Here is a 41,217-nt window from a genome sequence, read left to right as displayed (position 1 = left end):
TCCACAGCCAGGCCAAACTCAGCGCCATCGCTCGCCAGCTCAACGAGCGCCCCAGAAAGACCTTGATGTATCAGACACCGGCTGAAATGTTCGCCCAGCATGTTGCAGCCACCCGTTGAACCCACCGGCGTTAGCGGACGTTCAGTGGTAAGCAGCGACCCGAGTTTTTTGCGCACCATCGCCGATCCGCGAAGGCGCCACGCTAGTGCAATCGGCCGCCGACATCCTCGAACAGATCCGCCCGTTCGACCCGCGCTCGGTCCGCTCCCCGATCGACGCCTACGCCGCCTCGCCCCCCGAAGATGTAAGCGACACCGACCGCCGCCGGATCACCGACCTGCTCGGCCCCGTCCCCGTCGCGATCGACGAGCTCATCCGCCAGTCGCGCCTGAGCCCCGCGGTCATGCACACCGTATTGCTCGAACTCGAACTGGGCGGCCGCCTCGAACGCCATGCCGGCGGCCGGGCGAGCCTCAGCTGACCTAACCGACCAGTCTCGGTCCCGGGGCGGCGGCAGGAGCAGGGACTGCGGAAACGTCCTCGCCTGGGTCGGCTTGCGGATCGCCGGTCGCTGTATCCTCGCCGCAATCCCGCGCGATCGTGGCGATCAAGACGTCCAGCTCGTTCTGGTGCAGCTTTATCTCGTCGAGCACGGACGACTGCGCGACCTGCTCGCGCAACGCGACGATCCGCTTGGCAAGAAACGAGCATTTCCACCGAGCAACGGTCAAGGCGTCGTTGGTCACGATGCCTCTCCCGCCTCGGTGATGAGAGACCGTCGAACGATCGTCACCGCGCCGTGAAGTTCCCGCCGGACGTCGATCCCTGCGCGAAAGGACGCGATCCGCGTGGGGAACCAGTATGCCCGGCGAAATCCGTCCGAGCCGTTCCGCAACGTCGACAGGTTCACGGTCTCGACTACCACGCACCGTACGGCCGCATCGGTAGAACACAGACGTAAGGTTTGATGACTTCTTATCATATCATCGCGGTAACTGACGAACCTGGATCAATTAATCCGGGAAATACCCTGCATTGAGGCCGATGGCCCTGGTTCGCACGAACACGGTACCGGGCCGCTGGCGGGTCCGGGCATGCGTCGATCCTCGATGGAGACGATCGCAGAGACTACGCTAAACACGGAGTATCGCAGCCTCGCCGCGGTTGCTCCTCTGGAAAACCGGCCCCCGCGACCGCACCTCTTGCACGTCACTCTGAACCCACTGCGGGTTGACGCGGCTACCCCGACGCCGTCACCCTCGTACGCGTACACGTAAGGACCCTGGTTTCCCCATGCAGCTTGTCATCGTCGAATCGCCTGCCAAGGCCAAAACCATCGAGAAGTATCTGGGCAGCGATTACCGCGTCCTGGCCAGCTACGGCCATGTCCGCGATCTGCCGCCCAAGGACGGCTCGGTCGATCCCGACGATGCGTTCGCGATGACGTGGGAGAATTACGCGGACAAGTCGAAGCAGCTGAAGGCGATCACCGATCTCGCCAAGGTCGCCGACCGCCTGATCCTCGCGACCGATCCGGATCGCGAGGGCGAGGCGATTTCGTGGCACGTCCGCGAGGTGCTGCGCGCGCGGAAAGCACTGCCCAAGGAGGTCGAGCGCGTCACCTTCAACGCGATCACCAAGGCCACCGTCACCGAGGCGATGAAGAACCCGCGCGAGCTCGACGACGATCTGATCGACGCCTATCGCGCCCGCCGCGCGCTCGATTACCTGGTCGGCTTCACGCTGTCGCCGGTGCTGTGGCGCAAGCTGCCCGGCGCCAAGTCCGCCGGCCGCGTCCAGTCGGTATCGCTCCGCCTGATCGTCCAGCGCGAGCGCGAGATCGACGTCTTCAAGCCGCAGGAATATTGGTCGGTGACGGCCGAGATGGAGCATGACGGTACCGCCTTCACCTCGCGGCTGACGCAGTTCGAGGGCAACAAGCTCGATCGCCTCTCGATCGGCAACGAAGGCGATGCGCTGCGCGCCAAGCAGGCGGTGCTGGACGGCAATTTCTCGGTGCAGTCGGTCGAGACCAAGCCCGCCGGTCGCAACCCACCGCCGCCGTTCACGACGTCGACGTTGCAGCAGGAAGCCTCGCGCAAACTCGGCTTATCGGCGGATCACACGATGCGGATCGCGCAGGGCCTCTACGAGGACGGCACGATCACCTACATGCGTACCGACGGCGTGCAGATGGATTCGAGCGCGATCAGCGCCGCGCGCCTCGCCGTCGCGAACCGCTTCGACGCGAGCTATGTCCCCGACAAGCCGCGGCAATATCAGTCGAAGGCGAAGAACGCGCAGGAAGCGCATGAGGCGATTCGCCCGACCGATTTCGGCAAGGACAAGGCCGGCGGCGGCGATCATGCGCGCCTCTACGACCTCATCTTCAAGCGTGCCCTGGCGAGCCAAATGGCGTCGGCCCGCATGGAACGCACCACGGTCGAGATGGCCGACGGCACCGGCCGCAACATCCTGCGCGCCACCGGCCAGGTCGTGCTCTTCCCCGGCTACCTCGCGCTGTACGAGGAAGGGTCGGATGACTCGGCCGACGAGGACGCCCGTCGCCTGCCGCGGATGCGCGAAGGCGATGCGCCCGCCAAGAAGAAGGTCGACGCCGAGCAGCACTTCACCCAGCCGCCGCCGCGCTTCTCCGAAGCCTCGCTGGTCAAGCGGATGGAGGAACTCGGCATCGGCCGCCCGTCCACCTACGCGTCGATCATCAAGACGCTCAAGGACCGCGCGTACGTCCGAATCGAAAAGAACCGCTTCTTCGCCGAGGAGAGCGGGCGCTTGGTGACGGCATTCCTCGAACGCTTCTTCGAGAAGTACGTCGGCTACGACTACACCGCCGAACTCGAGGAGGAACTCGACGACGTCTCCGGCGGTCGCGCGCAGTGGCAGTCGGTGCTCGACGCGTTCTGGCGCGATTTCAAGCCGCGCACCAACGAGGTGATGGAGCAGCAGCCGTCGGCGATCACCGCCGAACTCGACACCTTCCTCGCGCCGTACCTGTTCCCCGCCAAGGCTGACGGCGGCGATCCGCGTCTCTGCCCGAACTGCGGCGAGGGCCAGCTCGCGCTGCGTGGCGGCAAGTTCGGCGCGTTCATCGCCTGCTCGAACTACCCCGAGTGCAAATACACGCGCCGCTTCGCGCAACCCGGCGGCGACGCCGAGGCGGACGCCGGTCCGTCGACGCTCGGCACGCATCCCGACACGGGTCAGCCGATCGAGCGCAAGTCGGGACGCTTCGGCCCGTATCTGCAGATCGGCGAAGGCGAAGACCGCAAGATGGCGTCGATCCCGAAGGACATCGGCGAGTTGAACCTGGAGTGGGCGGTCAAGCTACTGTCGCTCCCGCGGACGGTCGGCAACCACCCCGAGACCGGCGAGCCGATCATCTCGACGATCGGCAAGTTCGGCCCGTATCTGAAGCACGCGGGCAAATATGCGCGTCTCCAAACAACGGCGGACGTGTTCGAGACGGGCATGAACGCGGCGGTGGTGAAGCTCGCCGAAGCGGCCGCGGGTGGCGGACGCACCGCGCGGGGGGCTCAGGCACCGCTCAAGGTGCTCGGCAACCATCCGCGCACCGAGGCGGAGATCAAGCTGATGGAGGGGCGCTACGGTGCGTACGTCACCGACGGCACGACCAATGCGACGCTGCCCAAGTCGATCGAGAAGGATCAGCTGACGCTCGAGGAAGCGGCGTCGCTGATCGACGCACGCGCGGCCGCCGCACCAGCAACGAAGAAGAAGAAAGCGCCCGCCAAGAAGCCAGCGGCGAAAAAGGCTCCGGCCAAGACAGCAGTGGCCAAGGACGAGGCTGAAGCGAAGGCTCCGGCAAAGAAGGCGCCGGCTAAAAAGGCCCCCGCCAAGAAAGCCGCGCCAAAGAAGAAAGCCGAAGCCTAATCCTCCCCTGCAAGGGGAAGGGGACCATCCAAAGGATGGTGGAGGGGGGCTTCCCCAAAAGCACCGCTGCGTAAGGTAAGCCCCACGAACGCTACGCCCGCGGTGATCCCCCTCCACCCTTCGCCAAGCGGCGAACGGTCCCCCTCCCCGTTCCGGGGAGGATTAAGCAGCCCGGCGTTGCGTCAACTGCATCCAATCTCGCGCAGCACGCTGCGCCACCGAGATTTCCCGTGCCGTCATATCCTCGGCAATCTCCGCACGACATTCCTGCGCGGCGATGTTCCCCGACACCGCCGCCAGGTTGAACCACTTATGCGCCTCGATCAGGTCGAGGACGACACCCGAAGTCCCCGTCGAATACACCATCCCCAGTTCGTAACACGCCCGGTCGTCGCCGCGCGCGGCATCCGCCAGACGACGTTCGATCGTAATATTCGCGGTCTTGAAACTGCTGCCCATGGTCTTGCCCCCAATGTTCGTGAGGACAGAGTGCAGTGATTCGGGCTACGAAATGGTTAATGGGTTAACGCGCGTTCTTTACAACTCGATCGCGATGTTATCGATCAACCGCGTGGCGCCCATCCGCGCCGCCGCCAGCAACCGCCGCGGACGCTCCGCCGCGGGGTTCTCCGCCAGCGTCTCGGCATCCGCCAGCGCGACGTAATCGATCGTAAATCCCGCCCCGACCAACGTCGTCCGCGCATCGTCGAGCACCGAGTCGACGTCCTCGCCCTTCGCGATCGCCCGCGCGGCGACGCCCAGCGCGCGCGGCAGGGCCACCGCCTGCTTGCGCTGTTCGTCGTCGAGATAGATGTTGCGCGACGACATCGCCAACCCGTCGTCGTCGCGCTGCGTCGGCACCCCGACGATATCGATCGCGAAATCGAGATCCGCCACGAACCGCCGGACGACGGCGAGCTGCTGGTAATCCTTCTCGCCGAAATACGCCGCATCGGGCCCAACCTGGTTGAACAGCTTCGACACGACCGTCGCGACGCCGTCGAAATGGCCAGGCCGCGAGGCGCCGTCGAAGCCGTCGCTGACGCCCGACACGCGCACCGACGTCGCGAACCCATCGGGATACATCGTCTCGACCGACGGCAGCCAGAGCAGGTCGCACCCGGCCTCGTCGAGCATCCGGATATCCGCCATCTCGCGCCGCGGGTAGCGCGACAAATCCTCGTTCGGCCCGAACTGCGTCGGGTTGACGAAGATCGACGCAACAACCTTCGTCCCAGGCCGCTTCGCCGCTTCGATCAGCGCGACATGGCCGGCGTGGAGCGCGCCCATCGTCGGGACGAGCGCGACGCGCTGCCCCGCCGCACGGAAGGCGGCGACGCTGTCGCGCAACGCATTAAGGTCCCGGACGGTGTCCACGTGAAACTCCTACTCGATAAGTGCGGTCGCGGCTTCTATGAAGGGTGACTGTTACGATCAATAAGGAAACGCGCGTTGGCCACGGGCCCGGATACACCCCAAGCTTCGACGCACGTGATCGTGTTCGCCAACGAGAAGGGCGGCACCGGCAAGTCGACGACCGCGGTGCACGTCGCGATCGCGCTCGCCGCGAAGGGTGCGCGCGTCGCGTGTCTCGATCTGGATCACCGCCAGCGCACCGTCGGCCGCTATCTAGACAACCGCGCCGAGACGATAAGGCGCAACGGCTCGGTGCTGCCGATGCCGCGCCACGCGACGCTGTCCGACCAGAGCGAGGACCAGTTCGAGGACCTCTGGCACTCGCTCTGCGAAGGCTCGGACTTCCTGGTCGTCGACACGCCGGGCCGCGACGATCCGTTCGCGCGCACCGCCGCGGCGCTGTCGAACACGCTGGTCACGCCGATGAACGACAGCTTCGTCGACTTCGACCTGATCGGCCAGGTCGATCCCGAGACGTATCAGGTAACGCGCCCGAGCTTCTATTCCGAACTGATCTGGGATGCGCGGAAGCAGCGCGCACGCGCCGACGGCACGACGATCGACTGGGTCGTGCTGCGCAACCGCCTCCAGCACATCGAGGCGCGCAACATGCGCCGCGTGTCGGATGCACTCGCTCAACTGGCCAAGCGCGTCGGCTTCCGGATCATCCCGGGACTCGGCGAGCGCGTGATCTACCGCGAGATGTTCCCCGCCGGCCTGACGATGATCGACGCCAAGGAATTCGGCAGCATGGGCCTCGGCCATGTCGCCGCGCGCCAGGAACTGCGCGAGATGATGGCGGCGTTGCAGCTGCCCGAGGTCATGGCGGAACAGACGCCGGGCGTTGCTGCGTGAAGTGGATCGTCGCCGCCGTCTTCATCTGGCTGGCCTGGCATTACCTTCGCCCCAAGCCCAAGCAGCGCGTGGTGACGGATGAAGCGGAAGCGCGCTCCATCCTCGGCATCGACAGCAACGCCAACGCCGACGCGATCCGCAGCGCGCACCGCCGCCTAATCGCCTCGGTCCACCCCGACCGCGGCGGCTCGACCGACCTGACCCGGCGCGTGAATGCGGCGCGCGACCTCCTTCTGAAGCGCGCGCGCTAACCTCAAACCGCCGTTCGTCCCGAGCGAAGTCGAAGGACAAGCTCAGCACGGACGGAAAGACAGGCCCATGACCCACCAGTTCGACCCGACCTCGCTCCGCGAATACGACATCCGCGGGATCGTCGGCAAAGCGCTAGGCCCCTCTGACGCCGTGGCGATCGGCCGAGGCTTCGCCACCCGCATCCGCGCCGCTGGCGGAACGCGCGTCGCGGTCGGTTATGACGGCCGCAACTCCTCGCCCGAACTCGAAGCCGCGCTCGTCTCCGGCCTCGTCGCAGGCGGCGTCGACATCGTCCGCATCGGCCTCAGCTCCACGCCGATGCTCTATTACGCCGAAGCGACGCTAGAAGTGGACGGCGGCATCCAGGTAACCGGCAGCCACAATCCCCCCGAATATAACGGCTTCAAGATGGTGCACGCCCACGCGCCATTTTTCGGCGACGACATCCAGGACCTCGCCGCGCTCGCCGCATCGGGCGCGTGGAGCGAAGGCGCGGGAGAAGTGACGACCGCGGACGTTCTCGACGCCTATGTCGGGCGGCTGATGGCCGGCTATGCGGGCGGTGCGTACCGGATCGGCTGGGACACGGGGAACGGCGCCGCCGGCCCGGTGATCGAGAAGCTCGTGCAATTGCTGCCGGGTGAGCATCATGTGATCTTCGCCGATGTCGACGGCAATTTTCCCAACCATCATCCCGATCCTACCGAAGAGTCGAACCTCGCCGATCTGAAACGCCTGGTCGCGGAAAAGAACCTCGATTTCGGACTGGCCTTCGATGGCGACGGCGACCGGATCGGCGCGGTCGACGCGTTGGGGCGCGTGATCTGGGGCGACCAGATTCTCTCCATATTGGTCGAGCCTGCGCTGCGCGAGCACCCCGGCGCGCCGATCGTCGCCGACGTGAAGTCTTCCCAAGCGCTGTTCGACCGAATCGCGGAACTGGGCGGCAAGCCGGTGATGGCTCCGACCGGCCACAGCCTGATGAAGACCGCGATGACCCGCACCGGCGCGCCGATCGGCGGCGAGTTGAGCGGCCACCTGTTCTTCGCCGGCGACTATTACGGGTTCGACGACGCGCACTACGCGGCGGTGCGGCTGATCCGCGCGGTCCATCTGTCGGGGCGGTCGCTCACCGAACTGCGCGACGCGATGCCAACGCTGGTGGCGACGCCGGACCTGCGCTTTCCAGTTGAGGACACGCGGAAATTCGTGGTGGTCGACGAGGTGATCGCGCGGTTGAAATCCGAGGGTGTGGCGATGGACCTCACGGATGGTGCGAGGGTGACGACCGCCAACGGGTGGTGGCTCCTCCGCGCCTCGAACACGCAGGCGATGCTGACCGTGCGGGCTGAGGCAAAGGACCAGGCGGCGCTCGATGCGCTGCTAACCGAGGTAGATGCGCACCTGTTGGCAGGCGGTGTAACGCGACGCTAACCGCGAGAATTGCACCACCCCGGCGAAGGCCGGGGCCCAGCTGGAAAGGTGGATGTAACGAAGCGCTCCGCTCCGTTAGCAACGTCCCCCAACTGGACCCCGGCCTCCGCCGGGGAGGTGCTGATGGAAAGGGCGCTCCCAAAATTAGACGAGCACCTCGCGGCGAGCAGTGTGGTGCCGCCCCCTCCCCCGTTATTCCCGCGGAGGCGGGAACCCAGACTGGCTGGCCTCGCAAAAGAATCGCAACCGTTCGGAGGATATGGATCCCCGCCTTCGCGGGGATGACGACGTGGCGAGCGGCGGCGTTAAACGGACTGCAGCCACACATGATTGACTCGCCACCACCCCAGCCTACCGTCCCGCCACCACCCCAAGGAGTCCCCACGTGGAGCGCCCAGTCGACGAATTCCGCTCCAGCACGCGCCGCTGGCTGCTCGGCAGCTTTGCCGGTTGGGGCACCCTCCTCACCTGTCTCGTCGGCGTAGGCTTCGTCATCATCGGCGTCCGCTGGCTCAAGAACCGCAGCGCCAGCTACGAAATCACCGACCAGCGCCTGATCATCAAGCGCGGCATCCTGTTCAAGACGATCGACGAGATCGAACTCTACCGGATCAAGGACGTCCGCCTCGGCTACTCCCTCCTCAACCAGATGACCGACATTGGCACGATCATCCTCACCTCGAGCGATCGCACGACCAGCGGCGGCGAGTTCACGCTCCGCGATATCCCGATGGCGCGGGACCGTCGCGAAGGCCTGCGGAAACTGGTCGACCGCGCCCGCCAGCGCCGCGGCGTCCGCGAACTCGACGTGGATGACTCATACGCGCTGGATTAAGCGCGCTTTTGTCCCCACATGGCGGGCATGGCGCCCCCCTATCCCAAGCCCAAACCCCAGCCCCAGATGATCCGGGTCGTCGACCTCGAGACCACCGGCTCGGCCCCGCCCGCGCACGGCGTGTGCGAGATCGGCTGGCAGGACGTCGCGCTCGGCGAGGACGGACGCTGGGAGATCTACGGCGAAGGCGGCAGCCTGCTCGTCAATCCCGGTCGACTGATCCCGCCCGTGACTCAAGCGATCCACCACATCCTCGACGAGCATGTCGCCGACGCGCCGTATTGGCATGATTGTGCGCGCCAGGTGCTCGACCCGTGGCCGCGCCGGCTCGCACTCGCCGCGCACCGCGCCGATTTCGAGCAGAAATTCTGCACCCCCGCGCTCACCCGCGACGCAGAATGGATCTGCACCTGGAAATGCGCGCTACGACTCTGGCCCGACTCGCCCAGCTTCTCGAACCAGGTACTGCGCTACTGGCGCAAGCCGCACGGCATGGAGCACGAACGCGGCCTCCCCGCGCACCGCGCGTTCCCCGACGCCTACGTCACCGCGTTCCACCTGCGCGACATGCTCAACGAGGCGAGCTTCGCGCAGCTCGTCGAATGGTCGCGCGACCCCGGCCTGATCCCGCGCGTCCGCTACGGCCCCGACCGCGGCAAGGAATGGTCCGAACTCGATCACGAGACGCTGATGGCGTTCATGACCGACCGCGATCCCGATATCCGCTTCACAGCGAACCACGAAATGGACCGGCGCAGCGGCGGCGGTCGCGTCGGCAAGGCGAGCGCGCAGGATCTGCTGCTCTAGATCAATATGCTTAGGCTCGCGGACGCGTCAGTATCGCTGGCGTAACGACTTCCGCCCGCCTACACCGCAAGCCCTATGGTGCGCGTACGTCTGAAACTGCCCTCGTCTGAGGGGCGAGTCGCACGTTGGCTGGTCGCGTTTATGACGCTCGGCTTCATCGCGCTGGCCGCTGCCGCGATCGCGATCGGCTGGATCACCGTCCGCAACCGCACCTACACCGCCGAGATCCTGCACACGCAGGACGTTCGCCAGGCCGTCGCGACGCTCCAGATCCAGATGGAGCAATCCGAGACGGCGCGGCGCGGCTACATCCTCGCCGGCAAGCCGCTGTTCGCGACCGCCTATGCGCGGACCGCGGGCAATCTCGTCCCGTCGATCCGCAAGCTGCGCCACCTGACCCGCGACAACCCCAACCAGGTCGCGCGCCTCGCGCTGATCGAGCCGCGCTTCGTCCAGTTGCGTGCGCTCCGGACGCAGTCGATGACCCTGGTCGCGTCGGGTCGGATCGCCGAGGCGCAGCGCCGGTTCGCGGTCGATGCCAGCGTGCCGCTGATGCGCGGCATCCGCTACCGCCTCCAGGCGATGGCCGCCGACGAAGTCCGCCTGCTCGCGATCCGCACCGAACGCCAGCAACGCACCAGCGCTCTGTTCCTCTCGGTCGCCGGGCTCGCCGCGGCGCTGCTGCTGATCGTCGCGATCCTCGCGGTCCTGCTGATCCGCCGCTACACCGCCGACCTCGCCGCGTCGCGCGACAGCCTGCGCACCCTCAACGAGACGCTCGAGGAGCAGGTCGTGGAACGCACCGCCGACCTCAGCCGCGCGAACGAGGAGATCCAGCGCTTCGCCTATATCGTCAGCCATGACCTGCGCTCGCCGCTGGTGAACGTGATGGGCTTCACTGCCGAACTTGCCGCCGCCGCGGTGCCGCTCGCCGAGCTGGTCGATCGCGCCGAAGCCGGGGCGCCGCACATCCTGACGGAAGACGCACGACTGGCGGCGCGCGAGGACCTGCCCGAGGCGATCGGCTTCATCCGCACCTCGACGCAGAAGATGGATCGGCTGATCAACGCCATCCTCAAGCTCGCGCGCGAAGGCCGCCGAACGATCGCGCCCGAGCATATCGACCCCGCGCAACTGGTCGACACGATCGTCGGTGCGATGCAGCACATCGTCGACGATCGCGGTGCGGTGGTGCGCGTCGAGCGGCCGATGCCGGGAATCGTCACCGATCGCCTCGCGCTCGAACAGATCCTGTCGAACCTGATCGAGAACGCGACCAAGTATCTGAAACCAGGCCGCCCCGGCGAGATCGTCGTGAACGGCCATACCGAACGCGGCCGCGTCATCCTTTCGGTGGTCGACAATGGCCGCGGCATCGATCCACGCGATCACCAGCGCGTGTTCGACCTGTTCCGCCGCTCGGGCGCGCAGGACCAGCCGGGCGAAGGCATCGGACTCGCGCATGTCCGCGCACTCGCCTATCGTCTCGGCGGCACGATCGACGTGCAGTCGACGCTCGGCGACGGCGCGACCTTCCGGCTCAACCTGCCGACCCACATGACCATCCAGGACGCAGCATGAACGATCACAAGACCGTCGGCATCGTGATGATCGAGGATGACGAGGGTCATGCCCGCCTCATCGAGAAGAACATTCGCCGCGCGGGTATCCTGAACGATATCCGTCACTTCACCGACGGCACCACCGCGCTCGACTTCCTGTTCAACGCCGCCGATGGCCCCGCCAAAAGCGGCCCGGCGATGATCCTGCTCGACTTGAATCTGCCCGACATGAGCGGCACCGACATCCTCGCCCGGATCAAGGCGGAGGGCAGCCCGCTAAAGCGCACGCCGGTCGTCGTGCTCACCACCACCGACGACAAGGTCGAGATCGAGCGCTGCTACGATCTCGGCTGCAACGTCTACATTACCAAGCCGGTCAACTATGAGAGTTTCGCGCAGGCGATCCGCCAGCTCGGGCTGTTCCTGTCGGTGATCCAGGTTCCCGAGGCCGAGTGAGCGAAACGCGCGTCCTCTACATCGACGACGACGCCGGCATCCGGCGGCTGGCGGCGCGTGCCCTGGAACGCCGCGGCTACCGGATGACCGTCGCCGAAACCGGGTCCGAAGGCGTCGTCAAGGCGGCGGCAGAACGCTTCGACCTGATCGCGGTCGATCATTACATGCCCGGCATGGACGGTCTCGAAACATTGGAAGCGCTCCGCCGCCTGCCCGATCCGCCCCCCGTCGTGTACGTCACCGGCTCCGAGGAAGGCCGCATCGCGGTCGCCGCGCTGAAGGCGGGTGCTGCCGATTACGTCGTGAAGACGGTCGGCGACGATTTCTTCGACCTGCTCGCCGCCTCGTTCGAACAGGTGCGCGCACGCGCGTTGCTGAAGCACGAAAAGGCCGCCGCCGAAGCCGATCTCCGCGCCAGCAACGCGCGGCTCGAGGCGCTGCTCGGCGAGGTCAACCACCGCGTCGCCAACTCGCTGCAACTCGTTTCCGCAATGGTCCGCCTCCAGGCGACCGCGCTGACCGACCCTTCCGCACGCGAAGCGCTGGAGGATACGCAACGCCGCATCCAGGCGATCGCGCAGGTCCACCGCCGACTCTACACGAGCAACGACGTCGAGAGCGTCGACATGCAGGAATATCTCGGCGCGCTGGTCGACGAACTCGCCGAGACCTGGTCGACCGAGGCGCTCCCCCGCGCCTTGAGCCTCGCCGCCGAGCCGATCCGCCTGCCCACCGACCGCGCGGTGTCGTTGGGCGTGATCGTCACCGAACTCGTCACCAACGCCTGCAAATACGCCTACCCCAACAGCGGCGGCGAAGTCCGCGTCGCGCTCCGCCGGATCGACGACGACGTCTTCCTGCTCGCGGTCGAGGACGATGGCTGTGGCATCCCCGAAGATGCCGTCCCGCGCGGCACCGGTCTCGGCACGAAGCTCATCCGCGCGATGGCGCAGAGCCTGCAGTCGATCGTCGAGTACGACCCGACCCACATTGGCGTCCGCGCCACCCTCCGCGCGGCGGTACGGTAACCTTCTGATCCTCCCCCGCGAGGGGGAGGTGGCGCCGTAGGCGGCGGAGGGGGAGGCACACGCAACAAGGGTTTTCCCTTACCTCCCCCTCCGTCTGGCAAGTGCCAGCCACCTCCCACTAGCGGGGGAGGATCGTTCAGATCGCGCGCACCGCCGCCAGGATCATCCGCCCGGTCAATCGCGCCGTCTCATCCTCCGACAAACGCGGCCGCGACAACGTCCGGTGGCCCAGCCCGAACATGAAGGCGAGGATCAGCTCCTCCGCGCCCTCCAGTTCGTTCTCCTGCAAATCCGGATTGGCGACGCAGGCGAGTTCGCGGATCATCCGGCGGAAATCGCGGCACAGGTCGGCGATCGTATCGGCGACGTCGGCGTTGCGATGCGCCTCCGCCATGATCTCGAACGACAGCGCCTCGTCGCCCTTCGACAAGGCACGCCGCGCCAGTTCGACGAACCCTTCCTCGATCGAGAATCGTTCCGATTTGACCGAGTCGTTCATCGTCTGCAGCTCGGCCATCTTGGCGGCAGCATCTTCCATCACGATCGCCTGGATCACCGCGTTCTTGCCGGTGAAAAGGCGATAAATCTGGCCGACGGAAACGCCCGCCGCCACCGCCAGTTCGGACATCGGAGTCTGGTGAAACCCTTGGGTCGCAAACAGATGACGGGCCGCGGCGACGATACGTTCCCGGCTCCCCATCTCATGCTGCACTGCACTCAAAATCATATTCCCGATGCGTTTTTTGGTTGACCCGCCGCTCGCACGATCATAGCGGGCAAAGCAAGCGGAATGAACGTTCATTCCGGTAAAACTCATCTGCACGACGTCGGGATGCTTAACATGCAGCAATTGAACCTCAGGGGAACGGTGGCTCTGGCCGCGCTGGCGCTGATGACCGCGTGCAGCAAGGAGCAGGCTCCACCGCCGCCGCCCACGCCGACCGTCGGCGTCGTCACCGTCGCCGAGGAATCGGTCGTCCTCACCTCCGAGCTTCCCGGCCGTATCGCCGCGGTGGAGACCTCCGAGGTCCGTCCGCAGGTCAGCGGCGTCGTTCGCGATCGCCTGTTCACCGAGGGCGCGATGGTCAGCAAGGGCCAGGTACTCTACGCGATCGAGGACGCCCCCTACCGCGCGGCGCTCGCCAGCGCGCAGGGCCAGCTCGGCGCGGCCCAGTCGCAGATCAACGCGACCCGCCTCCAGGCGCAGCGTTACGGCCAACTCGTCCAGCTGAACGCGGTCAGCAAGCAGGAGGCGGACAACGCCACCGCCTCCGCGCAGCAGGCTCGCGCGAATGTTGCAGCGCAGCAGGCGGCTGTCCAGTCGGCGCGCGTCAACCTCGGTTTCACGCGGATCAAGGCACCGATCTCGGGTCGCATCGGCCGATCGCTCGTGACCGTCGGTGCGCTGGTCCAGATGGGCCAGACCGATCCGCTCGCGACGATCCAGCGCACCAACACGGTGTATGTCGACGTCGTCCAGTCGGCGGCGCAGCTGCTCGATCTCAAGCAGGCGATGGCGAGCGGCGGCGTGACCCGCAGCGACGGCAGCGCGCGCGTCCAGCTGATCCTCCCGAACGGCAGCACTTATCCGATCGAGGGTCGCCTGCAATTCTCCGAAGTCACGGTCGACCAGACCACCGGCGCGGTGACGCTGCGCGCGAGCTTCCCGAACCCCAACGGCCTGTTGCTGCCCGGCATGTACGTCCGCGCCAAGCTGGTCGAGGGCACGCGTGCGCAGGCGATCATGGCGCCCACTGCAGGCATCACGCGCGATCCGCGCGGCGGTGCGACCGCTCTGGTCGTCAACGCACAGAACAAGGTCGAGCAGCGCACCGTCACCACCGATCGCGTGATCGGCGACAAGTGGATCGTCACCAGCGGCCTGAAGCCCGGCGACAAGCTGATCGTCGAGGGGCTGCTCAACCTGCGCCCCGGCTCGACCGTCAAGCCCGCTGCCCCGCAGCAGGTCGCCAAGCCCGCCGGCGCTGCACCCGGAGGCGGCGACGCGTCCGGTGCGACCAGCAACAGTTCCGCGCAGGCCGGGAAGTAACCGCCCATGTCACGCTATTTCATCGATCGACCCATCTTCGCGTGGGTCATCGCCATCATCCTGATGCTGGCCGGTATCCTCGCGATCCGGTCGCTGCCGATCGCGCAGTTCCCTGAGATCGCCGCCCCCAAGGTGACGGTCGCGACGTCCTATCCGGGCGCCGACGCACAGACGCTCGAAAATACGACGACGCAGATCATCGAGCAGCAGATGAAGGGCATCGACAACCTTCGCTACTTCGCCTCGACCTCGGACGGCTCTGGCAACCTCGCGATCACGCTCACCTTCGAGCAGGGGACCGACCCCGACATCGCGCAGGTCCAGGTGCAGAACAAGCTGCAACAGGCGACGCCGCTCCTGCCGCAGGAAGTGCAGCAGGCCGGTCTGCGCGTGACCAAGGCGACCGCCAACTTCCTGCTTATCATCGCCGCCTATTCGGAAAACGGCGATCACGACCAGGTCGATCTCGGCGACATGATCGCCTCGAAGCTCCAGGATCCGCTCAGCCGCATCAAGGGCGTCGGCGACACGCAGGTGTTCGGCGCGCAATATTCGATGCGGATCTGGGTCGACCCGTTCAAGATGTCGAACCTCGGCGTCACCGTCACCGACATCACCTCCGCCCTGACCGCGCAGAACGCACAGGTCTCGGCCGGTCAGGTCGGCAGTCTGCCCGCGGTAAAGGGTCAGTCGCTCAACGCCACCGTGACCGCACAGTCGCGCCTCCAGACGCCGGAACAGTTCCGCGCGATCATCGTCCGCTCGGCAACCAGCGGCGCGACCGTGCGCCTGTCGGACGTCGCGCGCGTCGAGATGGGCTCGGAGAACTACAGCTTCCAGGCACGCTATAACGGCAAGCAGGCGGCAGGCTTCGGCGTGAAGCTGGCACCGGGTGCGAACGCGCTCGACACCGTCAAGCTGGTCAAGGCCGAGGTCAACCGGATTGCCAAGCAGTTCCCGCCCGACGTCAAGGTCGCGTTCCCGATCGACAACTCGACGTTCGTGCGGCTGTCGGTCGAGCAGGTCATCCACACGCTGATCGAGGCGATCGTCCTCGTCTTCCTCGTGATGTTCCTGTTCCTCCAGAATTTCCGCGCGACGCTGATCCCGACGATCGCGGTCCCGGTAGTGTTGCTCGGCTCGCTTGCCGTGCTCCAGGTCGCGGGGTTCACGATCAACACGCTGACCTTGTTCGGCATGGTGCTGGCGATCGGCCTGCTCGTCGATGACGCGATCGTCGTCGTCGAGAACGTCGAGCGCTTGATCCAGGAGGAAGGGCTAAGCCCCAAGGAAGCCGCCAAGAAGTCGATGGACGAGATCAGCGGCGCGCTGGTCGGCATCGGCCTCGTTCTGTCGGCTGTGTTCCTGCCGATGGCGTTCTTCAGCGGCTCGACCGGCGTGATCTTCCGCCAGTTCTCGATCACCATCGTGTCGTCGATGGCGCTTTCGGTGCTGGTCGCGTTGATCCTGACGCCCGCGCTCTGCGCGACGATCCTCAAGCCCGCGAAGGAAGGCCATAGCGAGAAGAAGGGCTTCTTCGGCTGGTTCAACCGCACTTTCGACAAGGGCGTCGGCAAGTATGGCAACGGCCTGCGCCGCGTCGAGAAGGGCTGGGTCCGCACGATGCTGGTCTATGCTGTGATCGTCGTCGCGATGGCCTTCATCTTCGTGCGCCTGCCATCGGGCTTCCTCCCCGAGGAAGACCAGGGCGTGATGTTCGCGCAGGTCTCGATGCCGTCGGGTACACCGATGGAGGAGACCGCCCGGACGATGGACAAGGTCCGCGATCACTTCATGATCGACGAGAAGGCCAACACCGCGGGCATCTTCACGATCAGCGGCTTCGGCTTCGTCGGCCAGGGCCAGAATGTCGGCATCGCCTTCATCCAGCTGAAGCCTTGGGAAGATCGTAGCGGCAAGGAGAACAGCGTCGCGGCGGTCGCGGCACGCGCCAACCAGGCGCTCGCCGGGATCCGGGCCGGCATGGTGATCGGCTTCGTGCCGCCCGCCGTGCAGGAACTGGGCAACGCCAACGGCTTCGACTTCATGCTGAAGGACAATGCCGGCGTCGGTCACGAGAAGCTGCTCGAAGCGCGCAACATGCTGCTCGGCATGGCCAGCCAGGACAAGCGCCTGATGCAGGTCCGCCCGAACGGGCTCGAGGATGCGCCTCAGCTGAAACTGAACGTCGACCAGGCGCAGGCGGGGGCACTCGGCCTCAGCCAGCAAGACATCAACACCACCGTCAGCACCGCGTTCGGTGGCGCGTACATCAACGACTTCATCGACCGCGGTCGCGTGAAGAAGGTGTTCGTGCAGGCCGACGCACCGTTCCGCACGACGCCCGCCGACCTCGGCAACTTCTACGTCCGCGGCACGACCAGCAACGCGATGGCGCCGTTCTCGTCCTTCTCGACGACGAGCTGGAACTACGGTCCATCGCGACTCGAACGGTACAACGGCGTAGCCTCGTTCGAGATCATGGGCTCGCCGGCGCCGGGCGTCAGCAGCGGCACCGCGATCAAGGCGATGGAGGAGATGGCGGCCAAGCTGCCCCCCGGCATCGGCTATGAGTGGACCGGGCTCAGCTACGAGGAAAACCTGTCGGGCGGCCAGTCGACCACGGTCTATGCGCTGTCGCTGCTGATCGTGTTCCTCTGCCTGGCCGCACTGTACGAGAGCTGGTCGATCCCGATCGCCGTCCTGCTGGTGGTGCCACTCGGCGTCCTCGGCGCGGTCGGCGCGGCGATGATCTTCGGGCTGAACAACGACATCTACCTCCAAGTCGGGCTGATCACGACGATCGGTGTGGCGGCGAAGAACGCGATCCTAATCGTCGAGTTCGCCGAGGAGAAGATGGGCGACGGGATGAACGCGGCCGATGCCGCGGTCGAGGCGGCCAAGCTTCGCCTTCGCCCGATCCTGATGACGTCGTTCGCGTTCATCTTCGGCGTGTTGCCGCTCGCACTGTCGAGCGGCGCCGGCGCCGGCGGCCAGAACGCGATCGGCTGGGCGGTGGTCGGCGGCATGCTGTCCGCGACCGTCCTCGCGATCTTCTTCGTGCCGCTGTTCTTCCTGCTCGTGAAGCGCGTCTTCAAGCAGGACAAGGCCGGCTCGGGGCAGGACCGCGACCAGGTGCCCGACCACGACGGCAACCGTGACGATAACCGTGACGGCGGCCATCCGCCCCACGACCAGCGGCCGCAGGAGGCCTGATCCAGATGTTCTCGACCAAGATCTCCAGCCGCACGGCGCTCACGTTCGCCGCCGGGCTCACGCTCGCCGGGTGCAACCTCGCCCCCAAATACGTCCGCCCGGAGCTTCCCGTCGCGCCGAGCGGACCGACCGGGCCAGCCTATTCAGCCGGCAACGCCGCGAACGCGATCGTGCCGGCGGACACCGCGTGGGAGGCGTTCTTTACCGACGACCGTCTGCGCGGCGTGATCCGCCTCGCGCTCGACAATAACCGCGACGTCCGCATCGCGGTCGCCAACGTCGCACAGGCGCGCGCGCAATACCGCGTCCAGCGCGCGGACCTGTTTCCGACGATCGGCGCGACCGGCAGCGCGACCTACCAGAAGTCGCCGTTCGGTGCGGTTGGCGGCGGCGTAGGCGGTGTCGGCGGCGGCACGGGTGGTGGCACGGGCGGCGTCGGTGGCGGTACCGGAACGGGTGGCGGCACCGGTGGTGGTACCGGCGGCGCGGGCACGGCCGTCACGGGCAGCGGGCGCGCCGACATCTATTCGGCCAATGTCGGTATCTCGGCTTGGGAAATCGATCTCTTCGGCCGCATCCGCAACCTGACCCAGGCACAGCAGGAAGCGTATTTCGCGGCGGAGGAAAACCGCAACGCAGCCCAGGTGTCGCTCATCTCGGAGACCGCGACCGCGTGGCTGACGATGGCGGCGGACCAGGACCGCCTCAAGATCGCGCAGGATACCGAGCGTGCGTTCGGCCAGACGCTGAAGCTCACGCAGGATCGCTTCCGGATCGGCATCGCGTCCGAACTCGAAGTGCGTCAGGCGCGCACCACCTATGATCAGGCGCGCTCGGACATTGCCGACGCCACCACGCTGATCGCGCAGGACCAGAACGCGCTGAACCTGCTCGCCGGGACGACCGTGACGCAGGACCTGCTCCCCGCGCGGATGCCGGACAAGACGCCGACGCTGGAGAATTTGCCCGCCAACCTGTCGTCGGAAGTGCTGTTGCGTCGTCCGGACGTCGCCGCGGCCGAGCACAATTTGATCGCCGCCAACGCGAATATCGGCGCGGCGCGCGCGGCGTTCTTCCCGAACATCTCGCTCACCGCGGCGTTCGGTACGCTCAGCCTCGGCCTGTCGAACCTGTTCGGCAGCGGCAGCCAGCAATGGTCGGTCGCGCCGTCGATCACGCAGCCGATCTTCGATTTCGGTCGCAACAAGGGTAACCTGCAATACGCCAAGGCAACGCGCGACGCGATGCTGGCCACGTACGAACGGAGCATCCAGACCGGCTTCCGCGAGGTCACCGACGCACTCGCACGTCGCGGCACGATCAACAGCCAGCTCGAGGCGCAGACGTCGCTGCGCGACAACGCGGCGGGCGCGTACAACCTATCGCAGCTCCGCTTCCGCGCCGGGATCGACCCGTTCCTCAACACGCTCGATTCGCAGCGTGCGCTCTACACCGCACAACAGAGCCTGCTGGCGACGCGCCTCGTCCGCGACAGCAACGCGGTCGAACTCTATCGCTCGCTCGGCGGTGGCCTGAAGTAAAATCCTCCCCCGTGAGGGGGAGGTGGCTGGCGCTTGCCAGACGGAGGGGGAGGAACGCGAAAACCGCTGTTCCGTGTCCTCCCCCTCCGTCATCTACGGCGACACCTCCCCCTGGCGGGGGAGGATAAAAGATCGCGCTAGTTCGCCGGCTCGGACAACGGCGCGAACCGTGCGACCTGTCGCCCGACCAGGCGCAACTGCTCGAGCACCGCAGGATCGCTTGCCCCGCCCTCGTCGTCGAACTTCGTCACCTGCGTATTGATCGCAGCGGCAAACGGCGTCGGCCACCCGCGCAACGCATGGACGATCGAACGCAACGCCGCGATCGTGCTCCCCGTCGCCTGCCAACCATACGCCGTCGCGATCAGCCCGACCGGCATGTCCGCCAGATACGGCCGCTCGGGATCGCGCGCGGTTTCCTCCAGCAGGTCGAGCGCGTTCTTCACGACGCCCGAGATGCTGCCGTGATAGCCCGGGCTGGCGATGATCACCGCGGACGCCTCGCGCACCGCCGCCACGAACGCCTGTTCGTCGGGCGTCCGCGTCGTCGCCTTGGGATCGTACAGCGGCAGCCGCGCCATGTCGGCGCCGCCGAACATCTGCGTGCGATACCCCTGCTTCTCGACCGCATCGAGCGCGATCCGCAGCGCGCGCTCGGTCGACGAGACGCCGCCGATTGTGCCGCCGATGCCGACGACCAGCGGCAGAACGGCGGGAAGAGTGTCGGAAGCGGCCACGGTTTTATCCTGTTCGAACGTCATGCGATGCTCTTTCCCGTTTCGTCGCGCGATGACAACAGCTTCGGTCGGTTCGCGTCACACAGACGTCGTGCCGCTGTCGCTAAGCCCCTGTACACGTTAAGCATGCGCAGGAACGGACGGCGTAAGCACAGACTTGCCCGAGCTGTCATAGAACGATAATACACCTGAAGTCCGCCGCTTGGCCGACCCGCTGGAACGACCGATGCGCCCCGATCCCTTCGACACCAACCGTTCCGGCTCCAGCGGCGACCGCGAGCCCTACGCCTATGAGCGCGAGCGGCTGATCACCGAGCGCGAACGCCTCCGCCAGAAATACGAGGCCGAGCGGGACGGCGAAGATCCGGCCCCGTACGATCGCGACTTCGGCCCAGCCTACGCCACTCCCAGCGCGCCACGACGCAAGCGTCCGATCGGTCGCTGGATCCTGCGCGGAGCGGGGATCGGCATCGTTCTGCTGGTGATCGCGATCATCTGGCTGGCGATCACCGCGCCGCTGTCGAAATCGCTGCAGCCGCCGACGCCGCCCTCGATCACGCTGACCGCGGACGACGGCACGCCGATCGCACGACGCGGCGCGATCATCGGCAAGTCGGTCGATGCCTCGAAGCTCCCGCCGCACGTCACGCAGGCGTTCCTCGCGATCGAGGACCGGCGCTTCTATTCGCACTGGGGCGTCGACCCGCGCGGCATCGCGCGTGCGGCATGGGCGAACATGGGCTCGGGTGGCGTCCGCCAGGGCGGCTCGACGATCACGCAACAGCTCGCGAAGAACGCCTTCCTCGATTCGGACCGCACCGCGACGCGGAAAATCCGCGAGGCGATGATCGCCTTCTGGCTCGAGGCATGGCTGTCGAAGAACGAGATCCTCTCGCGCTATCTCTCGAACGTCTATTTCGGCGACAACACCTACGGGATCAGCGCGGCCGCCAAGCATTATTTCGGCCGCACCCCCGACAAGCTCAACGTAGGCCAGGCGGCAATGCTGGCCGGCTTGGTCAAGGCCCCGTCCCGCCTCGCCCCCACGTCGAACCTCGAAGGCGCGCGCAAGCGGGAGGCCGTCGTGGTCGGCGCGATGGTCGACGCGGGCTTCCTCACCAAGGCGGAAGGCGAGGCGGTCCAGCCACAGCGTGTGCTCGGCAGCCGCCCGTCGCAGCTCCCCAACGGCACCTATTTCGCCGACTGGATCCTCCCCGAAGCGCGCGACCAAGCCGGCGAGATCAAGACCGAGGCGACCGTCCAGACCACGCTCGATCCGCGGTTACAACGCGCGGCGGAGCGCACTGTCGCGCGCGCAGGATTGCGTCAGGCACAGGTCGCGCTGGTAGCGATGCGCCCCGATGGCCGCGTCGTCGCGATGATCGGCGGCAAGAACTACGCGAAAAGCCCGTTCAACCGCGCGACGCAGGCCCGCCGCCAGCCCGGCTCGACCTTCAAGCTGTTCGTCTACCTCGCCGCGATGCGCCAGGGCCTCACCCCCGATTCGACGATCGAGGACCGCCCGGTGACGATCGGCGACTGGACCCCGAAGAACAGCGACGGCCGCTATCAGGGCACGATCACGCTCCGCCAGGCATTCGCGCGCTCGTCCAACGTCGCCGCGGCACGGCTGACGCAACAGGTCGGCGTGAAGGCGGTGATCAAGGCCGCGCGTGACCTAGGCATTTCCACGCCGATCCCCAGCGAGGCGACGATCGGCCTCGGCACGTCGACCGTGTCGCTGCTCGAACTGACCGCTGCCTATGCCGCGATCGCGCGCGAGCAATATCCGGTCCAGCCGCGCGGCCTTGCCGACGTCCGCGAGAAGGGCTGGTATCAGTCGCTGACCGGCGGCGCGACCGAGATGCCGAGCAAGATCCACGACGAAATGCTCGACCTGCTGGCGGCCTCGATCCGCACCGGCACCGGGCGCGGTGCGAACCTGACGGTCGACGCGTTCGGCAAGACCGGCACGACCTCGGACAACAAGGACGCGCTGTTCGTCGGCTTCGCGCGCGATCTGGTCGTCGGCGTGTGGGTCGGCAACGACGACAATTCGTCCAACCCCGGCCTGTCGGGCGGCGGCATCCCCGCACGGATCTGGCGCGACTTCATGCAGAGCGCGCTGGGCATCGCCCCGATCGCTGCACCGGCTCCGGCGGTGGAGGAAGTCGATCCTGACGCACTGCCGGCGGAAGACCAGGAGAATTCCATTCTGCCGTTGGGCGGGGAGATCGAAGGAATGGGCTTCAACCTGAAGATGGGCGAGGACGGCACCATCTCCGTCGGCCCCTCCCGCCGCGACCGCCAGGAAGGCCCGCCCCCCCGCGACGATCGTCGGCCGCCGGAGGAAGAACAAGGGCCTGACGAGGGGCAATAGCACCCCGATCGGCACCATCCGTCCACTCAGCACCACCCCGGCGGAGGCCGGGGCCCAATTGGAAAGGTTGCAGTAACGACGCGCCGTCTTTCGTTACCTCCCGCCCCCAATTGGGCCCCGGCCTTCGCCGGGGTGGAGGAGTAGGCGCTTGGCCTGACGAGAGGCAGTAACCTCACCCCCTCCGTCATCCTGACAAAAGTCAGGACCCAGAGCCACGAATGACACGTCTCGTGGCTCTGCGTCCTGAGTCGAGCCCAGGATGAAGAAGTAGAGCGCGAACCTGTCGACGCCCCGTTGACGCCACCACCGCATCGCAGCATGTCTCGCCCATGCGCTTCTTCTCCGACAACGCCGCTAGGATCCACCCGCAGGTCATGGCCGCGATCGCCGCCGCCGACACGCTCGACACCGCCTATGCCGGCGACGCGTGGAGCCAGCAGCTCGACGGCCGCCTCTCCGCGCTGTTCGAAACCGACGTCGCAGTGCTCTGGGTCCCCACCGGCACCGCCGCCAACTGCCTCGCGCTCGCCGCACTCTGCCCGCCGCACGGCGGCATCGTCTGCCACCGCGACGCGCACATCCAGAACGACGAAGGCGGCGCCCCCGAATTCTACACCCACGGTGCCAAGCTCTTCCTCGCCGACGGCTCGGGCGCAAAGCTCACCCCCGCCACGATCCGCACAGTCATCGATGCGATCCCCGACGACGTCCACCGCGTCCAGCCGCACGCGATCTCGATCACCAACGCCACCGAATATGGCCGCGTCTACCAGCCGCATGAAGTGGCGGAAATCGGCGCGCTCGCAAAGGAACGCGGGCTAGGCTTCCACATGGACGGCGCACGCTTCGCCAACGCGATGGCGCGCGTCGGCTGCTCGCCCGCCGAGATGACGTGGCGCGCCGGCGTCGACGCGCTGAGCTTCGGCTTCGTCAAGAACGGCGCAATGAGCGCGGAGGCGCTGGTCTTCTTCAAGCCCGACCTCGCCGCCGTCACGCAATACCGCCGCAAACGCGCCGGTCTGCTTCTGTCGAAGGGGCGCTACCTCGCCGCGCAGATCCTCGCCATGCTCGACGACGACCTCTGGCTCGCCAACGCCAAGGCCGCCAACGACGCAGCCGCCAAGCTTGCCGCGGCGGCCGGCAACCGCTTGGTTCACCCGGTCGAAGCGAACGAAGTCTTCCTCCGCGCCACCCCCGAAGAAGCCGCAGCCCTCAGAGCAAAAGGCTTCGACTTCTACGACTGGGCCGCGGGCGAGATCCGCCTCGTCACCGCATGGGACAGCCCCGCGGACGCAGTCGGCCTCCTCGCCGACGCCCTCCGCGAGCTGTGACCGGCCCCACCGACCCACCAGAGTCGACCCGCGCCGCGGTACTGATCCCGTTCGGCATCGTCACGCTGATCTGGGGCTCGACCTGGCTCGTCATCCGCGACCAGATATCGGTTGTGCCGCCGAGCTGGTCGATCAGCTACCGCTTCCTCGTCGCCGGAATCGCGATGGCGATCTACGCCAGCATCAAGCGCGAAAGCTTCAAATTCGACGCGCGCGGCTACGCGTTCGCGGCGGTGATTGGCATCGCGCTGTTCACGTTCAACTTCAACTTCGTCTATCGTGCAGAGCATTACGTCACCTCCGGGCTCGTCGCGGTGGTGTTCGCGCTCCTGCTCGTCCCCAACGCGATCTTCGGCCGCATCTTCCTCAAGCAGCGCCTCGGACGGCAGCTCATGGTCGGCTGTGCAGTCGCGATGGCGGGGGTCGCGTTGCTTTTCGTCAACGAGGCGCGGGTCGATCCGCACGGGCCGCGCTCGGCGACGATCGGCATCGTCCTGACGCTGTGCGGCGTGATGGCCGCCTCGGTCGCCAACGTCGTCCAGGGCAGCGCGTTCGCCAAGCGCTATCCGATGGCGCCGACGCTGGCGATGGCGATGCTGATCGGCGCATGCCTCGATGCCGCGTTCGCCTGGATCACCACCGGGCCACCGGTGTTCGAGCCGCGCTTCGGCTATGTCGCAGGCATCCTCTATCTCGGCGTGTTCGCGTCGGCGCTCGCTTTCCCGCTCTATTTCAACGTCATCCGCGCGATCGGCCCGGCCAAGGCGGCCTATTCGGGCGTCATCGTGCCGGTCATCGCGATGCTGCTATCGACGATCTTCGAGCGCTATCACTGGTCGACCCTGGCGGTCGCCGGCGCGGTGCTGTCCGGCATCGGCTTGGTCATCGCGCTCAGCGCACGCAGACCGGCACGGTAGTCGGGCCAGGCGGGCGTCCAGCCGAGCACGCGCTTGGCCTTACCGTTCGCCACCCGCCGGTTCTCCGCATAGAAGCCGCGCCCCATCGCGGTCAGCTCCTCGAGCGTCACGAACGGCGGCGCGGGCATCCCGAGCAACATCGCCGCGAACGCCACGACGTCGTTCTGCGACGCAGGCACGTCGTCCGCGAGATTATACGCCCCCGCCGGCGCATCGAACCCGGCGATCACGCCCGAGACGATGTCGTCGACATGCGCGCGGCTGAACACCTGGCCGGGTTGCTCGATCCGGTGCGCCTTGCCCTGCCGCACCCGGTCGAGCGGCGAGCGGCCCGGACCATAGATTCCCGGCAACCGGAACGTCCGCGCGCCAATGGCCAGCCAGTCCGCATCCGCCGCCGCCCGCGCGCTCCGACGACCGCCACCGATCGGCGCCGTCTCGTCGACCCACGCACCCTGCGCATCGCCGTACACCCCCGTCGACGACAGATACCCGATCCACGTGCGCGTCCGCAGCAACAGCGAACCGTAGCGCCCGAGCACGGGGTCCGCCTCATGCTCGGGCGGCACCGACGACAGGATGTGCGTAGCCGCCGCGATCTCCGCCGTCACCGCGTCCACATCGTCGAACCGGAGCGTACCATTGCGTCCATCCCGCGTCGTACCGACGACATGCCAGCCATCCGCCGCGAGCCGATCAGCCAGCCGCGACGCGGTGTAGCCGAGACCGAAGACCAGCAACCGGCTCATGGTGCCACCGCCGCGCCAGCCATCGGCCCCTTGTACAAAGTCCCGAAATAATCGCCCGCATTCCACACCGGCCGCTGCGCGCCATCCGCGATCTCGCGCGCGATCCGGTAGTTCGCATCGACGAACCGCACGCCCTGATCCCACAGGATCGGCTGAGTCAGATCGTCCGACGGCTTGTGGTAATTGTTCGCCATGAAATACGCGACCGCCGCCTTGCCCGGCCCCTTCTGACCCGGCCACAGGAACACCGACGGAATGCCCTTCTGGACGAAGCGGAAGTGATCCGAGCGGACGAAGATGCCCTCCTCCGGCATCGGATCGGGCGACAGGCCGACGCCGATCGCCGCGACCGCCTTCTGCACGATCGGGCCGATCGTCGAGCGCTCGGCGCCGAACACCACCATGTCCTCGAACTTGTAGGTCAGGATCGGCATGTCGAGGTTCACGTCCGCGACGATCGAGGTCAGCGGCACGGTCGGGTGGTTAGTGAAGTAATCGCTGCCGACCAGCCCCTTCTCCTCGCCGGTGACGGCCAGGAACATGATCGTGCGCTTGGGCGCCTGCCCGCTGGCCGTGAAGCGCTTGGCCTCCTCGATCAGGCTGGCGATGCCGATCGCATTGTCGAGCGCGCCGTTGTTGAGCGCGTCGCCCTTCACGGGCTTGGTGATGCCGATGTGATCGAGATGCGCGGAGAGCACGACGACCTCCTTGCCGACCACCGGATCGCTGCCCGGGATCACGCCGACGACGTTGCTGCTCGCGGCGGGCACGAAGCTCGTCTTGGTCGCGACGGTCAGCGTACCGACCAGCGGCACCGCCTTGAACTTCGCGTTGTCGCCTGCCGCCTGCTTGGCGATCCGGCTCCACGACGTCTTCGCACCGGCGAACAGCTTGGCCGCGCCGGCCATGCTGACCGTGCCGAGCGACGGCGCGCCGGGCGCATCGACCTTGCCGGTGCCGTCGGGGTTCGCCCACGTCATCCGCTGCGTCGCATAGGAGTCCGCCAGCTTGGCAAAGGTCCGCACCTTGGCCGAGCGCGGGCTCTCCAGCGTGATCACACCGACCGCGCCCTTGGCCTGCGCGATCGCCGCCTTGGTCCCGCCCGAGCCGAAGAACGCACGCTCCTCGCCGCCGAACCGCGCGGGCGAGCCGCCGAAATACGCGACGATCTTGCCGCGCACATCGACGCCCTTGTAATCGTCCTGGCCATATTGCGGCGCGTCGATGCCGTAGCCGACGAACACGACGGGCGCCGACACGCTGGTCTCCGCCTTCGCGCCGTTAGCGGCGGGCACGTAATCCTCACCGAACACGAGCGGATGCGCAGGCCCGCGACCGGTCCAGACGAAATCGCCTTTGCTCGCCGCCTTGTACGACACGAGCGGCACGGTCTGGAGATACCCGCCCTGATCGCCACCGGGACGAAGGCCTGCCGCATAAAACTGCGCGGCGACATATTGCGCGGCGATGTCGAACTCGGGGCTGCCAGCCTCGCGTCCCTTCATCGCATCCGACGCAAGAAACAGCACATGCGCCTTCATCGCCGCCTGGTCCGCCGGCAGCGGTGCAGCGAGCTTGGCGTTCAACTCGGCAGTATTCGGCGCGGTCACCGGGGCCGGCGCGGGGGCAGCTTGGGGCGCAGTCTGAGCAAGGGCGGAGGTAGAAAGCGCGAGCACCGCGAGCGCGCCGATAGGACGATACATCCGGAAATCCTTGCAAAGGGAACGTGTTGCAGCGGCGTAGCATCCACCGTCACCCGCGCAAGCTTTGGCTGGTGATAGGCGGGCGCGGCCCTATATTCGCAAACATATGCTCGATATCCAGAACAGTCTCGCCCACCCGCTCGTCATTCGCCGCGAGGACTATACCCCGCCCGAGTGGCTGGTCCCCGAGACGAAACTGGATTTCGACCTCGATCCCTCCACCACCCGCGTAACGGCAACACTCTCGGTCACGCGCAACGGCGATCACGCCGCACCGCTGCGGCTCGACGGCGCGGGCCAGAAGCCGCTGTCGGTCACGGTCGACGGCGTCGCGATCAACGACTGGCGGATCGACGGCGAACAGCTCGTCATTCCCCTCGCCGGCGCGGCGCATGTCATCGAGACTCAGGTCGAGATCGCCCCCGATCGCAACACGCAGTTGATGGGGCTCTACGCCTCGGGCGGCAATCTCTGCACGCAATGCGAGGCCGAGGGCTTCCGCCGCATCACCTATTTCCCCGACCGGCCCGACGTGCTCAGCGTCTATTCGGTCCGCATGACCGCCGACAGGAAGCACTTCCCCGTGCTGCTCGCGAACGGCGATCCGGTCGAGCGGGGCGATCTCGACGATGGCCGCCACTGGGCAACCTGGCACGACCCCTTCCCCAAGCCGTCCTATTTGTTTGCACTAGTCGCCGGCGATCTCGCGGTGAACCGCAGCAGCTTCACGACCATGTCGGGCCGCGAGGTATCGCTCGGCATCTGGGTGCGCGAGGCCGACCTCCCCAAGACCGACCACGCGTTGAAGGCGCTCGAACTCGCGATGGCGTGGGACGAGACGACCTATGGCCGCGAGTATGATCTCGAAATGTTCAACATCGTCGCAGTCGACGATTTCAACTTCGGCGCGATGGAGAACAAGGGCCTCAACATCTTCAACTCGCGCTACATCCTCGCCGACCCGGATACCGCGACCGATTACGACTATGACGCGATCGCCGCGGTCGTCGCGCACGAATATTTCCACAACTGGTCGGGCAACCGGATCACCTGCCGCGACTGGTTCCAGCTGTCGTTGAAGGAAGGCTTTACGGTCTATCGCGACCAAGGCTTCTCCGCCGACCAAGGTTCGCGCGCGGTCAAGCGAATCGAAGATGTCCGTGGCCTGCGTGCCTCGCAATTCCCCGAGGATTCCGGCCCGCTAGCACACCCTGTGCGCCCCGAATCGTACCAGGAGATCTCCAACTTCTACACCGCCACGATCTACAACAAGGGCGCCGAGCTGATCCGCATGATGGCCGCGATCCTTGGCCCGAACGGCTTCCGCGCCGGCACCGACCTGTATTTCGACCGCTACGACGGCACCGCCGCGACCTGCGAGGATTTCGTTACTTCGATGGAGGAGGGCGGCAAGGTCGACCTCACCCAGTTCCGCCTCTGGTATTCGCAGGCGGGCACGCCGCGTGTTTCAGCGAGCCTGTCGCACGACGGCGACCGCGCAACGCTGCGGCTCGCGCAGCAGGTGCCTGCGACGCCCGGCCAGCCGGTGAAGTCGCCGATGGTGCTGCCGTTGCGGGTGAAGCTGTTCGGTGCCGAATCGGGTGCGGCGCTGACCGACGAGCGCCTCGTCCTGTTCGACGATACGCTCGACACGATCGAATTCGAAGGCCTCACCGAACGCCCGGTGCTGTCGATCAACCGCGGTTTCTCCGCCCCCGTGGTGGTCGAGAGCGACCGCACCGCCGCCGACCTCGTCTTCCTCAGCGCGCACGACGACGATCCGTTCGCGCGCTACGAGGCGATGCAGCAGCTGATGCTCGATACGCTGGTCGCCTCGGCCGGCGGTCATGCCGATCACGAGGGCGTGATCGCCGCGGTCGCGAACACGCTCGCCGACGCCGCGCTCGATCTGGCGTTCGTCGCAGAGGGGGTGTTGCTGCCGTCGGAAAGCTTCATCGGCGACCAGATGGCCGTCGTCGATCCCGACGCGATCTTCCGTGCGCGCGAGGCACTGCGCCGCGATCTCGGCAAACGGCTGGAGGCGCAATGGCGCCAGGCCTACGCGCGGGGTGAGGGCGAGTCCTACGCCTATACCCCGGAGGGCAAGGGCCTGCGTCGCCTGCGAACCGTCGCACTCGGCTATATCGCGGCAAGCGGCGCGGCGGATGCGGCGGACCTCGCCTTCGCGCAATTCGATTCGGCGGACAACATGACCGACCGGATGGGCGCGCTGACGACGCTGGTCAGCAGCGGGTCGGATATTCGCACCACCGCGCTCGACATCTTCTACAGCCAATATTGCGACAACCCGCTGGTGCTCGACAAGTGGTTCCAGGCGCAGGCGCAGTCGTCGCGCGACGATACCGGCGCGATCGTCGCGGGGCTGGCCGAGCATGCCGACTTCACGCTGACCAACCCCAACCGCGCGCGATCGCTGATCGGCGCGTTCGGCGCGAACCAGCGTGCGTTCAATAACGCCGATGGGAGTGGATACCGGTTCCTCGCGGACCAGTTGATCGCACTCGACCGGTTGAACCCACAGACCGCGGCGAAGCTTCTTCCGCCGCTGGGTCGGTGGCGGCGGTTCGATGCGGCGCGGGCGGAACTGATGCGCGCGGAACTGGAGCGGATCGTGCGGACGCCAGGGCTATCGAAGGACCTGTTCGAGCAGGCGTCCAAGAGTCTCGAAGGATGAACCGAATCTGATCCTCCCCCGCCAGGGGGAGGTGTCTGGCACTTGCCAGACGGAGGGGGAGGCAAGCGATGAGCTATCGTTCCGTGTCCTCCCCCTCCGTCACCTTCGGTGCCACCTCCCCCTGGCGGGGGAGGATCGCAGGATCGCAACGCCGCTATCGCCGACTCGTAAAGAACTCGCGCAGGATCCCTGCCGCCTCGGTCTCCGCAATCCCCGCGTAAACCTCAGGCCGATGATGACACGTCGGCTGCCCGAAAAACCGCGGCCCATGCTCCACCGCCCCGCCCTTAACATCCGCCGCGCCATAATAGAGCCGCGCGATCCGGGCATGCGCGATCGCCCCGGCACACATCGCGCAAGGCTCCAGCGTAACCCAAAGATCGCATCCCTCGAGCCGGTCGCTGCCTAAAACCAGAGCAGCAGCGCGAATCGCTTGGATCTCCGCATGCGCAGTCGGATCGCACAACGCCCGCGGCGCATTCGCTCCCGTCGCGATAATCACGCCGTCCTTAACGACAACGGCGCCGACCGGGACTTCCCCAGCCAGCGCCGCATCGCGTGCCGCGTCGAGCGCGCGGCGCATAGGGTCGGGAACCGGGAACATGGCCTCAGGCCCTGCCCCGCCGCTCGCCCCACGTAAACATCCGCGTAAAGATCAGTTCGGCGCTTGGCTGTTGCCCGGCTTCTCGACGTTGATCGTCGGCACCGCCACCGTCTTGTTCTCGGTGCCGAGCGTGACCTTGGCGACGTCCGCCTGGAACTTCGGCGCCTGGACGACACCCTGGCGGGTCTGGTCGATGTTGATGATCCCGAAATACATCAGGCCGACCACGACGAGCACGATGATCGCGACGAGAGACAAGAGCGTACGCATGGGACATCCCCTTTTATTGAACAGTTCGATAGCGTAACAACGTCGTCGATCGCCGTGGGTTGCACAATGCCCATTGCGGACAACCGCGGGCACGTTTGACGTGAATCGGTTGACGAAAGCCGGCGTGCCAGCTATCCGCGCGCCTTTCCGGGGTTCCTCCCGACACTTGAATAGGTAATCACATGTCGCGCATCTGCGAACTGACCGGCAAGGGCCGGATGGTCGGGAACAACGTCTCCCACGCCAACAACAAGACCAAGCGCACGTTCCTCCCGAACTTGCAGAACGTCACGCTGCTTTCCGATTCGCTCGAGAAGGGCGTCAAGCTGCGCGTCTCGACGCACGGCCTGCGCACCGTCGAGCATAACGGTGGCCTCGACAACTGGCTGGTGAAGGTCTCGGACGACAAGCTGTCGCTCCGCGTTCGTCGCCTGAAGCGCGAAGTCGTCAAGAAGATCGCAGCATCGGCCGTCGCCGCCTAACAGCGACGGTTGGCGATTGTCGCCGACAAGCGACGTCGTATTGCGATCACCGCGGCCCGCCCTGCACCTCGCAGGGCGGGCCGTCGGTGTATGTGGGCTAGCGATCCAGCCGGAACTTCAGCAACAGCGTCCGCTGGAGAAACATCTGGTTGTCGTCCGACACGATCCACACGATCGTCGCGCCGTTTTCGACCGTCGTGTCGATTCCCTCGAAATTGTCGTGGATCAGCGGCGCGTCGATCGTCGCGATCAGGCGGCCGCGTGCGATTCGCCCCGCCGCCACGTCGCGCGCCGCGACCCGTAATATCCGCGCCGAGAATGTGAACGGTAGTCGGAAACCACGATCGAGCACGAGCAGGTCGCCATTCGGCAACGCGGTGACGTCCGACGGATCGTATCGTCCGAACGGTTCGTACGCGAATCGCTGAGGTATCTCCGTCCCGGTCGGATCGCCCGCGAAGATCAGCGCCTGCCGCGTGTGCAACCGTTCCTCGTCCGACCCGGACCAGTCCGGCCGACGCACATGCGCTTCCTCGCTGATCACGACGAATCGCCCATCGGGCAGCCGCGCCATCGATTCGGGCCCGCCGTTCGACGGCCATTTCTGCATCAGCTTTGGCATCACCCGCGCCTCGTACCGTGCGAACCCCGCAGCATAGCGCCAGATCGAGTTGTCATCCTCGAAGCCCACCCAGATCTTTCCCGTGACCTGATCGATCGCCATCGATTCGCTGTCGCGATCGCGTTTCTCCCAGCCGATACCGGGGCCCGCGGGGAGGTTCTCGAACGCGACCCGGTGCGGGAGCCAGTCGGCGCCCATGTCGAACTGGACGATATTGCCGCCGTCGCTCAGCATCGTGAAGCGGTTGCCGGTCGACGCCGGCGCGACGTCGAGCGACGAGAACCCCCCGAACGCCGGATCGCGGCTGTCGAGGGCCACCCCGCCAAGATAGGTCAGCCCGCCGACGCGGACATACCGCGGGTTGGTGCGGTCGAGCATCACGCGCGTCGCGGTCAGCTGCGCGCGCTTGCTGAGCAGGGCGAGCCGCGCTTCGCCCGACCAGGTCGGCACGATCGCGCAGACGCTCACGGCGACGAACAGGACAGTGATCAGGCGCCGCATCGCGTCCCTCATAGGGTGTCCGGCGATCCGCGGAAGCATGAACAGCGGATAACGGAGGCATTCAGGCTTAGCTCAATGCGAATCACTCATAAGCGTCTCATCGAGGATGGAAGCACGGCCCCCGCCGCCGCCGAAATCCCCAACGGGAGACGCACGATGTTCAAGACTTTTACACTCGCCGCCAGTGCCCTCGCATTGGGTGCGACCGCCCTCGTTCCCGCCGCCGCCGATGCGCAGCGCTGGGGCTCGCGCTACGAGCGTGGCTACGATGGCTATCAGGGTGGCGGCTACCGCGATGGTGGCTACGATCGTGGCTATCGCGGCGACGACCGGGGTTACCGCGAGTATCGTGGCAACGACCGCCGCTACAACGCACGCAGCCGTCGCGGGTGCGACAACACCGGCGGCACGATCATCGGCGCACTCGCCGGCGGCCTGCTCGGTCACACCATCGCCGGTCGTGGTGACCGGACGCTAGGCGCAGTCCTCGGTGCAGCCGGTGGCGGCCTGGCCGGCAACGCGATCGATAAGTCGGATAATCCGGGGTACTGCCGGCGCTAGGCCCGGCAAAGCCTGGGCCGGTGCTCGCGAAAGCGAGCAACCGCCGGCACGGACGGCGGGCAGGCTCAGCCTGACCCGACCGACGACGGCTTTGCCGACGTCCCGCCCGCTTCGGCCACCCAACCAGTTTCCCAGTTCCCTCGCGTGGCGTATCGAGGGCGAGGGCCGGCTTCCCGTACGGGAGCCGGCCCTTTGTTCGTCTGCCGCCTAAGCGATCCGCTCAGGCACTTCCGCTGCATCCTCGGCAATCGCAGCCGCCGTCGCGACCGCCTCCCAAGGGAACACGAACCAGTCCTTCGTCACCGTCCGGTCAATCGTCCGCGCACAATACTCGATCCGCTCCGCTGAACTGACGTTGTCGATCAGCATCGCGAACCGCACCGCCCCCTCGACAGCACCCGCCGCCGCCAGCGCACCACGCAGGTGCGTGATGGTCCGCCCCGAATCATTGATATCGTCGACGAACAGCAGCCGCTCGCCCTCTCGCGTCCGCGCGGCAAGCTTCACCAGCGGTTCGTCGGCGAAGTCCTTCACCTGGCTCGAATAATCGACCGACAGCGTCGGCAGTCCGATCGCGTGGCTGAGGAATACGGCCGGCACGAGCCCACCGCGACCGATGCCGATGATGAAATCGGGTTTCCACTCGGTATCCTCGACCAGCTTGGCGGCGAGGATGTGCACGGCAGCAACGAACTCGTGCTGCGGGATTGGGGTGAAGGTTGGCATCCGCGGATGCTAGCGGGTCGGAACCGAGACTTCACCCCAAAACCCAAAAGGCAGCATGTTTCCCCGCGAAGGCGGGGACCCAGACTGGGCTCCCGCCTTCGCGGGAGAACAAGAAGCGGGAGTTGTCTTAGCAGCTCAGATCGTATCCAGCGCCTGCTCGAAATCGGCGATCAGATCGTCCGGATCCTCCACCCCGATCGAGATGCGGACGAGGTTGTCCGTGATCCCCAGCGCCTGCTTGCGCGCATCGGGCACCGACAGATGCGTCATCCCCGCAGGATGGCTAGCCAACGTCTCCGTCCCCCCCAGCGACACCGCCAGCTTGGCGATCTTCAGCGCATCGAGGAACGCGAAGCTCTCGCGCTCGCCGCCCTTGAGGTACAACGAGAAGGTCGAGCCCCCACCGGTGCAATGGCGACGATAGATATCCGCCTGCCGCTCCATACCCGGCTCGTCCTCGAGGAAGCCCAGATACGCGACCCGCTCCACCTTCGGATGGTGACGGAGAAAAGCGCAGACCTTCGCCGCATTCTCGCCCGCACGGCTCATCCGCAGCTCGAGAGTCTCCAGCGACCGCAGCAACATCCACGCGGTATTCGGATCGGTGATCGTCCCGATCGTGTTCCGCATCGTCCGGATCGTGTTGATGTGCTCCTTCGACCCCAGCACGCCGCCCGCGACGAGATCCGAATGCCCGCCGACATACTTGGTCAGCGAGTAGACGACGATGTCCGCGCCATGCTTGAGCGGCTGGAACCAGAGCGGCCCGAGGAAGGTGTTGTCGATCGCGATCGGCGGCTTTTCACCCTTGAAGATTGCGTCGCGACTCGCAGCCACGGCCTCGACGTCGACCAGCGCATTGGTCGGGTTCGCCGGGCTTTCGAGGTAGATCAGCGCGACGTTGCCGGTCGCCGCCTCGGTCATCACCGCGTCGATCTCTTCACGAGTCGCACCCGCCGGGAAGTCGAGCCACTTGACCCCGAACTTGCCGAGTACGCGGCCGATCAGCGTCTCGGTCGCCGCATACAAAGGTCCCGAATGGACGATCGTGTCGCCCGGCTTGACCATCGCCAGGAACAGCGTCGCGATCGCCGACATGCCCGACGAGAAGGCGAGCGCGTCCTCCGCCTCTTCCCAGACGCCCAGGCGATCCTCGAGGATCTCCTGGTTCGGCCCGTTGAAGCGCGAATAGACGAGCCCTTCGGCACCGCCCGGACGCTTGCCGGTGACGCCTTCGAAGTGGCGCTTGCCCGCCGCCGCGTTGGGAAACACGAAGGTCGAGGTGAGGAAGATCGGCGGCTTCAGCGAGCCTTCCGACAGCGCTGGGTCGTAGCCGTGGCCCATCATCAGCGTCGACGGCTTCAGTTTCCGCCCGCCGATCTTCTCGACTTCAGGCTTGGGTGCGACGCGAGCGGCGACGCCGGTCAGGTCCGCTTCGGTTTCGGCGGGGACTGCGCCGGCGTTTTCGGGGGTATCGGACATCAATATGCTCCTGCGTGGCCCGTCTTATGCGAGCCGATGTGCGGAGCCTAAACGACCGGCGAGGGCTTTGGGAACCGTTACGGCCTCCCGTTATAGGCCGATGATGCTGATCTGACGCCCATAGGAGGGCTCGCCGCGATGGGTCGCGCGCCGATAGCTGAAAAAGCGATCGTCATCGGTGTAGGTGTCGAGCCCGAGCGCCTCGATCCGGCCGATCCCGGCGACCGCGAGACGGCTGACGACATAGGCCTCCAGGTCGAACTGGTAGTGATCAGCACGACCGTCCGCGAAGAAGCGCTCGTTCTCCGGATCCGCCTCGCAGAACCGGCGGATGAAGGCGTCATCGACCTCGTAGCTGGCGCGCGCGATACACGGCCCGACCGCAGCGACGATCCGGTCGCGGTGCGCACCGATCGCCTCCATCGCGAGGATCGTGGAGTCGGTGACGCCGCCGAGCGCACCTTTCCAGCCAGCGTGGGCTGCGGCAACGACGCCGGCGTGCGCGTCGGCGAACAAGACGGGCGCGCAGTCGGCGGTCAGGATGCCGAGCGCGAGGCCGGGACGGTTGGTGACCAGCGCGTCGGCGTGCGGCCGGATCGCGTCGTCGAACGGCTCGATCACGGTCACCGCGTCGGCGGAATGGACCTGATAGAGACCGACGAGTTTCGCGCCGGGGAGAACGGCTTCGGTCGCGCGGCGGCGGTTCTCAAAGATGGCGGCGGGGTCGTCATCGGACCCGATGCCGACGTTAAGGCTCGCATACGCACCGGTCGAGACGCCACCACGCCGTCCGAGAAAACCATGCGGAATGTCGCCAAGCGCCTTCGCGCGGATGAGGTCGATGGTCATAGCGACCGCCCCTCCGATAGCTCCACCCCGGCGGAGGCCGGGGCCCAATTGGGGGACGTTGCTGAAAGGGGACTGCGCATCGTTACTGCGACCTTTCCAATTGGGCCCCGGCCTCCGCCGGGGTGGCGCTCATCTGAGGCGATATCGACGATCACAGCACAAGCCGCATTATCCGGTCATCATCAGGCTGCTCCCCAACCATGAACACATACCGCCCGATCTCGACGAAGCCGTAGCGCTGATAGAACCGGTGCGCCCGGTGGTTATCCACATACACGCTCAGAATCATTTCCGTCCGCCCATCGGCGCGCGCAACATCGATCGCCCAGTCCATCAACGCCGGGCCAACGCCTGCGCCATGCTGGTCACCCCGCACATAAAGCTGGTGAAGTTCGATCGCCGTCGCCGGCCAATCACCCGGAAACGCCACCGGGCCGATCTTCGCAAACCCTACGATCTCACCCGCCTCGTCCACCGCGACCCGCACCGTGAAGGCAGGATCGGACAGTTGCGCAGGCAACCCCGTCTCACCGAACGTCTGGTCGAGGAAGGCGGCAAGATCTTCAGGGCGATACAGCGTACCGAACGTGTCGGTAAACGACTGCCTCGCCATCACAGCGAGTTCTGCACCATCAGCGGGCACGGCATCACGATAGGCGATCATGCAAACGCCGCCGGGGTCGGCCAAGTCGGCGCGGTGATCGCCAGCGCTTTGAAAAGCGTACCCATATCGTCCATCAACCTCCTTCGATCCGCTGCCAATGCTTCCGCCCGCGCAGGCGACGCCTTGGCGAGTGCCGACGTCCGCGAATCGATGCCGAGCGCACCGAGCAGGTCGCGCTGCGTCACCGGCCCCCACGCGACCGCGCCCTCCGTTTGGGCGGCCGCAGCGAGCGTGGTGAAGTCGACATGCGCGGTCAGGTCATGCTCGCCCGGCGCCTCGAACGGATTGGCGAACGCATGCCCACGCACCGCCTGCAACGTGTCGCCGAGCGCCGGCCCCTCATAGCCATAGTCGACCGCGATCAGCGCACCGCCCTGCGCGGCGATCCGCTTGGCGAGACCGCGAATGATCGCCACGGCAGCAGGCGAGGTTTCGAGGATCGAGCCTGCGGGCGCGTCGCGGAACGGTTCGGGGATGACGGCATCCGGGAGCGGCTTGCCGGCGATCGGCAAGAATAGCAGGTCCTGTGCCGCGACCAGGCGTTCGTGCCACTGCTCGCGCTTCACCAACTGCCGGATCGGCAGCGCGTCGAAGAACTCGTTGGCGACGACGATCAGCGGCCGATCGGTCGGCAGCGTATCGACCGCGTCGTGCCACGTCGCGTCCGGCACGCGCTCGCCTTGAGCTTTTCGCAGCGCGGGACTGGTCTCGACGAAATGTACCGGCGGCTCCAGCCCAGCCTTCGCCATCGCCCGCGCGGCATCGGCAGCCAGAGTCCCGCGACCCGGCCCAAGCTCGACCCACGCCACATCCGGGCGGCCAGCGCGATCCCAAAGATCGGCACACCAAAGCCCGACAAGCTCGCCGAACATCTGGCTGATCTCGGGCGCGGTGGTGAAGTCGCCCCCCACCCCCAACGGGTCGCGCGTCGCATAATAGTGCGCGTTCGCCGCCGCCATATACTGCGCGACGGGGATCGGACCCCCGAGCGCAATTGCGCGGGCGAGGCGTTCCGGGAGGGCGGTGTCAGTCATCTTAAACTCTCTACCACCCCGGCGGAGGCCGGGGCCCAATTGGGAAGGTCGATGTAACGACGCGCAACGCATGTCACTATGGACGTTCCACTTGGGCCCCGGCCTCCGCCGGGGTGGTGCTTCTATTCGAAGGAAGGGTCAGGCGACGCTCGCCGTCCCCGCGATCGACTCGACCCGCACCCGCCGCTTGGCCGATGTCGCCACCAGATACGCGCCACCGACGATCATCGGCACGCACAGCCACTGCCCCATGTGCAGCCCGGTATGCTCGGCAAACGCCCGCAGCTGCGAATCCGGCTCGCGGAAGAACTCGACGGTAAACCGCGCGATCCCGTACCCCAGCACGAACAACCCGACGAGCTTGCCCGGGTCATACCGCGCCTTGGTCTTCCAGAACGCGAACCACAGCAGCGCGAACAGGAGGATGCCCTCCAGCCCCGCCTCGTACAGCTGGCTCGGGTGCCGCGCCGGCTCGACCATACCGAACGGCACGGTGCGCTCGAAGATGATCCCCCACGCGACGTCGGTCGGCTTGCCCCAGAGCTCGCCATTCACGAAGTTCGCCAGCCGTCCGAAGAACAGCCCGAACGGTACGCAGCACGCGATATAATCGTGTACGCGCAGCCAGTTGAGCTGGTGCTTCCGCGCGAACAGGATCAACCCGATCGACGTGCCGATGACGCCGCCGTGGAACGACATCCCGCCATCCCAGAGCCGGAAGATCCGCAGCGGATGCAGGAACATCTCGGGCGCGTAGAAGATCACATAGCCGAGCCGCCCACCGAGGATGATCCCGAGCGTCGCGTAGAACACCAGGTCGTCGGCATGCCGCCGCGCCATCGGTGCGCCGGGCTGCGCGAGCAGCTTCAGCAGATACCACCAGCCGAGCAAAATCCCGCCGATATAAGCAAGGCTGTACCAGCGCAGCGTGAAGAATCCGATCGAGAAGACGTCGGGGTGCAGCCCCAAATCCTCGAAGCGGATGTGACTGCCGACGGCAGGCGCTACGGCACCCGCAGCGGCGGTGATGGTCGACAGGATCAAAGGCTTTTCCCCACGCGTTCGCCCCTGCATAAAGGCCGATAACGATAAGACCAAGTAGGAGAGCGATATGCGGACCGAGCTCGATGCAGCTATGGATTCGACGATGGCCGCGCTGACCGCGCCCGACGGCATGCTGGCGCTCGGATCGGTCGAGCGGTTCGGCGTCACGCTGCCGACGATCGCCGCCGCCCCGCCCGCGCTCAGCTACTATTTCGCGCATTATGCCAACGAGCATCGCGACGCCGTCTTCCTCGTCTCGGGCGATGAACGCCTGACGTTCGGCGAGGTCTACGCCGCCGCCGAGCGCACCGCGCGGGCGCTGGTCGGCGGGTACGAGATCGCCAAGGGCGACCGCGTCGGCATCGCGATGCGCAACTCGCCGTCTTGGATCGTCCTCTACATGGGCATCATCATGGCCGGCGGCGTCGCGACCCTGCTCAACGGCTGGTGGCAGTCGGAGGAACTGGAGACCGCGATCGGCGAGGTCGATTGCGCAATCGTGTTCGCCGATCCGCCGCGGGTGAAGCGCCTCGCGCAGATCGCACGCCTACGCGCGCCGGTGGTCGAGATCGACGATTCGCGCGAACTCGACGCCGCGCTTGGAGCCGTGTTAGCAAAGGACGATCACACCGCCGACCTGCCACTGCTCGGACCCGAGGATCACGCAACGATCCTGTTCACGAGCGGATCGACCGGCCAGTCGAAGGGCGCGCTGTCCGAGCATCGCGCGATCGTGCAGGGCATCTTCAACTATCTCGGCCAGGTCATGATGATGGTCGGGATCGCCACCGCGCAAGGCAATCCGCCGGTCGGCCAGCCGGTCGCGCTGCTGACGATCCCGTTGTTCCACATCACCGGGGAGGTCCCCGTGTTCCTCCAGAGCTTCGCGATGGGGCGCAAGCTCGTGCTGATGCCGAAATGGGATGCGGGCGAGGCAATGCGGCTGATCGAGGCGGAGCGCGTCACCTATTTCGTCGGTGTGCCGCTGATGAGCTTCGAGATCCTCAACCACCCCGATCGCGCGAAGTACGACCTCTCGACCGTCACCGATTTCGCCGCGGGCGGCGCACCCCGCCCGGTCGATCACGTCCGCCGCATCGACGAGGAGATGGGCGGTAGCGCGCCGCTGATCGGCTACGGCCTGACCGAGACCAACGCGGTCGGCACCGGCAACTGGCGCGGCAACTACCTCGCCAAGCCCAATTCCGCCGGCCGTCCCGGCGCGCCCTTGGTCGACCTCGCGATCCTCGACGATGCCGGCCACCCGGTCGACCAGGGCCAGCGCGGCGAGGTCTGCATCCGCACGATCTGCAACTTCAAGGAATATTGGAACCGTCCGGATGCGACCGCCGCCGCGTTCACATCGGACGGCTATTTCCGCACCGGCGACATCGGCTACCTCGACGAGGACAGCTATCTATTCATCGTCGACCGCAAGAAGGACATCATCATCCGCGGCGGCGAGAACATCTCGTGCCAAGAGGTGGAAGCGGCGTTGTACGAGCATTCAGCCGTCGCGGAAGCCGCCGTGTTCGGCCTCGCAGACGAGCGCTTCGGCGAGGTCCCCGGTGCGGTGGTAGTGCCACAGGACGGCGAAACGCTGATCCCGGACGACCTGACCGCGTTCCTCCACCAACACATCGCCGCGTTCAAGATACCGCAGCGCATCTGGATTTCCGAAGAGCCGCTGCCAAGACTGGGGACGGAGAAGATCGACAAGGTGTCGCTAAAAGCCACGTACCGAGCGCTCGCCTAAATTCCCTCGCCCCTCCGGGGAGAGGGAGGGAGGAGCCACTTGGCGACGAAAGGGAGAGGGGCGTGAGACTCCCGGCACGGCCCCGGAGACCCACTCCCCCTCATCCGACGCTTCGCGCCACCTTCTCCCCGTGGGGGAGAAGGATTAGAGCCACCTCATGATCAACAGGCGTGAGATTTTAATCGGCGGCGGCGCAGGGATCGGGCTCGTCGTCGCCTGGAGCCTTTGGCCACGAACCTACGCCCCAAACCTCGTAGCCAACCCCGGCGAAACCCCGCTCGGCGCGTGGCTCAAGATCGGCACTGACGGCCATGTCACCGTCGCCGTCCCGCAGGTCGAACACGGCCAGGGCGTCTACACAACCCTCCCCCAGATCGTCGCGGACGAGCTCGGCGCGGACTGGCGCACGATCGGCGTCGAGCCCGCCCCGCTCAATCCGCTCTACGCCAACCCAATCGGCACGCACGACCTGTTCGAAGGCCTGTTCGACCGCCTCCCAGCCGGCACCCCACAACCACCGATGTTGACCGGAGGATCGAGCTCGATCCGGATGTTCGAGCAAGCCTGTCGCGAGGCTGGTGCGGGCGCCCGCGCGCTGCTCTGCATGGCGGCGGCCAAACGCTGGGACGCCGACTGGACCCAGGTCAACGTCGACGCAGGCTTCTGCACCTACCAAACCAAGCGCATCCGCTTCGCCGAACTCGCCGAAGAGGCCGCGAAGTTCACGCTCCTCGATCCCCTCCCAC

General features: G+C 66.5%; 36 protein-coding genes and 2 pseudogenes (1 of these 38 only partly in view). 22 read left to right on the top strand and 16 right to left on the bottom strand.

Translation table 11 applies throughout. The annotated features are described in order from the left end of the window. Together C8J45_RS16570 and C8J45_RS16565 are read left to right on the top strand one after the other, a co-directional pair. A pseudogene (locus C8J45_RS16570) lies at nucleotides 1–119 on the top strand (IS30 family transposase); the annotation flags it as partial. 65 nt (nucleotides 120–184) lie between these two features. Further along, nucleotides 185–481 (top strand): annotated as a pseudogene (locus C8J45_RS16565) (DNA-protecting protein DprA); the annotation flags it as partial. A 1-nt stretch (nucleotide 482) separates the two neighbouring features. Here the strand turns inward: C8J45_RS16565 and C8J45_RS16560 are convergent. Continuing rightward, nucleotides 483–746: a hypothetical protein gene (locus C8J45_RS16560; protein WP_107964216.1), complete on the bottom strand. Its 264-nt coding sequence runs from the start codon at nucleotides 744–746 to the stop codon at nucleotides 483–485. 547 nt (nucleotides 747–1,293) lie between these two features. Here C8J45_RS16560 and topA point away from each other — a divergent pair. Continuing rightward, entirely contained in the window at nucleotides 1,294–3,912 is a 2,619-nt protein-coding gene (gene topA / locus C8J45_RS16550) for a type I DNA topoisomerase (protein WP_107964214.1), read from the top strand. A 162-nt stretch (nucleotides 3,913–4,074) separates the two neighbouring features. Here topA and C8J45_RS16545 read toward each other — a convergent pair whose 3' ends face one another. Both C8J45_RS16545 and panC read right to left on the bottom strand, forming a co-directional pair. Next, nucleotides 4,075–4,371: a sel1 repeat family protein gene (locus tag C8J45_RS16545; protein WP_107964213.1), complete on the bottom strand. Its 297-nt coding sequence runs from the start codon at nucleotides 4,369–4,371 to the stop codon at nucleotides 4,075–4,077. Nucleotides 4,372–4,449: 78 nt separating this feature from the next. Next, the gene (gene panC, locus C8J45_RS16540) at nucleotides 4,450–5,289 is read right to left on the bottom strand and encodes a pantoate--beta-alanine ligase (RefSeq protein ID WP_107964212.1); all 840 of its coding nucleotides are present in this window, start codon (nucleotides 5,287–5,289) and stop codon (nucleotides 4,450–4,452) included. Nucleotides 5,290–5,364: 75 nt separating this feature from the next. Between panC and C8J45_RS16535 the strand changes: the two genes are divergently transcribed. The 8 genes from C8J45_RS16535 (at nucleotide 5,365) to C8J45_RS16500 (ending at nucleotide 12,557) form a co-directional block, all read left to right on the top strand. Then, nucleotides 5,365–6,183 carry a division plane positioning ATPase MipZ gene (locus tag C8J45_RS16535; RefSeq protein ID WP_107964211.1) on the top strand — a complete coding sequence of 273 codons (819 nt, stop codon included), beginning with the start codon at nucleotides 5,365–5,367 and terminating at the stop codon, nucleotides 6,181–6,183. Next, the gene (locus tag C8J45_RS16530; protein ID WP_107964210.1) at nucleotides 6,180–6,434 is read left to right on the top strand and encodes a DnaJ domain-containing protein; all 255 of its coding nucleotides are present in this window, start codon (nucleotides 6,180–6,182) and stop codon (nucleotides 6,432–6,434) included. The genes C8J45_RS16535 and C8J45_RS16530 overlap by 4 nt, the downstream gene beginning before the upstream one ends. Before the next feature lie 67 nt (nucleotides 6,435–6,501). After that, a complete protein-coding gene (gene pgmG, locus C8J45_RS16525) occupies nucleotides 6,502–7,869 on the top strand; it encodes a phosphoglucomutase/phosphomannomutase PgmG (protein ID WP_107964209.1) in 1,368 nt (455 codons plus the stop codon). Nucleotides 7,870–8,254: 385 nt separating this feature from the next. Continuing rightward, nucleotides 8,255–8,704 (top strand): PH domain-containing protein, encoded by a 450-nt coding sequence (locus C8J45_RS16520; protein WP_107964208.1) that lies wholly within the window; start codon nucleotides 8,255–8,257, stop codon nucleotides 8,702–8,704. Between the two features lie 27 nt (nucleotides 8,705–8,731). Continuing rightward, a complete protein-coding gene (locus C8J45_RS16515) occupies nucleotides 8,732–9,511 on the top strand; it encodes an exonuclease domain-containing protein (protein ID WP_107964229.1) in 780 nt (259 codons plus the stop codon). A 75-nt stretch (nucleotides 9,512–9,586) separates the two neighbouring features. Next, a complete protein-coding gene (locus C8J45_RS16510) occupies nucleotides 9,587–11,092 on the top strand; it encodes an ATP-binding protein (protein WP_107964207.1) in 1,506 nt (501 codons plus the stop codon). Further along, the gene (locus tag C8J45_RS16505; RefSeq protein WP_056053360.1) at nucleotides 11,089–11,529 is read left to right on the top strand and encodes a response regulator; all 441 of its coding nucleotides are present in this window, start codon (nucleotides 11,089–11,091) and stop codon (nucleotides 11,527–11,529) included. Before C8J45_RS16510 ends, C8J45_RS16505 begins: the two co-directional genes overlap by 4 nt. Continuing rightward, nucleotides 11,526–12,557, top strand: a complete 1,032-nt coding sequence (locus C8J45_RS16500) for a sensor histidine kinase (protein ID WP_107964206.1) — start codon at nucleotides 11,526–11,528, stop codon at nucleotides 12,555–12,557. Before C8J45_RS16505 ends, C8J45_RS16500 begins: the two co-directional genes overlap by 4 nt. Nucleotides 12,558–12,693: 136 nt before the next feature. Here C8J45_RS16500 and C8J45_RS16495 read toward each other — a convergent pair whose 3' ends face one another. Further along, nucleotides 12,694–13,407: a helix-turn-helix domain-containing protein gene (locus tag C8J45_RS16495; RefSeq protein WP_308811360.1), complete on the bottom strand. Its 714-nt coding sequence runs from the start codon at nucleotides 13,405–13,407 to the stop codon at nucleotides 12,694–12,696. On the opposite strand from C8J45_RS16495, the gene C8J45_RS16490 reads away from it, so the two are divergent. The 3 genes from C8J45_RS16490 to C8J45_RS16480 are packed head-to-tail and all read left to right on the top strand — an operon-like array spanning nucleotide 13,399 to nucleotide 19,364. Next, the gene (locus tag C8J45_RS16490) at nucleotides 13,399–14,607 is read left to right on the top strand and encodes an efflux RND transporter periplasmic adaptor subunit (RefSeq protein WP_107964227.1); all 1,209 of its coding nucleotides are present in this window, start codon (nucleotides 13,399–13,401) and stop codon (nucleotides 14,605–14,607) included. The genes C8J45_RS16495 and C8J45_RS16490 overlap by 9 nt on opposite strands. A gap of 6 nt (nucleotides 14,608–14,613) precedes the next feature. Continuing rightward, on the top strand, nucleotides 14,614–17,823 hold the full coding sequence (locus C8J45_RS16485) for an efflux RND transporter permease subunit (RefSeq protein ID WP_107964205.1): 3,210 nt from the start codon (nucleotides 14,614–14,616) through the stop codon (nucleotides 17,821–17,823). A 5-nt stretch (nucleotides 17,824–17,828) separates the two neighbouring features. After that, a complete protein-coding gene (locus C8J45_RS16480; RefSeq protein ID WP_107964204.1) occupies nucleotides 17,829–19,364 on the top strand; it encodes an efflux transporter outer membrane subunit in 1,536 nt (511 codons plus the stop codon). A gap of 137 nt (nucleotides 19,365–19,501) precedes the next feature. On the opposite strand, the gene C8J45_RS16475 is transcribed toward C8J45_RS16480, so the two are convergent. Then, the gene (locus tag C8J45_RS16475; protein ID WP_243650214.1) at nucleotides 19,502–20,101 is read right to left on the bottom strand and encodes an NADPH-dependent FMN reductase; all 600 of its coding nucleotides are present in this window, start codon (nucleotides 20,099–20,101) and stop codon (nucleotides 19,502–19,504) included. A 226-nt stretch (nucleotides 20,102–20,327) separates the two neighbouring features. Between C8J45_RS16475 and C8J45_RS16470 the strand changes: the two genes are divergently transcribed. The 3 genes from C8J45_RS16470 (at nucleotide 20,328) to C8J45_RS16460 (ending at nucleotide 24,729) form a co-directional block, all read left to right on the top strand. Beyond that, nucleotides 20,328–22,481 carry a transglycosylase domain-containing protein gene (locus tag C8J45_RS16470; protein ID WP_107964226.1) on the top strand — a complete coding sequence of 718 codons (2,154 nt, stop codon included), beginning with the start codon at nucleotides 20,328–20,330 and terminating at the stop codon, nucleotides 22,479–22,481. Between the two features lie 329 nt (nucleotides 22,482–22,810). Continuing rightward, nucleotides 22,811–23,812: a low specificity L-threonine aldolase gene (locus tag C8J45_RS16465; protein ID WP_107964202.1), complete on the top strand. Its 1,002-nt coding sequence runs from the start codon at nucleotides 22,811–22,813 to the stop codon at nucleotides 23,810–23,812. Then, nucleotides 23,809–24,729, top strand: a complete 921-nt coding sequence (locus C8J45_RS16460; RefSeq protein WP_258191503.1) for a DMT family transporter — start codon at nucleotides 23,809–23,811, stop codon at nucleotides 24,727–24,729. Before C8J45_RS16465 ends, C8J45_RS16460 begins: the two co-directional genes overlap by 4 nt. On the opposite strand, the gene C8J45_RS16455 is transcribed toward C8J45_RS16460, so the two are convergent. Both C8J45_RS16455 and C8J45_RS16450 read right to left on the bottom strand, forming a co-directional pair. Then, nucleotides 24,642–25,478 (bottom strand): NAD(P)-dependent oxidoreductase, encoded by an 837-nt coding sequence (locus C8J45_RS16455; protein ID WP_107964200.1) that lies wholly within the window; start codon nucleotides 25,476–25,478, stop codon nucleotides 24,642–24,644. The two genes, C8J45_RS16460 and C8J45_RS16455, sit on opposite strands and share 88 nt — an antisense overlap. Further along, nucleotides 25,475–27,181, bottom strand: coding sequence for a M28 family metallopeptidase (locus C8J45_RS16450; RefSeq protein WP_107964199.1), 1,707 nt, complete (start codon nucleotides 27,179–27,181; stop codon nucleotides 25,475–25,477). The genes C8J45_RS16455 and C8J45_RS16450 overlap by 4 nt, the downstream gene beginning before the upstream one ends. Before the next feature lie 106 nt (nucleotides 27,182–27,287). On the opposite strand from C8J45_RS16450, the gene pepN reads away from it, so the two are divergent. After that, nucleotides 27,288–29,876, top strand: coding sequence for an aminopeptidase N (pepN, locus tag C8J45_RS16445; RefSeq protein WP_107964198.1), 2,589 nt, complete (start codon nucleotides 27,288–27,290; stop codon nucleotides 29,874–29,876). A gap of 154 nt (nucleotides 29,877–30,030) precedes the next feature. On the opposite strand, the gene C8J45_RS16440 is transcribed toward pepN, so the two are convergent. Both C8J45_RS16440 and C8J45_RS16435 read right to left on the bottom strand, forming a co-directional pair. Continuing rightward, nucleotides 30,031–30,459, bottom strand: coding sequence for a nucleoside deaminase (locus C8J45_RS16440; protein ID WP_107964225.1), 429 nt, complete (start codon nucleotides 30,457–30,459; stop codon nucleotides 30,031–30,033). Nucleotides 30,460–30,531: 72 nt separating this feature from the next. After that, nucleotides 30,532–30,750: a hypothetical protein gene (locus C8J45_RS16435; RefSeq protein WP_107964197.1), complete on the bottom strand. Its 219-nt coding sequence runs from the start codon at nucleotides 30,748–30,750 to the stop codon at nucleotides 30,532–30,534. 182 nt (nucleotides 30,751–30,932) lie between these two features. On the opposite strand from C8J45_RS16435, the gene rpmB reads away from it, so the two are divergent. Beyond that, a complete protein-coding gene (gene rpmB, locus C8J45_RS16430) occupies nucleotides 30,933–31,232 on the top strand; it encodes a 50S ribosomal protein L28 (RefSeq protein ID WP_056053386.1) in 300 nt (99 codons plus the stop codon). A 97-nt stretch (nucleotides 31,233–31,329) separates the two neighbouring features. Here rpmB and C8J45_RS16425 read toward each other — a convergent pair whose 3' ends face one another. Further along, nucleotides 31,330–32,355, bottom strand: a complete 1,026-nt coding sequence (locus C8J45_RS16425) for an esterase-like activity of phytase family protein (protein WP_258191501.1) — start codon at nucleotides 32,353–32,355, stop codon at nucleotides 31,330–31,332. A gap of 156 nt (nucleotides 32,356–32,511) precedes the next feature. On the opposite strand from C8J45_RS16425, the gene C8J45_RS16420 reads away from it, so the two are divergent. Further along, complete coding sequence (locus C8J45_RS16420) at nucleotides 32,512–32,916, top strand: glycine zipper 2TM domain-containing protein (protein WP_107964196.1); 405 nt, start codon at nucleotides 32,512–32,514, stop codon at nucleotides 32,914–32,916. Nucleotides 32,917–33,123: 207 nt separating this feature from the next. Here C8J45_RS16420 and C8J45_RS16415 read toward each other — a convergent pair whose 3' ends face one another. The 6 genes from C8J45_RS16415 to lgt all read right to left on the bottom strand — a co-directional run bounded on the left by C8J45_RS16415 (nucleotide 33,124) and on the right by lgt (nucleotide 38,745). After that, nucleotides 33,124–33,642: a phosphoribosyltransferase gene (locus tag C8J45_RS16415; RefSeq protein ID WP_107964195.1), complete on the bottom strand. Its 519-nt coding sequence runs from the start codon at nucleotides 33,640–33,642 to the stop codon at nucleotides 33,124–33,126. Between the two features lie 135 nt (nucleotides 33,643–33,777). Next, nucleotides 33,778–35,124 carry a cystathionine gamma-synthase family protein gene (locus C8J45_RS16410; protein ID WP_056487393.1) on the bottom strand — a complete coding sequence of 449 codons (1,347 nt, stop codon included), beginning with the start codon at nucleotides 35,122–35,124 and terminating at the stop codon, nucleotides 33,778–33,780. 90 nt (nucleotides 35,125–35,214) lie between these two features. Further along, nucleotides 35,215–35,973: a peptidoglycan editing factor PgeF gene (pgeF, locus tag C8J45_RS16405; RefSeq protein WP_107964194.1), complete on the bottom strand. Its 759-nt coding sequence runs from the start codon at nucleotides 35,971–35,973 to the stop codon at nucleotides 35,215–35,217. A gap of 151 nt (nucleotides 35,974–36,124) precedes the next feature. Continuing rightward, nucleotides 36,125–36,637, bottom strand: a complete 513-nt coding sequence (locus C8J45_RS16400; protein ID WP_107964193.1) for a GNAT family N-acetyltransferase — start codon at nucleotides 36,635–36,637, stop codon at nucleotides 36,125–36,127. Continuing rightward, a complete protein-coding gene (locus C8J45_RS16395) occupies nucleotides 36,634–37,671 on the bottom strand; it encodes a class I SAM-dependent methyltransferase (protein WP_107964192.1) in 1,038 nt (345 codons plus the stop codon). The genes C8J45_RS16400 and C8J45_RS16395 overlap by 4 nt, the downstream gene beginning before the upstream one ends. 138 nt (nucleotides 37,672–37,809) lie before the next feature. Further along, on the bottom strand, nucleotides 37,810–38,745 hold the full coding sequence (gene lgt, locus C8J45_RS16390; protein ID WP_107964191.1) for a prolipoprotein diacylglyceryl transferase: 936 nt from the start codon (nucleotides 38,743–38,745) through the stop codon (nucleotides 37,810–37,812). Nucleotides 38,746–38,782: 37 nt separating this feature from the next. On the opposite strand from lgt, the gene C8J45_RS16385 reads away from it, so the two are divergent. Together C8J45_RS16385 and C8J45_RS16380 are read left to right on the top strand one after the other, a co-directional pair. Next, a complete protein-coding gene (locus C8J45_RS16385) occupies nucleotides 38,783–40,471 on the top strand; it encodes a class I adenylate-forming enzyme family protein (RefSeq protein ID WP_181321247.1) in 1,689 nt (562 codons plus the stop codon). 157 nt (nucleotides 40,472–40,628) lie between these two features. After that, on the top strand, nucleotides 40,629–41,217 hold the beginning of the coding sequence (locus tag C8J45_RS16380) for a xanthine dehydrogenase family protein molybdopterin-binding subunit (protein WP_107964190.1). It continues 1,598 nt past the right edge of the window; 589 of the gene's 2,187 nt are visible here — the first part of the coding sequence; it begins with the start codon at nucleotides 40,629–40,631; its stop codon lies off the right edge, out of view.

It is taken from the genome of Sphingomonas sp. PP-CE-3G-477 (assembly GCF_003050745.1).
Taxonomy (GTDB): Bacteria; Pseudomonadota; Alphaproteobacteria; order Sphingomonadales; family Sphingomonadaceae; genus Sphingomonas.
This window is presented reverse-complemented; position numbering and strand designations above follow the sequence as displayed.

What these genes read in the sequence shown, in the direction of transcription:
- C8J45_RS16505 (WP_056053360.1), top strand. Translation starts at nt 11,089, where the DNA reads ATGAACGATCACAAGACCGTCGGCATCGTGATGATCGAGGATGACGAG.
- C8J45_RS16450 (WP_107964199.1), bottom strand. Translation starts at nt 27,181, where the DNA reads ATGTATCGTCCTATCGGCGCGCTCGCGGTGCTCGCGCTTTCTACCTCC.
- lgt (WP_107964191.1), bottom strand. Translation starts at nt 38,745, where the DNA reads ATGCAGGGGCGAACGCGTGGGGAAAAGCCTTTGATCCTGTCGACCATC.
- C8J45_RS16395 (WP_107964192.1), bottom strand. Translation starts at nt 37,671, where the DNA reads ATGACTGACACCGCCCTCCCGGAACGCCTCGCCCGCGCAATTGCGCTC.
- C8J45_RS16485 (WP_107964205.1), top strand. Translation starts at nt 14,614, where the DNA reads ATGTCACGCTATTTCATCGATCGACCCATCTTCGCGTGGGTCATCGCC.
- C8J45_RS16490 (WP_107964227.1), top strand. Translation starts at nt 13,399, where the DNA reads ATGCAGCAATTGAACCTCAGGGGAACGGTGGCTCTGGCCGCGCTGGCG.
- C8J45_RS16420 (WP_107964196.1), top strand. Translation starts at nt 32,512, where the DNA reads ATGTTCAAGACTTTTACACTCGCCGCCAGTGCCCTCGCATTGGGTGCG.
- C8J45_RS16480 (WP_107964204.1), top strand. Translation starts at nt 17,829, where the DNA reads ATGTTCTCGACCAAGATCTCCAGCCGCACGGCGCTCACGTTCGCCGCC.
- C8J45_RS16510 (WP_107964207.1), top strand. Translation starts at nt 9,587, where the DNA reads ATGGTGCGCGTACGTCTGAAACTGCCCTCGTCTGAGGGGCGAGTCGCA.
- C8J45_RS16545 (WP_107964213.1), bottom strand. Translation starts at nt 4,371, where the DNA reads ATGGGCAGCAGTTTCAAGACCGCGAATATTACGATCGAACGTCGTCTG.
- C8J45_RS16515 (WP_107964229.1), top strand. Translation starts at nt 8,732, where the DNA reads ATGGCGCCCCCCTATCCCAAGCCCAAACCCCAGCCCCAGATGATCCGG.
- topA (WP_107964214.1), top strand. Translation starts at nt 1,294, where the DNA reads ATGCAGCTTGTCATCGTCGAATCGCCTGCCAAGGCCAAAACCATCGAG.
- C8J45_RS16470 (WP_107964226.1), top strand. Translation starts at nt 20,328, where the DNA reads ATGCGCCCCGATCCCTTCGACACCAACCGTTCCGGCTCCAGCGGCGAC.
- C8J45_RS16400 (WP_107964193.1), bottom strand. Translation starts at nt 36,637, where the DNA reads ATGATCGCCTATCGTGATGCCGTGCCCGCTGATGGTGCAGAACTCGCT.
- C8J45_RS16455 (WP_107964200.1), bottom strand. Translation starts at nt 25,478, where the DNA reads ATGAGCCGGTTGCTGGTCTTCGGTCTCGGCTACACCGCGTCGCGGCTG.
- C8J45_RS16440 (WP_107964225.1), bottom strand. Translation starts at nt 30,459, where the DNA reads ATGCGCCGCGCGCTCGACGCGGCACGCGATGCGGCGCTGGCTGGGGAA.
- rpmB (WP_056053386.1), top strand. Translation starts at nt 30,933, where the DNA reads ATGTCGCGCATCTGCGAACTGACCGGCAAGGGCCGGATGGTCGGGAAC.
- C8J45_RS16410 (WP_056487393.1), bottom strand. Translation starts at nt 35,124, where the DNA reads ATGTCCGATACCCCCGAAAACGCCGGCGCAGTCCCCGCCGAAACCGAA.
- C8J45_RS16425 (WP_258191501.1), bottom strand. Translation starts at nt 32,355, where the DNA reads ATGCGGCGCCTGATCACTGTCCTGTTCGTCGCCGTGAGCGTCTGCGCG.
- pepN (WP_107964198.1), top strand. Translation starts at nt 27,288, where the DNA reads ATGCTCGATATCCAGAACAGTCTCGCCCACCCGCTCGTCATTCGCCGC.
- C8J45_RS16385 (WP_181321247.1), top strand. Translation starts at nt 38,783, where the DNA reads ATGCGGACCGAGCTCGATGCAGCTATGGATTCGACGATGGCCGCGCTG.
- pgmG (WP_107964209.1), top strand. Translation starts at nt 6,502, where the DNA reads ATGACCCACCAGTTCGACCCGACCTCGCTCCGCGAATACGACATCCGC.
- C8J45_RS16415 (WP_107964195.1), bottom strand. Translation starts at nt 33,642, where the DNA reads ATGCCAACCTTCACCCCAATCCCGCAGCACGAGTTCGTTGCTGCCGTG.
- C8J45_RS16435 (WP_107964197.1), bottom strand. Translation starts at nt 30,750, where the DNA reads ATGCGTACGCTCTTGTCTCTCGTCGCGATCATCGTGCTCGTCGTGGTC.
- C8J45_RS16465 (WP_107964202.1), top strand. Translation starts at nt 22,811, where the DNA reads ATGCGCTTCTTCTCCGACAACGCCGCTAGGATCCACCCGCAGGTCATG.
- pgeF (WP_107964194.1), bottom strand. Translation starts at nt 35,973, where the DNA reads ATGACCATCGACCTCATCCGCGCGAAGGCGCTTGGCGACATTCCGCAT.